This window comes from Wolbachia endosymbiont of Trichogramma pretiosum, from assembly GCF_001439985.1.
In the GTDB taxonomy this organism is placed as follows: Bacteria; Pseudomonadota; Alphaproteobacteria; order Rickettsiales; family Anaplasmataceae; genus Wolbachia.
Genome location: NZ_CM003641.1, coordinates 939,639 through 997,309, shown reverse-complemented (window position 1 = coordinate 997,309; position 57,671 = coordinate 939,639). Strand labels below are relative to the sequence as shown.

Here is a 57,671-nt window from a genome sequence, read left to right as displayed (position 1 = left end):
CCACCCAAAGGTATTGGCATGTTCATTTTTTGCAATCCAGGCAAAAATATTGAAACCAGCTCATATACTCGAGAGAAAAGAATTTTGTAAGAAAATTGCAACCAAAGTTATAGTAATTTAATTTTGCCTGTACACAAGCCAACTTTTCGTCGCCTTTATTAAATTCAATTAGTGCTTTTTTTTAACTGCAACGGATCTGGCTTGTCATCTGCATCATATATTACCACATACTTTCCTCTAGCAAAGCTCATAGCATAATTGCATAACTTAGCTTTTGTTCTAGGCAGAGAATGAGGCACTTTTATTACTTCAAAATACTGTGGTAAAGTGCATTTTTCTATAGCTGCCAACATCTCTTGGTCATCGCTCTCTATCACAAGCTTTACATCTAATTTTGATTTTGGATAATCCAAACTTTCAATACTCTTAATCAATTGCTTTATAACCGCATTCTCTTTAAAAGCAGGCAATAAAATAGTATATATAGGTTCATTCAACTTATCATAATCTGCTTTTTGGTTAGAAATTTTACGCAAGCCAAAAATTTTAGTTACAAATTTGAATAAAGAACTAGAACATCCGATTATAAATATCAACATCAAAGCAAAATATGCATATTTTTTTGTCAGTGTTAAAGTCGAAATCATAACAAAGAAAGAGGAAAAAAAAAGATTGAACTGAGCCCAATGCTGTTAGCTGAAAATTAGGGTTCTTATAATATAGGTAGTTACTTGCGAATTCTGAAATACCAAGGTGTGAGTTAAGAAGATTTAAAATACGTTTGCTATCTACTTTTATCAATACATATTCAATACCGCAATGAGATTCGACCCAAAGATTGATATCTTGGCTTATGTCTTCAACTATAAAAAAGTAGTACCATTTAATTTTTGCCAAGGAATTATATTCAACCTACAGTAGAAAAGTTTCCCTTGTTCTTTGCATAAACTAGAATCAAGTTTAATTTTTTCTACATTATCAATTTGAAGTACAGGCATTGAACTTAATGCAACTTTTTGCTCAAGTCACGTGAAAACGAAGATATAACCTCACTACTACGCTTATCATCTTTACGTTCATGTATCATTTTTTTTACAGCATGAGCAGCTATACTCGCTGTGTTAGCTTGTAAATCCCCAAGAGCTTTTTCAACTCGGTCAGCAACTTTCTTCAAATTAGAATAGGCATTTTCATCTAACGCTTGATCGAGTTGCTGTCTATTATGCTTAATAATACTATTAGCCTTATCAAGTGCTTCATTCATCATTTTGTTAACTTCTAAATCTAATTTTTTGTATTTTTCAGAAGATTTTTTGTAATACTCCAACATATCTTTTCTGAATTTTTCAGTTTCTTCACTTAAAAACTTGCTTTTATTATGTTTATTGTTAAGCGCGTTTTTTATTACCTTCCTTAGCAATTTATACGAGAGGGTAAAACCCGCTAAAAAAGCAAGGCTGACAACTAGTAATGTAGACATAAAAACCCTAAAATTCTTTGGATACCAAATCAGCAACAAACTCCTCTTCAATCTCAGAATTAGTTAACTTAGTATAGTAAATCAAAGCAATACTAGTAGCCATTTGTTTTAATTCACTAGTATACTTAGATTTAAATTGTACTACCTTTTCTTCAATAAGTTTAATCATCTTCTTGTCTTCCTCTTCCAATGTATCCTTAACATTCGCTCTCATTTCTTCTACTTGAGCAAGTGCATCATCTATGATTTTTTTTGCCCGTAATCTACCTTGACTTAAAGCTGCATTATACTTAGCAATTTGCTCTTCTGTAAGTCTTAAAAGGTGAACAGAACTACTGAAAGAATCTAATATCCCCTTACTCCTAGTGTTTATTATTTCATCTAACCTTGGTAAGAACAAACAACTTACTACAAAAAAAAGTGAAGAGAAAAAAATTAAAAACCAAAAAACTTGAGAAAAGAAAGTGGAAACATCAAGCTGCGGCATGTGTCAAACACTACAATATTAATATCATCGCAATTACAAAGGCAAGAAATCCCATAATCTCAACCATAGCAGCACCAACATAAACGTAAGTTTTCATTCGACCTTCCGATTCAGGGTTTCTCGCAATCCCACTTAGCATGGTAGAGAAAATATTAGCTACACCCAAACCAGCACCCAACATAGCAAACGCCATCAAACCAACTGCTACAAATTTTAAAGCCACCAAATCCATATACTACCTTTAACTGTTCCTTAACACTATTATAAAATGTTCTACAGGCAAGTCAAGCACTCACTTTACTGTATCTGACAAATATACGCACGTTAATATAGTAAATATATAAGCTTGTAAAACTGCAACAAAAACTTCAAATCCTATTAGTGCAATTATAAACAAAAAAGGTGCAGGAGTAAGAAATATGTTCATATTTACGATGAATCCTGCTATCACTTTGATGATTGTATGACCTGCAATCATATTTGCTGCAAGCCTTATTGATAAACTAATCGGTCTTACTAAATAAGCAAATAATTTAATAATGATGATTATAGGTGCAAGCCACAAAGGAGTTCCTTTTGGTAACAATATGCGTAAAAATTCTACTCCTTTTTCTTTAAAACCAACAATCGTTATATAAGTAAAAACCACCATTGATAAAGCGAAGGTAACTATCACATGACTTGTGACCGTGAAACTATAAGGAAGAACACCAACTAAATTACACGATAAAATGAAAATAAATACTGTAAATACCAAAGGAATGTGCTCCAAACCTTTACTTCCAGTGTTACTTTCTATTATTGAAACAACAAAATCATATACATATTCAACTGCAGCTTGCAAATATCCTGGTATTACTGCACCTTTTCTTATTCCAAGGAGCAAAAACATTACCATTAACATCACCGAGATCATCATAAAAAGAGATGAGTTGGTAAAGTTTATGTCATACCCAAATAATTTTGGTAGTTCTACTATTGTATATACTTTAAACTGTTCTAGCGGATTTAACGCCATCTTGATTTATATACTTAAACTATGATGGTAATTAAAATATAGACTTTATAGGGTAAAGTCAAGAATTAAGATAGAAGATCCATGCCATTATGGCATAAATATATCAACAAAGTATGTGATTAGAATGCTAATTATAGCCAGAGTTACATTAAAAAATTCACTAATCTTATTAAGTTACCTAATATCTTGACTTAACATCTTATTTTAATTATAACTTAACTTTTAGTTGAGGTATTATTATGGGTGGAATAGATTTTATTAATCAGCCTTTAAATTTAGAACAGGAGTTTGGTAACGGATATATCAAATTGACAGATGGTTCCTTTAACGAATACACCGGCCATTATCAAATAGGAAGCAAAATACTAGATGAAAGTCATAATATGATAGGAAGCTTAACTATTGATGGTTACATTTGTAGTTTATATGAAGATAATCACAATATGAATCTCATATTTTCTATGGAAGTAGATTTAAAAGGTGATATAGAGAAGATAAGCTTTCTTCGCAAAAATATATAAAATTACAATAGCTTCTACATCACTGCTCATGACGTATAGGTATTCCGCTACAATAAACTTTAAAAGCATCACATTTTACATTACAATAAATTTTTGTTTCTTGTTATATGGATGAAATTCACATTATCTTGGTTATTAGAGTACTTAGAAACCAATGCCAGTTTAGAAAAAATTACTGATAAGCTAACTCACATAGGATTGGAAGTAGAGGATGTGGTCAACAATAACAAATTGGCCGATTTTGTTATTGCAAAAGTATTAGAAGTCACACCTCATCCAAATGCTGATAAATTAAAATTATGTAAAGTAAATGATGGAAGTAAAGTTCTGCAGATAGTCTGCGGAGCAAAAAATGTTAAAGAAGGTATGAAGACCGTGCTTGCATCTCTTGGTAGCACATTGCCAGAAAGCAACTTTACAATTAAGCCTACAAAAATAAGAGGAGTGCTAAGTGAAGGGATGCTCTGCTCTGCTTTCGAACTTGCGTTGACTCAAAATGAAAGTGAAGGAATAATTGAGCTTTCTGATGATTATAAAGTAGGGGATAAATTTTTTAATTGCGATCCTGTAATTAATATAAATGTCACTCCAAATCGTGGAGATTGCCTAGGTGTTTATGGAATAGCACGTGATCTAGCAGCAACTGGAATTGGAACGTTAAAGACTTTAATCATTCCACAACTTACCTGCTCTATAAATTCACCAGTAAACGTCAAAGTTACCGACGGGGAGAGCTTTATTAGTGGAATATACATCACCAATGTAAAAAATCGAGAGAGCCCAAAATGGTTAAAAGATAAATTGGAATCCATAGGAATGCGCTCCATTTCTGCAATAGTTGATATTACTAATTACATCATGATATCCTTTAATCGCCCAATGCATGCATATAATGCAAAAAAAATAGAAGGAGAGCTCACAGTACGTAAAGCAAACGATGGAGAAAAATTTATTGGTTTAAATGATAAAGAATACTCACTAAATAAAGACATAAGTGTTATTTCTGATGATAAAAATGTTCATGCAATTGCTGGAATTATAGGTAGTAAGTACAGTGAATGCACTCTTGAGACTACTGATATTTTTTTAGAGTCTACTTGGTTTGATCCTATCTCTATCACTAAATCTTCAAGGCAACTAGGCATCTACACAGACTCAAGTTACAGGTTTGTACGTTCAGTTGACCCTAGTTTTACCCTTGATGGACTCAATCTTGCAGCCCAGATGATTTTAGATTTATGTGGCGGAGAAGTTTTAAGCATAGTGTCTGCTGGCAATTTTAATAAGGCTGATACCAAGATAAATTTTGATTATCAAGATGCAAACAAACTTGGAAGTGTATCTGCATCACCTAATGAGGTATTCGATATTTTAACAAAGCTAGGGTTTAGTATCGATAAAAAAACCGAAGGTAATTGGAATATACAAGTACCAAGCTGGAGACCAGACGTAACCATACCTGCTCACTTAGTTGAAGAGGTAGTAAGAATATACGGCTATGATAAAATAAAGGAAGAGCAACTAGCAGAAGACGTGACAGTAGAAGAAGAGACACAAGATGATTTACGCATTTTAATGACAAGCAGAGGGTTTCATGAAGTGATAACTTGGTCTTTTATGAGTGAATCAATAGCTGAAAAGTTTGGTTACTTGAACAAATTATTTATTATCGACAACCCATTTAATAATGACTTTAACATAATGAGACCAAGCATCATACCAAATTTGTTAAAAGTTACTGCAAATAATACTGCCCATGGTACACCTGGTTGTGCAATTTTTGAAATTGGGCCAATTTATAATGATGAAGCTCAGTCTAAGTATGTTTTAAGCGGAATCAGGTCAGGAAATAATCTACCACGAAACCATTATAACACTGACAGGACAATAGATGTTTTTGACGCAAAGGCTGATCTCATAACAGCTTTGGAACTTTTTAATATCAATTGTGATGATTTAGCAATAGAGAGAGCAGAAAAAGAATATTATCACCCAGGAAAATCAGGCTCCTTATCTTTTAGAAGTAAAATAGTTGGTTATTTTGGAGAATTGCATCCTAGTATATTGGATTTTTTTAACATCAAACAAAAAGTTGTAGGCTTTGAGTTGATGTTAGAAAATATCGAAAATTTACCTATAAGTAGAAAAAAATTTATCAATTATAAATATCAAAGTGTAAAACGCGATTTTGCATTTATTATAAATAAAGATATAGAAGCAAGTAGTATAATCAATATGGTAAAAAAAAGCTCAGAGCTCATCACAGAAATTTTGATATTTGATGTATATCATGGAAACAATATAGAATCGAATAAGATGTCTATAGCATTTTCAGTTACTTTCTGCTCTCCCACTCACACTTTAACTGAAGAGGAAATACAAAAGGAATCAAATATGATAGCCAACTTAGTGTGTGAAAATACTAAAGGAACTTTGAGAGCTCATTATTAAGCCGTAATCGCCGTTTCCTGATTTTGCTGTGTCACTTTTACTTCATCCAATTTATTCCCTATCTTGAATTCAATATCCTTAAAAAACCTATTCCACATTCCATGCAAATGCTCTTCTACTTTAGGACATACATCATTTTTCAATGTCGTTCTATCATCAGAAAATAAATTACCAAAAAAAACTCCTACTTCCTCATGACTTAACTGAAAATATTGAAGAAATTTTTCTACTTCCTTATGAGTATCATGTGCCACACTCAACGCTTTTCCTTCTGTGCTCTTATCCCCACGCATTGCAACGGCAAGACCTGTTTGAATATATCCCAAGCCTGTCCTAATAGCTTTTATAGGCTGAAGAAATGAACTCTTATCACTTTTTGGTACATTATTTACTATATTTTCCACCAATCTATTTATTAAAGGAGAAAATAAATCTTGACAAAAGCGTTTGATATTATCTTTTACTTTAATTACAGGACTTTTTATGAACTTTTCTGACAAATAGTACTCAAGTTCTGTCCTCTCTAGTAACTTCTTAAGTGCTTCTTCGTTAAAAGTTTCATGCTCGAACGCTTTCAGCAAGTCATCTTCTATTATTGCAAATTTTATTTTTTCACGAGACTCTAGTTCTTCCCTGTAATTATTTTTTGTTTCTTCATTTATCAACAACTCTTTTTCTTCCAATTTTAACCGTTCTAATTCTTTTAGAATTTCTTTGTTATTTTTCAAGTGCTTCTGTATTAATTTCGTATTTGGATGCCCTTCCCCTTTTCTATTACACTCATCTTCTAAGTACTTATCTAAGTCCTTATTCCCTTCTATTATTTTTCTTAATAGTATAGGTTGTTCAGATCTTTTTAAGTATTTTTCAATTCTCACTCGATGTGAATTAATCTTTTCTACTAGATCTGGTGCCCCCCTTTCTAATAACTTACATGAGTCCTCTGTACCCTTTGCTTGGCCTTTGAATAAATTTTGTATTTTGCATTTCGTTATTTCTAAATATATCTTTGCTATAAAGTCATTCACCTTACCTGAAGCTTCTTCTAAAACTTCCCCATTCAAAGGACCTTTTATCTCCTCTTCTAAACTTCGAAAGTGGTCTATTAAGCTTAGTGTTCCTAACATGTCTAACTTACCCTTAGCTTTTTTCATTACTGATTCTATTAGCCTTTGCTCAACTTCTTGATCGTCATACTCGAACCTAAAAAGACCCTCTAATTTCCTTTTTAAATCATCATTTATTGAGTTATCCCCCCCTTTACCATCAGACATTTTTTCTAATTCTTTACGTATAATGCGATACCTCTGATGCCCTGCCTTTCTCAAATTCTCAATCTCTTTTTTAGCACTATTTAGAGCTTTTCCTGTTTCTTCACAATACTTCTCTTTATAAACATCAATGATTGTCCTCTTATCTATTTTCCCTTCTTCTTTAATCCGCTCCCATTCTGCTTTAAATAAAGGAAATTCACTATCTTCCAAGGTATCTGGTACTTTTGCTCCTGCTTCTCTCAGATCTTTTACTATCATCTCTTTCTCATTTGGTAACTCCTTACCTTGACTTTCTAATTTCTGTTTCACTAAAGTATTTTTTAGCTCATCCTCCAGTGAAAAATCTTCTCCCCGTCTATTTTGCTGAAATTTAATTGCTTGTATAAAAGCAACTTGACAAGCATTTTCTACTAAGTGAGTTATCAACTTAGAATCTATGCTACTCACCACTTTCAGCTTGAATTTATTAAAAAATTCCTTCAGTTTATCATGTGTAATATCTTTCTTTTCTAGCTTAATCAGCTTTTCCATAGTTCTTGAGCATTCTTGAATCGAAGTTGCAAGCACACTCTTGATTTTATCATGCAAGGGTCTAAGACCATTTTTTAAATTTATGTTAATTGGCAATTTTAGTACGATACTATGCTCCGAATCCGTCTCCACACTAAACCAGTGATTATTTTCATTCTCATATAAGTCTCTAAGTAATTGTTTAAATTGTGGTGGAAATTTTATTTTCATATCATATTTAATTCTTGAACCAGAAACTACTGTTTCATAAAAAGACAACTCTATATTTTGGTGCTTATTAGAATAATGCCCCATACTCATTTTAAGAGTAGCCACTAAAGAATGAGATAAATCTCTATTTAAAAGATAAAAAGTAGCTAAAGCAATTGTTGCAGGAACAACCGAAGCTACCAGTACAGTCACATTAACAAAAATTGCCATTGCAGCAAGAGCTCCATATGCCAATCTTTTTAGCACACCTGTTTCACTCTTTTTTGTCTTATCTTCCACTACACCTTCTTGTGCCTTGCTATTTGCTTTAGATCTACTGTATATGACTAACCCCAGTGCAGTAAAAGCAATATAAGGAAGTATTAAAACTGACAGAGCTAAATTTAATATTTTCTTCTCTGGACAAGCTATATTTATCTCTTTCAATATTTTGCTTGACATATTATACCAGGAGGTAAAAAAGTCAGAATTATTATCTTTATAATGAAATATACTGAGTGGAACATTAAAAGCAGCTATTTGTTTAATTAACCCATCCTGACTACTTACAGTATCAAAAAACCCTTCTTCCCCTTCTAAATTAGCAAAACCTAAATCATTCCCTTCTTCTACATTAGAAACATCTTCCATAGCATCAAAAAACTCTTCTTCCTCTTCCAAAGGAACATTGGAAATAAATTCTACTTTACCTAAACCATCACTGTTGTTATTTAAATCAATAACTTTTCTATGACCATCTGCAACAACTTGATTCATATCACCACCCTGCTGAAAGCAATTTGAGTATAGCATAAACATTAGTAACTTTTCAACTTCATTAACTTAATACTAACTATCAAATCTTGATATTCCTTAGAATAGAAGTCGGCTCCGATCTCTTTATTAGTGTCCAAGGATAAGGCAAGGGTCTGATCTTTTATATATTTATTCCATGTAGTTATTGCTTCCTTAATTTTTTCATCTTCTGTTTTTATTGTTACTCTAATTCTATCTGATATATGAAAATCAGCTTGTTTTCTAGTTTCTTGAATAAGCCTCACAACATCTCTCGCAAGCCCTTCTAGAATTAGTTCATTATCGAGCTCAGTACTAAGAATAACAATCCCTTTATTGTTATCAAATACAGAAGAATATTCACTGTTTGCTTTTAACAATAGTTCATATTCACCTTTTTCTATAATATAGTTCTCTGTTTCATCTCCCAGAAATATCTGTCCGTTTTCAACTTGCTTCCACTTTCCTTCCTTAACGTATTGAACTAGTTTCTTGATTTTGTCTGGAATCTTCTTACCAAGTAGCGGGAAATTTAGTTTTAGCTCTAATGATGCAATATCTTCAAGTCTATTTACTAATTCTAATTTTTTTACATTTACCTCATCTTTTATCATCTCTTGGTATTCATTTGAGTCTGCAGTACAATGGATCCCAGTGTCACACACTGGGATGACAGAAAACGGCTCACCTTCAAGAAAACTATAGAAAGACTGATGGTAGATAGTCATACTGCCAAGTGGCTGCCTGATGCGCATGTTAAACGTATTTCTGATGGATAATGCAGAGTTACATATCTCTCTTACCAAATCCATCTTGGCAATGAGCTGACTATTATATCTATCTGATTGTGGAAAATCAGCCAAATGAACAGATATTTCTTCATACCCAAGCCCCTGCCATATAGTCTCTGTTATAAGTGGTAACAAAGGAGCTGCAGCTCGAAGCATGTAATAAAAAACTGTGTACAGAACATTATAAGCGTCGGTTTTATCTTGATCTAAGTCACTTTTCCAAAAACGCTCGCGACTGCGACGAATATACCAATTATTTAGCACTTCAAAAAAATCTGTCAAGATTTTGCAAGCTTCCTGAGAGTTATAGTTGTTCATAGAAGCTCGCATACCTTCCACAGCTTTAAAACATTTTGAAATCATGTAGCAATCAATAGTATTCTGATAATCCCTACAAATCTCAGCTTTAATTCCATCTGCATTGGCATACATAGTAAAAAAGTGATAACTGTTCCAAATAGGTTTTACTACGTTTTTTAGAACATCACGCACTAAATTTCCTTCTTTGTCGAGTAGTAAATTACCACCGCAGACAATAGATCCAGAAAGCATAAGAAAACGCAGCGCATCAGAACCATATTTGTCAAAAATCTCCATTGGATCTGCATAATTATTCAAACGTTTGGATAATTTCTGACCTTTCACATCAAGAACCACACCGTGGCATATGCAATTCTTAAATGGCTCACTATCAAATAAAGCAGTGGAAAGCACAAAAAGTGTATAAAACCATCCTCTTGTTTGTGCTATATATTCAGTGATAAAATCCGCAGGGAAATTACTCTCATACCACTCCTTATTTTCAAACGGATAGTGAACTTGCGCGAATGGCATCGATCCAGATTCAAACCAACAGTCAAACACATCAGGCACACGACGCATAACTGATTTTCCTGTTGGATCATCAGGATTTGGTCTTATCAAAGTATCGATAAATGGTCTGTGCAAGTCATCTATTTCAACATTAAAATCTCGCTCTAGTTCTGCTATCGAACCATACACATCTACTCTTGGATATTTTGTATCGTCTGATTTCCACACGGGAATTGGAGTACCCCAAAATCGATTGCGTGAAATAGACCAATCGTGTGCTCCTTCAAGCCATTTTCCAAATTGACCATCTCTAATATGATTCGGCATCCAATTAACTCTCTTATTCAGTTCTACCATTCTCCCCTTGAACTTTGTCACAGCAACGTACCAAGAAGGCATAGTGCGATAGATCAAAGGAGTATCAGTTCTCCAGCAGTGAGGATAATTGTGAATATATTGCTCAGTTTTAAACCAGCTCCCCTGCCTTTTTAATTTCTTGATTACTGTATCATTGGCATCAAAAACATGAACTCCTGCCAAATCTGAAACTTCAGTAGTAAATTTTCCAGCGTTATCAACTGGACAAATAGCTCGAATATCATGGCTTTGACAAAGGTAAAAATCTTCTTCACCAAATCCAGGAGCAGTGTGCACAACACCAGTACCATCTTCTACTGTAACATAATCGGCAATGAAAACACGGAACGCATTCTTTGTATCTTTAAAGTAATCAAACAGTGGTCTATAAGGAAGACCTGCAAGATCACTTGCTTTAAGTTTTATATTACAGTTTTCATATTTAATATTGCTTTGTTCACAGTGGCTGACAAATTTCTCTAAATAACTTTCAGCAAAGATGCAGACTTCATCATTCACTAACACCATACAATACTCAATATCCTCCCCTACTGCAAGTGCAAGATTGCTAGGCAACGTCCAAGGCGTTGTAGTCCAAGCAAGTAATCTACATTTTTGTTTAAATTGTTTTGGATTTTCTAAAAGTTCAAAAGCAACAGTTACAGCTTTGCTAATTTTTTCTCTATAAGCATTATCTAGTCTTGTTTCAAAATTAGAGAGTGGAGTTTCGCACGCCCAGCTATAGGGAACAACGCGTATTGATTCATACACCAGACCTTTATCATAAAGCTGCTTAAATGCCCACATGACCGACTCCATGAATGACTTATCCATAGTCTTATAGTCATTGTAAAAATCTACCCATCTTGCTTGTCTATTTACATATTTCTCCCATTCTGATGAAAATTTCATCACAGAAGTACGGCAATGATTATTGAATTTTTCAATGCCAAACTTCTCTATCTCAGTTCTACCAGATATTCCAAGTTCCTTTTCTGCACCCATCTCAGCTGGTAAGCCATGGCAATCCCAACCAAATCTACGTTCAACCCTTTTTTGCAGCATAGTTTGATATCTTGCAAATGCATCTTTTATAAAACCAGTAAGCAAGTGTCCGTAATGCGGAAGTCCATTTGCAAACGGAGGCCCATCATAAAATACAAAACAATGACCCTTGGAACGTTTCTCGACTGACTGCTCAAAAATTTTATTTTCCTGCCAAAATTTTATGATTTCCTGTTCTAGCAATGAAAAATCAGGACTGCTACTTGTATCAGGATAATACTTCATATTCATTTTAACTGGATAAAATCAAAGAATATAGAGCTTTCTGGAAAATTACAAATTCAAAAACTCTGTTTCTATAAACATAGATAGGTATTGACATCATTATACAATATATTAATTCATTAGACTTATTTATTGAGGTTGAAGATGAATAAAGACAATAGAAGTTGGCCTTATCAGAAATTTCATGATGCTAACAAAAATAATAGTAAAAGCAGCTTTATTTGGAGATCTCTTTCTTATGAATATAGGAATTATGGAAAGGTTGAAAAAGCACACTATCAGTGGGAAAAGAAAAAAAATCCCGCAAATCTATTATATCAAGTCTCATATGATTGCGTAACAGAGAGTTGTAGTCCTTTAAGGATTAAATCTAGATAGCTTATAAACTCATAAAAACACATAAAGTGTTCTACATGAGAGCATGGGGGCACTTTTCTCTAATTAGGCAGCGCATCCCAACAAACTATTTTGCCGAGCTTCCAATATCCTTACATTTACTATTTTATCTTTGTATTTATCGTCAGGATCATCAACGCATACTGATTGCATATATGGGCTTTTACCAATAATTTGATTTTGGTGTTTACCTTTTTTATCACTGAATAGAACAGGAATAGTTTTTCCTATCATACTCTGATTAAATTCAAGTTGTTGCTTGCTAATTAATTCCTGTAACCGAAGAAGACGCTCTGTTTTAACCTCTTCTGGTACTTGATCTTTTCTTTCCGCCCCTGGCGTTCCTGGCCTTGGGCTATATTTAAAACTATAAGCCTGAGCGTACTTTACTTTTTCTACTAACTTCATAGTTTCCTCAAAATCTTTTTCAGTTTCTCCAGGAAAACCAACAATAAAATCAGAAGAAAATTCGATTTCAGGTTTCAATTTGCGAAATCTGTCTATTATCTCCAAATACTCCTCTGCAGTGTGTTTCCTGTTCATTGCATGCAATATTTTATTCGAACCTGACTGCACAGGTAGGTGAACAAACGGCATGAGTTTTGGCTCTTCCGCATGCACCAAGTAGAGAGATTCGTGCATATCTCTTGGATGAGAAGTTGTGTAGCGGATTCTTTCTAGGTTTTCAATTTTAGCAATGTGACTAATTAATTTTCCTAAATCCCAGACCTCTTCTTCGCACTCTCCATGATAAGCATTAACATTTTGACCGAGCAAATTGATTTCCCTTGCCCCATTTGCAACTAACTTCAATATTTCACGGAATATTTCACTTACTGGTCGTGAATACTCAGCCCCGCGAGTGTAAGGCACAACACAAAACGTACAAAATTTATCACAACCTTCTTGTATAGCAAGAAACGCAGAAGAACCCTGGCTATTGCCATAACATTCATCCGGCAATTTATCAAACTTTGCAACTTCAAAAAAGTCAGTATTTATTATATGACCTTTACTCCTACTTGCTTTGACTATCAATTCCGGTAAAGCAGCGATACTCTGCGGACCAACAACAATGTCAACAAAAGGAGCTCTTTTGAATACCTCTTCCCCTTCTGCTTGCGCTACACATCCAGCCACTACTATGGTCCTTTCTTTTCTTGACGAATGAATTCTTCCAAGCTCTGAATAAAGCTTTTCTGCTGCCTTTTCTCTAATATGACAAGTATTCAATATCACCAAATCAGCTTGTTCTACATCACTAACAACGTTGAATCCTAGAGGCTTAACTATATTCTCCATTAAAATGGAGTCATAAACGTTCATCTGACAGCCGTAAGTTTTAATATATAGGCCTTTCATATTTAAAATTCTTCACAAAAATTCTAGCAAATTATACGAAAAACTGAATTCTAGTACAACAGCCAATAAAGATTGCTTGACAAACCTTCTCGCTTTCCTTACCGTAACGGTGGAGGTATTTTAAGAGCTCAAAGAGCTATCTCCTTCTGCGTGCTTTTCAGTCAATTTATCAATAAAAAGTGTGGGGTATCTTCTTCAGTGTATGCTGTAATATGTGCGCTGTATTTTTTTTTGCTAATCTTTCGGGGGGGTTATGTCGAGAATTTCAGATACTTAACCTTTATTCTTAAGCTAAAAACCGACTGGTACTTATGGTTTTTATAAAGAAAGTGCAAAAAATACTTTAGAGAATATAAAACAAAGGTAGAAAAGGTTTGAGTAACCAAAAACTGTTTCTAGGCATAAATTTGCGATTAATACTTAAAAAGTAATTACATTAATATAATGTTCACACTCATATACCAATGTAGATATATTGCTAACTAAAGAACATGTTATGCAAGAAGAAGTATTAGATTTTACAGATGCTCTTTGTCAAAATAAATGTGATTCCTTTCGAGTGACACTCTCCTATATCGTTCTTTAGATTATACAGAAATCTAACACAATTATAGAACAAACTGAAAAGTTCTGGTAAAGTAGTTTTATTTATAAAGGGCATGCTACTTGATATTGAAAAACGCAGCATAACAAATGCACTGTGGAAGTTACAAGAAGCAGATCAAAGGGAGATTTTTACTCTTATACAGAGATTTGAGTTGCCAGAAATATTAGCAAGAATATTAGTTGCTCGTGGTGTTAAAATAGAAAATGTACATAACTTCTTACACCCACTAATCAGATCGCTATTACCAGATCCCTTTCACCTCCTTGATATGGATAAAGCTGTTTCTCGCATAATAAAAGCAATAAAAAATAATGAGAATATTGCAATATTTGGTGATTACGATGTTGATGGTGCAACGTCATCAGCATTGATTAATAGATACCTAAGAGCGATTGGGACACACTCTACAATCTATATTCCAGATCGTGTTGATGAGGGCTATGGATTGAACACAGATGCTTTATTACAACTGAAAAATAATGGTATTAATTTATGTATTTCTGTTGATTGCGGTACGCTTGCATATCAACCAATAGAAGAGGCAAGGGTTTTTGGACTTGATATTATAGTTATCGATCATCACCTTGGTATAGAAAAATTACCAAGTGCTGTAGCAGTTGTTAACCCCAACCGCCTTGATGAGAGCTCCCCTTATAGTAACTTAGCAGCAGTTGGAGTGTCATTTCTGCTAATTGTTGCTCTTAACAGAAGCCTACGTGAGCAAGGATTTTTTACCAACAAAAAAGAACCAGATTTATTTGATCTACTGGATTTGGTTGCTCTTGGAACTGTTTGCGATGTTATGCAGATTACAGGCCTAAATAGGGCTTTTGTTTTACAAGGATTAAAAGTTATGTCAGCAAGAAAAAATGTTGGCTTACGTGTTTTATTTGACGCTTTAGGAATCCTTGAAAAACCAAGTGTTTCACGATTAGGGTTTAGTATTGGGCCATGTATAAATGCCGGAGGAAGAATTGGAGAAGCATCACTCGGTGCAAGGTTACTTTCCACTGATGATGAAGAAAAGGCGCATTCAATCGCGCTAAAACTAATAGATTTGAATAATGCAAGAAAAATGCTAGAAAATGAGGCTATTTTGGAAGCTACAACACAAGCGGAAAATTTTGCCCACTTAGGTGTAAATTTTATAATGGTAAGTGGTAATTGGCACCAGGGAATAATTGGTATCATTGCATCAAGACTAAAAGAGCAGTTTCACTTACCAACGATAGTGATATCTTTAAATAACGGAATAGGAAAAGCAAGCTGCAGGTCAATTTTTGGGATAGATATCGGTGCTGCAGTTCTTTCTGCAAAATTTACCAATCTAATCATTGAAGGTGGTGGTCACAGTATGGCAGCAGGATTTTCGATTGAAGAAGATAAAATAAGTGATCTACATGATTTTTTTACTCAAAGATTTGCAAATTCTACAAATGACAAAATCATAAAAGCCGATGGCATAGTAACAGCTAAAGCAATAAACTTATCCCTGTGGAATCAATTGCAACGCCTAGAGCCATTTGGTATTGGCAATCCTGAACCGAGATTCATCATTCAAGGAGCAAAGATAAGAAAGCCGGAAGTTATAGGAGTTGACCATATAAAATGTTTTATTGCTGACGATAATGTTGTGGTCAAAGCTATTGCGTTTCGCTGTGCAAATACTGAGCTTGGTGCTGCTATTATGCAGGGTGATGTTAAAGCCATTTTTGGTAAGATCTCTATGAATTACTGGAATGGCAATGAATTTATACAATTTATGATAGAAGATGTCTTAACCATTAGTTAATTTACTATTTTAAAGTAATTACCTATCAATCTCACCAAATACTATGTCGAGTGAGCCGATAATTGCTGCAATGTCAGCAAGCATGTGTCCTTTTGCCATGAAATCTAAGGCCTGTAAATGCGCAAAGCCAGGTGCTCTTATTCGACATCTATAAGGTCTATTGGTACCATCTGAAACTATATATACTCCAAACTCACCTTTTGGCGCTTCAACTGCTATGTAAGCCTCACCTTCTGGCACGTGATATCCTTCTGAATAAAGCTTAAAATGATGAATCATAGCTTCCATGGATCCTTTTATTTCAGCTCTTGGCGGTGGAGAAATTTTTCTATCTTCAACTTTTATTGGCCCTTCAGGTATCTTCTCTATGCATTGCTTCACCAAGCTGATAGATTGCCTAATCTCCTCCATTCTTACTAAATAACGGTCATAACAGTCACCATTTTGACCGATTGGTATATCAAAATCTAACTGATCATATATCTCATATGGCTGGCTTTTTCGCAAGTCCCAAGCAAGTCCAGCAGCACGTAGCATTGGTCCACTAAAGCCCCAATCAAGCGCCTGTTTTATTGATATTTCACTAATTCCTACAGTGCGTTGCCTCCATATCCTATTTTCTGTTAGAAGCTCATCAACATCATCTATGTACTTTGGAAATTGCTCTATAAATTTTGCAATATCTTCAATCAAACCTTCTGGGATATCTGCTGCAAGTCCACCTGGCCTTATATAAGCTGCGTGAAATCTTGCACCTGAGGCCCTTTCATAGAACTCGAGTATTTTTTCTCTCTCTTCAAAGAGCCATAAAAGAGGAGTCATCGCCCCAACATCAAGTGCTTGGGAAGAGATATTTAGTAAATGATTTAGTATTCTTGTCAGCTCACAAAATAGAACACGCAAATATTTTGCCCTAATCGGAACTTCGCACTGCAATAATTGCTCCACACATAGCGAATATGCATGCTCTTGTGACATTGGTGACACATAATCAAGGCGGTCAAAATAAGGCAGAGCTTGAAGATACGTTTTATGTTCTATTAACTTCTCAGTGCCGCGATGCAAAAGTCCAATGTGGGGATCTGCCCTCTCGATCACTTCACCATCCATTTCTAAAACAAGACGTAGCACCCCATGTGCAGCTGGGTGCTGAGGGCCAAAGTTTAGCATCATTGTCTTTAGATCTGGCATGTTTGGAAGTTTAAGATATCAAAATTGTATAGGGTAAAATTTGCTTAAAGTCAATAGGCTTCTTGTACAAGCTATAACTCATCGTTACAATAGAAAAACTCTCAAAAACTTCACCACTTCTTCATGATCTAATAGACAATGTTTATGTGTCACATACAATTATTGCACTTATGTTGATCAAGGCAGCGAAATTATGTATAGATAATTTTGATTGAGAAATAGTTTTTCTACTATATAAATTCTACTTTAGAGTAACCAAAATTAATGAAAAACAATAAATATAGTTTAGGCTTAAGGATCATTCATTGGTTAATGTCTCCTCTTATTGTTGGTATGCTTTGTTCTGGACTGTACATGAAAAGTTTGCAGATTAGCAGTGAAGTTAAATTCAGCATATACGCTATTCATAAGGCTTGTGGTATCACCGTTCTTGGATTAATTATGGTACGTATATTTTTTCGCGTCTTTACTTATGTTCCTCAATTGCCGGCAAGTTTTTCTCGGTTCGTAATTAATGCGAGCAAAACGACACACTTTGGTTTGTATTTTTTGATGGTGCTAATGCCATTAGCTGGTTATGTCATGTCTTCTGCTTCTAGTAAAGAGATCAAATATTTTGTTCATATCCCTTTGTTAATCAATGAAAACAAAGAGCTAGCTAGTACAGCTAATCAGCTGCATTCGATGCTTGCATGTCTTATGATAGTCTTTATAACCTTGCATATACTTGGTGCTTTAAAACATACATTTATAGATAAACAAAACATTTTCAAACGTATGATATAGGCTATATGTTGAGCGGGATTTGGAAGAAAGGAACGAATTTTCTCGGTAGTGAGTTTGCAGTAATGGGTGGTGCTATGAGCTGGGTTTCAGAGAGAAATTTAGTTTCAGCAATCTCAAATGCAGGTGGTTTTGGTGTAATTGCATGTGGTGCAATGTTTCCAGACTTGCTGAAAAAAGAAATCATAGAGACACAGAAATTAACTCATAGGCCATTTGGCGTCAATCTAATTACTATGCACCCAAATTTGAGTGAGTTAATAGATATATGCATTGAAACAAAAGTAAGCCACGTAGTTCTTGCTGGAGGATTACCAATAAAAACTAATATAGCAAAAATCAAGAATGCAGGCATTAAAGTTATGTGCTTTGCACCAGCATTAAGCCTTGCGAAAAGGTTAATAAACATGGGGGTAGATGCGTTAATAATAGAAGGTATGGAAGCAGGAGGACATATCGGTCCTGTTAGCACTTCTGTTCTCGCACAAGAGATATTACCTCATTTTAAAAATGAGAAAACACCGGTGTTTGTTGCAGGTGGAATAGGAAGAGGAGAAATGATAGTGAACTACCTAGAAATGGGAGCAAGTGGCTGTCAAATAGGTACATTATTTGTCTGCACGAATGAGTCAATCGCTCACAAAAATTTTAAAGAAGTGTTCATCAAATCAGCTGCGCGTAATGCTGTATCTTCTGTGCAGATTAGTGCTGATTTCCCTGTAATTCCAGTAAGAGCTATAGTTAACAAAGCAAGTGATGATTTTATGAATCATCAAAGAAACATTATCGATAAATATCAAAATGGAAAAATCTCAAAAGAAGAGGGGCAACTTGAAATAGAAAAGTTCTGGGCTGGAGCTTTAAGAAGAGCAGTAATTGATGGAGATGTTGAAACAGGATCTTTAATGGCTGGTCAAAGTGTTGGCATGGTTGATAGAGAAAAGCCTGTAAAAGAAGTAATAGATATACTAGTTCAACAGGCAAGCAATTATGTTGAAATGTAAAATCAGTAATCAGCAAAGAAAATAGTCAGCAAATTGCTATAATTATACTTAATAAGAAATAGCTACCCAGTTTTAATTCAAAATTAACGCTAAAGAGGTATTCATGCATTTTGTTATGTATGGAGAAATGTTATGCCAAGTGGCTTTGCAAAACATCAGAAGAGTAAAAAAGGTATTAATAAGAAATTGTATGATGCTATATACAAAAAGGTCACACAAAAAAAACATAATGATGAAAATCCAAAAAAGGGAGGGAGTAATATCACAGAATGCATAGAATTGCTTAACAAAGGAGCTGCTCCTGAGATGTTAATTGAGATATTAACGAAATTAGAAAAATTATCGAGAGAGAAAGAAAAATATCAAGAATATTATAATTATTACACCGAGAAATTTCTTCCAGCATTGAAAAAAGAAGCAATGGAATTAAAAGTCGAATTTCCAGTGTTTAAGAATGAAATAGAACAATCACAAGGATCACCAACAAAAAGAGGAAAAGTATTAGAGATGGTTTCAGAGATTAATAATAAAATTAGTGACAAAAATCATTCTAGTAGCATTATTCAAAATCACAAAAATAGACAAGTTAATGCTATGGAAAGTTTTAATAAACAAAGTCTTTCTGGTGAAATTGAAATTCCTAAAAATTTAGGTATTGATACTCTGGAAAAGGATTGTTTAGCTAAGGGTGTAAGTGGAAAAGGAACCCCTGAAATACATAATTCCTTGAGAAGTTTAGATCATTATGATACTTCAACAATTCTTACATCAAAACAATCGCAAAAAAGAAAGAAGATCACACAATCACAATTGAATAGTCAATCTGATCTTTCGATTGATAGTAAGGATTTAAAAAATGAAAATCCTAATATAACTATGAATGCTGTAGAAGTGCCAAGCGGTGCAAATACTCCTGAACTCAGTAGTAGTGATTTAGATAGTGGAATAAATTCATCTAGCTTGGCATCAAGTAGCAGAAGGAACAGCTTAACTTCAGTAACAAGCATTTCATCTGAGGAAAGTGTACACTTAAAATCAAACCCTACTGAGGAAGATAATAGTTTACAACTAGAAGATGAAGGAAAAGCAAAATTAGCACATCCGAACAAAATAAGGCCCAAAGGCGCAAGCGGAAGAATACCCCCTTCTAAACATTATAATAAGACTGAAGAAGGTCCTCATTGTGTGATCTCAGTGACAGGCAGTAAGGTAAAAGATACAATGCAATCCAATAATTATGAAAATAATAGTAAAAACAAAAATCTTCACGTTGCACTTGTAATAAGTTCTGCTCTCTTAGCAATAGAGTGCATTGTTGCAGGAGTAATGACATCAGGATTAGTAGGAGCAGGACTGTTTATGCTGGCTGGAGTGTTTGCTACAGCAGCTGCCGCTGAATTTTGTTCAAATATTCTGTCAAGTAAATTGACATCCATTAGTGTGAGTCCTCTTGTTGATAATAAAGAGCTAACACGGTGATAAAAGTTAAATATGAGTTACTTATGGTGAGCAAGTGAATTAGGTTCTTGCCTATTGATGTAAAAATTGTTACACTTGAGGAGTATCTTAAAAGTATTTAGCTGATGCACATTCAATTGGGTAGAGTTTTTGCTGTTGTAGCCCTGTTAAGTTTTGTCTTCATGTCATTTTCCAGTAAAGCAAGTGATGAATTGAAAAATATACCAGGAACATTGAAAGAACTTATTTCCTCATTTTCAGTTAAAGATACTATGGAAAATATGAGTCCCTCAACAATTATAGGTTTATGTATAGCTACAGTGATACTTGCGGCAGTGTTCAGAGGCCTAATTTTTTTCATGATAATATTTGGCGTACTGATCATGATGTTTGGAAGCACAGAAAAGGCAACAGATTACCTGAAAGAAAAATTCAACTTTGCAAAGGAAATGCAGTTACAATCCAATAACAAAAAAGACGATAAGGATTAAGTAGGATAGATGATTCTTTGTTATCTTTTTATTGAATACGCATGATATTATATGCAACCAAAAGTACCAGCCACTAGCTCTAATTCTGAAAAAAAGAACAATTTAGCGTTACTAGAAAGTATTAATTTAGATTTTGTCCCTTATGCTTGCCACTACGATGAAGAAACTATACTAACAAAACAGGGGGAATTATTAAAAATAATCAAATTAGAAGACTATTCTTCAGTTGATAACTATGGTGATCTTAGAACTGAAATTAGAAAAAGTATATCAAAAAATATCAAGAGTTTATATTTTACCGTTTGGATTCACACTGTCCGTAAGCGCAATAAACTTAGCTTAAAGTGGAATAAAACTGCAGACTTTTCTGATCAGCTACACTCAACGTGGTTTAATAAACTAGTTGATAGTAAACTACAGTATATAAATGAATTGTACATTGTAGTGTTACTTGGTAGTTTTGGCAAACATATTAATAATGTATTTTTTTTTGGCGGGATAAAGAATAGGCACAAGTTATTTTTACAAAAAAATCATCAAGAATTACAAAAAATAACTGACCTGATTCAAAAAGATTTAGAACCTTTTGGAGCTAAAAAATTGGGCCTTAGGTCTAGTGAAGGCAAAATATATTCTCAAATGATGGAATTTCTCCATTACATTATTACATTAACGCATAAAGATTATCCAATATGTGAAAGGGACCTATCGCAGCATGTTAAAAATTTAAAAGTAGCTTTTGGTTTCAATAAATTTCAGACATCGTTTGAAGGTCAACAGAAGTTTGGTTCTATTTTTTGCATAAAGGAATATCGAGAAATCCCCTTAGAAAATATAGATAGGTGTTTGCAACTTGACTCCGAGCTTATCATCACAGAAATAATAATATTTACTAGTAATAATAAAGCAGTAAAAGAATTTAAAAAACAAATTAATATTCTGCAAATCAGTGAGGACAATACCTTACTTCAAAACTCAGGAATAAATGAAATAATAGAGCTTGAAAAAATTTCTGCTATGGATTTTTGTCAACAGAAAATTATTGTTACAATCTTTGCAGATGATAAGAATAGGTTAGCTAAAAATATCAGCGATTTATCCTCTGTAATGTCGTTAATCGGGTTGATGATGTTTAGAACTGATCTGCACATGGAAAATCATTTTTGGGCACAGCTTCCTGGAAACTTTGCTTTTGTTACACAACCAAAAAATATATTAGAAAAATATGCTTGCAGCTTTGCTATGTTGCATGATTTTACATCAGGTACGTTAAAAGGAGGAAGATGGAAAGAAGCAGTAACAGTTTTTTTTTCAAAAAAAGACAGTCCTTACTTTTTTAACTTTCATGGAAAAAAAAACAATGGTCATACCACAATACTTGGAGCTCCAAATTCAGGTAGAACCTCACTGATCAACTTCTTACTCTCGGAATCAAGAAAATTTAACCCTAGGATTGTTATATTGGATAATACTGGAAAATCAATAATATTTACTAAAGCAGTAAGAGGTCAATATTACATAATTGATCCAAAATATAAAGATAAAAGTCTAAAATTCAACCCACTGAACATTGAAAATAGTGCTTCTAATCGCAATATGCTTGTTGAATTGATCAAAAGGATGGTTGCAGATGCAAGTTTGGTAGACATAGAAGAAAAGATAAAAAAAATTATAGATTCCATATTTGCTATACCAAGAGAATCGCGATCTATTTCTCAAATTTCTGAAGTGCTATTACTTCTTGGGGGTAAAATAAGTAAATGGTGTGATGATGGTGAATTGGCTTACTTATTACAAGGTGATGATGAGTCAGACATTAACTGGGGAACAAAAACTATATCCCTCAATATTGCAAATCTCACTAAGCAAAAAGAATGTATGTCCGTGATACTTTACTATTTCTTATACTCTTTCGAAGCAAAATGTGATGGCTCACCTGCAATACTTGTTTTGGATGAAGCATGGGAGATAAGTAATATTTTTCCTACAGAGGAAGAGTTTGACGACTGGATGCAAAGAATGACAAAGTTAAATGTTGTAGTAATTCTAAGTACTGAAAACTTAAACCTAGCATTTGCTAGCAAGTTTACTAAATATTTAGATAAGCATGTCGATACAAGAATCCTGATGCCGAACATAAATGCAAACAGGTTATACATGAAAGCATTTTCTCTGTCGAAAGAGGAACTGAATGTCATTTTGCAAACACCAACACAGGAAGGTTTGTTTTTGATAAAGCAGTACAAAGGTTTAGTAACTTTAAATCTAGATTTGAAGAATATGAAAGAAATACATGTACTTTCAGCTAATAAAGAGACTATAAAGTATATGTATGAAGCAATAAAGGAAAAAGGAGAAAAAGTGAGTAAGTGGTTACCGGCGTTCTATGAAAAATGTAAAGCTTAATTTTTTATTGATATTCTCCTTGATATTTTGTCTTTCTTATCAAGGATATGCTGATTGTCCAGCATTTGTAAAAAGTAATACTGAAATTGAAGCTATAGGAAGTAAAGCAGGAAAAGGTATTGCGCATTTTTTTACAGGCAAGTGGAGCGATTTAGATTTTGACGCAAAATTATTGCAACTTATTAAAGTTACAGCAGTAAATAATCAGGGAACAGAAGGTTACTTCGATCCAAAGATTAAGGTCTGTGATTACGAAGGGAACGACAACTGTCATATATTATCCGGTGGAACATTCTGCCGCAAGATATATGGAACGCAGAGTACAGGAGCTGGAGTTTCTGCAGCAGCTTTTATCGATTGGGAAGGAGATAAAACAAAAGCTGGAGGAGAATTTGACCAAGGTCTTGGATGGGAATGGGCAGATGGTGTTACTGATGAAGAAAAAGTAAAATTTGCTAATGCCCCTAAAATATGCGTTTGTAGTCAAAAGGGGGCTTGTATGTCAGGAATTTCTTCATGGGGCTCTAGAGTATTTTCTGGGGAAAATATTTTTCTTCTTGGAGAGATGGGAAAAGCTTGTGATACATGCTATCAAACAAAAGTAAAGTGTGCCCCTGTACAACTTGCACCTGGCCCACCTGCATTTTGTGAACAACTTGCGATATCACCACCGCAAGTTAAAATTGTTCCTATAACAAATGAAGAAAATGATTATTTCCATCCAAGAGTTGGAGTCATTATTGGTGAGCTGAAAGAAAGAAGGGAGATATATGTTCCATCTGCTGTTTCAAATCACAAGAATATTTCAAGTTGGACATATCCCATTCCATATAAAGATACTATCCATTATTTCAAAACCTATAGAAAGAAAGGTCAGCTCTGCGCTGAATATTATGGTACTGAAAAAGAAGAATCGAAAAGGAAATTACAATTTCCTGCCCGTTGTTTTCCATCACCAACTGCTCCAAAGCCTGAGGAAATAAAGGTAGTAAATGAAAATACGCTAGAGGTAAAAATGAAGATGGATGAGAGAGTTTGTACTGAAAGGGCACGTGGAACTCACAATAATCGAGTCTGTACTTTTAATGTTAATGCTGACACCAGTCGCTCTATAGAAGTTGGCCCTCTATTCTTAAAAGTAGTAAAGCCGGCAATAGTAGAAAAAACAACTGGTACCGGTAACATAAAAAGCGATATCGATAACATAATGGAAGGTATATTAAAAAGTAATTCGCAATTTGAAGTTCTAGAAAGATATGGGTATGTTCCCGATATCGAAGCAGAATGTAAAGAGTTTAAGGGAAATAACTGCAAACTGGATAATTTAGGATATCCTAAAATAGAAGTAAAATATAAAGAAAATCCTAAAAGTAAAATGCTATGCCTTTCTGGTTGGCAGCCAGAACCGGAGGAATTCGTTCTTGAAAAAGGAAGTGAGCTAATATCACTAAAGTCAATGAGAGCAAGCTATGCTAAACACAATACTGTTTACTCGAAAGAATCAAATCAATCTTATTATTTTCCTTGCAAAAGAGGGGAAATTATTGAATTAGTTGATGTTTTAGCAAAGCCACAAGATGCACTAGATGAAATAATATTCAATAAGAAAGGATATATTTCTATTCCTGAAGAAAATAAGCATCGAGGTAATTGCATGGCAAAAAAGGATAAAGACGTAGATACGAAACAAAATTGTAACAAATGCAAAATAGTATATGAGTTAACAGATGGAAAGTATGAAGAAAAAAACTGTAATCACGGTGATGATGGTTGCCTCTGCTTTGACAGAGTGTGTAGTCGCTCAACACAGTATGTGAACAAGGACAACAAGCCTTTTTACTTAAGAGTTTCACAGGATAAAAATGGAGTTGTAAAGAAGTTAGATCATCCAATTAAAGCAAATAGAACAGAAGTCTTTTTTGCTGATAAATTATGCAGATTCGATTTAGATGGTTTAAAAAAGAGATTGAGTGAAATAATAATAGCACAATTGAAACATAAGAAGCAGATTATTGAAGAAAGGGATCAAAAACTTTATGAGCTTGGAGATGGCTATACAGGTGATCTGTCAATGTATGATTACGTTGAAATAGAAGCATGGGGAAGTGGTGAAGCTGGTCATATAGCTGGTAAAGCTCAGTCTACAGAAAATAGACCAGGAATGCCAGGTGATTACATTAAAGCTAAACTGAGAGTCAACCCTAGTTATCCATATATTCAAGTAAAAGTAACAGAAGGAGGTGGTGGACAAGAAAATGATAAATCTAACAAGGATGGGGGACCTACTTTAGTAAAAATGTGCATGGACCTTTCACAAACACTTTGTAAAGATTTAATTACTGTTGCAGGTGGAGGTAGATACAGAATCTATGGGAGAAAGGATTACAAAGATACAATAATTCATGAACAAAGTTTAAAATTAAAAGAAGAAATTAAGAAAGTGGATAAGCTAAACTCTAGTAAAGATGATAAAATAGCATATATAGAAAACGGTGAGATTAGGTACAAAGATGTAACAAAATGTAGTAAAAACTACATGAATAAAACATATGGTGCTGGTGGTTGTATCAACGAAAGCAGAAAAAGTTATAGCAAGGGCGCTCCTGGTTATGTAAAAATTAAACCTATGTTTGATAAAATCGATAAAGAAAGAGTAAGAAAAATAGATGGTGCTATTGAAAAAATGATACAAAATACAGATGACATCACAGGTATTGATGATTCCTTAATAAATAAACTTGATAAAGAGATTATTGATACAATTAAAGAAGAAATTAGAAAAGAATTGTTAGGTCTATAGTCAAAGAACCCTGATAGTTGCAAATGGGGTAAAGTTGAATTTACATCACTGAGATTATCTGTTCAGATGCATGTGAAACCAGTGTTTCTTTTTTTGTATCTCAGTTCTCATAATGTCATCCCAGTGCGTAATGCACAGCTGTACAGAACATTGAAGATGTCATTCCAGTGCGTGACACTGGAATCCATGTAAATTTAACTGGATGCCAATTTCACAAACTAGTTTTCCCATCTATCTTATTTTGCTACTCTGCCGAACAGATACGTCAATTTCATCTACTGATTAGCTAGGTCTACTGTACTTTATATGTTGTACCAAAAGCTCCATAATTTTTTTTTGCTCATAAAATTGCTGAAATGAATATATTCCATTCTAGCCAACTAACACGAAGAACCCTCCTTGTAAATTTGGAGGATTATCATGCCAGCTAATGTTTCTTACGTATTCAGCAGCTTGTAAGGAAGTATCTCCCAAAAGGTTTTTAATATTAGGATCAGCACCTTTTTCTAGCATTAATCTTGCCATTTTTTCATTACCTTTCATAGCTGCTATATGTAGAGGTGTATTGCCAAGCTGATTGCCAATATTAACATTCACCCCTCTATACTAAGTAATAATTGAGCTACCTCGTCATAGCCATTATTAATAGCTACACATAAAGGATTCATACTGGTATCACAGCCATTGACTTTAGCACCATTATCAAGAAACAACTTAACTACTGATGCATGCCCATTCTGAGCAGTTAGATACAAAGGTGTGAAATTATTTTTCTACTATGTTAACATCAGCATTTTTTTTGTGATAATTAATAGTTCAACTATTTCAGTATGTCCATTCTGAGAGGCTAAGTACAGAGCTGTTATACCAAATTCATTGTCTTTAGCATCAATCTTAATTTCTTGAGTATTAAGTAACACCTTTACAACTTCTACAAGTCCATTTTGAGCAGCAATATGTAAAGGTGTCTTACCGTCAGTACAGTCTTTTATATTGGGATCATCTCCCGCTTTAATTAACTCCTCTATTATAGCTTTGCTTTTAGCTACAACAGCAAAGTGTAAAACTGTACTACCTTTAGTAGTTCTTTCATGAATATTAGCTTCTTTACTGATTAGTAACTTTACTACGTCCAAATGTCCTGAATAAAAAGCAAAATGCAAGGCTGTAAATCCTTTTTTATCCTTGATATTGATATCAGTTTTTACATTAAGTAATAACCTAACTTCATTTATGTTACCGTTATAAGCGGCTTGATGTAATAGAATATTTTCAACCGGGAGCGATTGAGTGCTGAATATATTTACCTCTATATAATAGTATGCCTAGTGGTGCTACATCAAAACAAGGAACATTCAAGATTTTGCATCTGGCAATCTATTTTCTCTATTCTAATATATACAAACTATTTAAACCCACCTTGTAATCAGGATAAACTAGAGAGACACCAAGATCTTTTTTAATTTTAGTATTGCTTACTTTTTTTGACCCTAAATAAAAACCCCGTGCGTAATTTGGTACGGAAGAAATCTCAACTGGCTCTGGAGGGCTAATATTGAGAAGCTCGGCTGCATACGTGACCACTTCAGATTGCGTAGAAGGTAAATCATCTGCACAATTGTATATCTCATAAGGCTTTATATTTTGCATGGAAGAAAATAAAATATTCGATATATCTTCAACATGAACACGAGAAAAAATTTTTTTCACATTTCTTGCTTTGCCAAGCTGCAGGTCAATTAGCGCATTTCTACCAGGACCATATATCCCAGCCAAACGAAAAATATGTACAGGCAATTTGCTACTTAGCCACTTCTTTTCAGACTCAAGGCGCTTTTCTCCTCTAATTTCTATAGGCTTTGTTTCAGATTCTTCATTCACCCAATTACCACAGTGGTCACCATAAACATTAGTTGCAGACAGATAACCAAGCCATTTAATATTCTCCAGACAATGACCGTATCTCTCCATAACATCATCGCCATCTGGAGGAATAGAAACTAAAACATGCGTTACGCTTTTAAGCAGATCTTGATCAACCTTTTCATAATCAAAAAGATGTATATCTTTATTTCTTGATGTACCATCAACTTTCCAGCCTAAATTTAGCAATTTTTTCGATAGAAATTTAGCTACATATCCGTAACCAAAGCAAAACAAGTGCATGGAAATTAATTCCCAAAATTCTTCTTGATAAACTCAACCCCTAACCTTATTCCTTCTTCATTAATAATATGGCCTAATCCATGAATTGGGTATCCTTGAGCGTTTACTCCATTTTCTTTTAGAGCTTTAACCGCTAAACCAAGGGAAGAAAAAGGTACCACATCATCAGCATCACCATGAATAATACATATGCTGGGTTTTGATTTGATCTCCGGTGCAATTTTTGAAGGTGAAAGAAACCTACCAGAATATGCAACAACCGATGCACAAGACTGAAGCCGGGTAAGAGCTACATGCATTGCAAGCATTGCCCCTTGAGAAAATCCAACTAAAGAAAGCTGAGTATCTTTTAAATTAAGCTCCTTTAATTTTGTACCAATAAAATGATTTACAATTGATGCAGCATTTTTCACCCCATTATATAGTGCTTCCTCACTACGATCCTCTAAACTAAACCACTGATAACCATCACCTATTTCTCTTTCAAATGGAGCATTGGGAACTACTAAATATGAATCAGGCAAAAACTTGCTCATAACTTTAGCAAGATGCATGAAATTATCGCCACTTGAGCCCCAACCATGAAAAAAAATAATCAAATTTTTCTTATTTTCATTTGGGCAAATTTCTTGGCTTTGTAGTTTAATCATCTCTTTTGTATTTGTGTTTTTTTTTGTAAAACTGACTGATCCATCAATATTAGACAAAATTCTATAAAATTCAAGAATTTCCATATCACCCAAAAAGGTAAGTACTATTTTAAAGATAAAAATCCTATTTAAAAACAAAGCAGTATCTCAAAAGAGCTATACCTTTTCAAATACTTTTTTATTGTTATTTAAATCCGAGCTTCTCGTCCTTAGCATACTTTCAGCGAGGTACTCCATTGAATAGTAAGGTATTTTTAAGTGCAGTAACTACAGTCATATCTGGATCTTCACGTTTTTCTCTTTCTACTTTTATAGCCAAATAACCAACTACTGCACCCAACAATAAACCAGTAATAGCTGATGTTGCACACGTTGAAATATCTGCTTGTATATTATATGCTACCACAAAACCCTTAATAAAACCTACTGCACCACAAACGCTAATACAGATACGCTCCTTCCGAAGTTCTATTTCATTAATTTTTCGTACATGATTTTTCAAGTACTTTCTTGCATCTTGAGTAGTACGTGTTAGAGCAGTTGCTCTATAGTAGTTTTTTGTGTTAGCATCTGATTTTGCTTCTACCAGGCACTTTACTATACCTAAATCACTTCTCTGAGCAGCTAGCATTAGAGGAGGGTTTCCTTTTCTATCTTGCGTATTAACATCTGTATTTCCTTCTTTTACTAGATACTTTACTACATCCCAATGAGCCTTATATATAGCTGATATTAGAGCAGTTTTTTCTTCAAAGCGTCTACCATTACTTCTTGCATTAACATCTACTTCTGCTCTTTCTACCAGGTATTTCACTGCCTCTAAATCACCATTTAGGCAGATGAAAATACTTTAGAAAGTAGCTCAGTACAACTTCTAACTATTCGTGCAATTGATAATGCTTGTAACGTAGAAGGTTGTCTCAATTCTTGAGTATCACCTTCTAATTTTGGTACAAGATTTTTTAGCCAAGGAACTAAATGTGTGAAATAATCAAGATCCTCTTTTGTGAAACAACTCAATAAATTTTTTACAGTATTAGATTTGTCACTTTCTTCAATTTCTCTATTTATACCACAATATTCTAACAAAGCATCAAGTATTGCTTTACTGTTAAAAGTATATACTATTTACTAGCCCCCTGAATAAACTTCGAAACCATCTCAATCCCTATTAAGGAATGAAGGCATTTTGTAGACTTTTTCTTTTAATACTTATGCCTTCTATTTAAAATTGGAATGAGAGGAACCTCACTACTGCCATAGCTCTTTGAATACTACTTGTAATAAAAACTACTTAGCTTCAACTTTCTCTATCAATTTCTTGACCAAGCCTCTCAATCTTCTGCTGGAATCATCAAGCTCTTGAATTTGTGAGACATCTTTTCTCATGAGCTCTTTGTGATTACTCTTTATGTAATCATACATTTCCTTCATCTGAGCAATCATCTTGTTGATATCCATACCATCCATATCAGGTATCATGCTAGTCATACTTCCTTCTAGCATACCGCCAGCCATAAGTTGCTGAGACATTTGTATGAATGGCTTTAAGGTCTGTTGAAGCAAATTAGGGTCGCTTGCCAATTTTTCTATTTGCTCTTTGCAAGTATCCATGTACTGCCTCATAAATTCATCATCTTGCACTTTATCTGTCATAATTACACCTATTTGAAACTAGTATTATATATTGTTTTTAATTAAAAACAATACAAGAACAACTATATTAATACTTGATTAAATGACAAATTAACTATTTTAAAGGTTCACATACTCTCTTTAACCATTCCTTATCTTTTATGCAATTTTCTATATTTTTATAAACAAATTGGTGATAGCTATTTATCCATTTAACTTCATCTTCAGTAAGCATTTGTATATCTATTAGCTTTTTGTCATAAGGAACAGAGGTCAATTGTTTAAAGCTTAAAAAGACGTTTTCTCGTCTTTCAATATACATCAGATTCTCAATTCTTATTCCATACTTTCCTGGAATATAATAACCAGGCTCGTTAGAAAGTATCATGCCTGGAATGAGCTCCACTTTATTTCCTCTTGATATTGCTTGCGGTCCTTCGTGTACCGAAAGGTAACTTCCTACTCCATGTCCTGTACCGTGCATGTAATCTATTCCAAATTTCCATAAATGTATACGCGCTAATATGTCCAATTCCCCACCATTGGTACCAGGGAGAAAGACTGCACTTGCTATCGAAATGTGAGCTTTTAGTACTATTGTGTAATGAGCCCGTTGCTCATTAGTTGGGTTGCCAACTGCTATAGTTCTTGTAATATCGGTTGTACCATCAAGGTACTGACCACCAGAATCGATCAAATATAGTCCATCTTTTTTAATAGCTTTATTTGTCTTATTGCTTGCACGGTAATGAATGATTGCTCCATTCTCGTTGAATGCTGAAATTGTTGGAAAACTCGATTGCTTAAACAAATTCTGCTCTTTTCTGTATTCTAAAACTTTTTCTTCAGCTTCAAGCTCAGTAATTTCACTATCAATAGTGTTTTCAAGCCAATATAGAAAATTTGTAACTGCTACTCCATCTTTGATGTGCGCACTTATAGCTCCAGTTATTTCAGTTTGATTTTTTACTGCTTTGTGAAGTAAACAAGGATCCTCCTTCTCAATTATCTGCTTATTTTCTATAAGACCTCTTTCATTACTTATTGTCATCTCAGTGCTTGACACTGGGATCAATGCTTTTTTATTTCTTGTCAAGCACTGGAATGACACCGAAGCTGATTTTTTATTTAAATAATGGTTATACAAGGAATCTATTGCATTCATAATGCTCATTGGAGTCGTGCTTGGATCTATCACCACCAAATTTAACTTATGTAGTGAATTTTCTAGCTCACTAATATCAAAAACATTTATATGGTTATCAAAATTTGCTTCTATAGTTGAATGTTTTTTATCTTGAATAAATAAATCAACATTGGCATTTTTATACAATATAGCACGACCCAATATACAAGGAGTATATTCCGCACTTTCATTTCTTAAATTTAATAACCACGAAATTGAATTTGGATCAGTCAGAAGAACTGCTTCAGCCTCTATGTTTTTAGCTACTCTTTCACATTTATCCTTACTACCCTCACCAGATACATGTGAGACTATTTTTTGTACTTTATGACTACTATCTTTTTTCATTAAGTATGGTACCAGTTTACAAATGCCTTCATATTTTCTTATGTCCTTCATAGTAAAATATTGCGGATGGTAACCCAGTGAGGTAGTCAATGTTAAGTTTTCTTTTACCCATTTGTATGGATCCTCTTCTTGTATATTATATACTCGAAAACTCCCCTGATCAAGCTGAATGCGAGCTTGTGTGATATAGCGTCCATCTGTAAAAAATGGGCACTTATCACTCTTTGTAACGATAAGTAGCCCATTTGTTCCCGTGAAGCCACATAACTCTGCTAACTCTTTTGAATATTCATTTAAATACTCGTCTTTAGTATGCAACATAAATGCATCAACATTTATTTCGTGCATAAAAGAGCGAAATTCTTCGATTTTTGACATGGAATACCTTATGCAGAATTAGAAGCTATTTTCGTTTTCTTATTCCTAAGGTACACCAATATGCTAACTATTGCTGCTGGAGTGATACCCTGTATTTGCTTTGCAATGCCAATTGTTGATGGTTTTATTGATTGCAACTTCTCTATCACTTCAGTTGACAAGCCTTTAATCTGTGAGTAGTTGAAATTAGTTGGAATTTGAGTATTAACTTCCTCTTGTAGAAACTTCATATCTGCTTCTTGTCTTACTAAATAAGGCTTGTATTTTGCTTCAATTGCAACTGCTTCATATATTTCATTCTTGGCTATGCTATCAGTTATAGTGTTATTCCAGAACATGAAGCTGGAATCTACATTTTTTTCAGTTTCAACTGCATCCATTCTATCATCATTCAAGTACTGGATCCCAGTGTCAAGCACTGGGATGACAGGAAGAGCTGCTTTGGTGTTATGCAAATAGCTGACACTGGAATCCATGTTTAACTCTGGCCATATTTCTCGTAATTTATTCCAGTCGATATTTGGATAACCGAGCAAATCTAATGCTGTTTTTCTTATTCCATCATAAGATATTTTAATGCCATAGGACCTGAGCTGCTCAGGAGTAATTGTTAGGCTCTCTAATTTCTCCTCAAGTTGCTTGATGGATTTAAGTTTACCCTGCAAAACAGAGTATCTCCCATGCGACACAAGAGAGATGTCATAACCTTTTTGTGTCAATCTTCTATCTGCATTATCTGACCTGATTGCCAGTCTATATTCTGCACGCGAGGTGAATAATCTGTAAGGCTCAGCAATTCCCTTAGTGACCAAGTCATCTATCATTACACCGACATATGAGTCTGCACGATGAAGAACAAAACTTTTTTGAGATAAAGAGAGTACTGCATTGATTCCGGCAATAATTCCCTGCCCGGCTGCTTCTTCATATCCAGTGGTACCATTAATTTGACCAGCAAAATATAGTCCTTTAACTTTCTTAGTTTCGAGAGTATGAAATAGCTCTCGTGGATCGATATAATCGTATTCAATTGCATATCCAGGTCTTAATATTTCTGCATTTTCAAGCCCTTTTATACTCTTTATCATTTCATACTGCACTTCGATGGGCAATGAATTTGAAATTCCATTTGGATATATAGTGTTATCATCAATCCCTTCTGGTTCTAGAAATATTTGGTGATTATTTTTTTCTGCAAATTTTTTAACTTTAGTTTCAATTGATGGACAGTATCTTGGTGCAATAACGTTATCTAAATATGAAGAAGCTGATCTGTGAAGATTCTCTCGAATTACTCTGTGTGTATGCTCATTAGTATGAGTAATAAAACATGAAACCTGAGGATGGTTAATTTTGTCTGTAAGATAAGAAAATGGTGTAGGTGGATTGTCACCCACTTGCTCTTGTAATACCGACCAGTTTATAGTACCACGATCAAGCCTAGGTGGAGTTCCGGTACGTAATCTGCCGAGTTTAAAATCATACTTCTTTAGCGTGTTTGCAAGCTCTATTGAAGGTTTATCTCCCATTCTTCCAGAAGGAGTTGTTTGCTCTCCTATATGAATCACACCACGTAAAAAAGTCCCTGTAGTCAAAACAACTCTGCTTGTCAGTGTACATTCACCTGAGTCTGTTATTACAGCTTTTATATAAGATTCTCCATTGCTATCACTTTCGATAAGAAAATCGTCAACTGACTCTTCTTTTACTGTCAAGTTGTTATAATTTAGGATAATTTCCTGTATTACTTTTTTGTATAATTTTCGGTCTGCCTGTGCACGTGGGCCCCATACCGCTGCGCCTCTGCTGCCATTTAAAACGACCGAGTGTATGCTTGCTCGGTCGATAGCTCTTCCCATTATTCCATCAAGGGCATCCACTTCCCTAACTACAACACCCTTTGCAACTCCTCCAATTGCTGGATTACAAGACATTTCTCCTATAGTTGAAATTTTGTGAGTTATAAGTAGCGTACTTGCACCAAGGCGTGCTGCAGCTGTAGCTGCTTCACACCCTGCATGACCGCCACCTACTACCACTACGTCGTACTTATGCATCTTCTTGAGTAATTCCTACTCTATAATATTCCAACTATCAGTGATTGATGTCAAATTTTACAGATTCCAGTGTTACACACTAACTTAGCTCAAATCATCTTCTCTTTTACAGAAGAAACTTTTTCAACTGTAGGAGAGGTAATACACTCATCCACTTCTTCTTCCTGAAATATTCCAATATATTTAGAATCTGTAATCGAAGTTGCACTTGCTGCAAATGTAATTGCTGCTTCATCTACACAATGCACTAAAGATGTGGCTACATAAACCCCCATAATTGTTGCTATTAGCCCTGTGATTGCACTTACTAAGATAATCACTGGTTACTATTGGATTAGGAAGAACAGCAATCACACTTGCATTAAGCACTACCCCAATCATAGTACTTATAGGTATAGCCATACCCAAAAAATGCTATTTTCCATGATCTTCCTCAATAGGATCTCTTTTGCAAAACCTATATAGCAAACATCCTACGTGCAAAATCGCAATCAATACTAGAGCCACAGAAACAGCAATTGCACCTATAGCTAAAGGTGATGAAGTGTCAAAACTTAACCAACAAGCTAATACTCCTAGTGCTGACACTATACTGTAAGCTAACAAACAAATATACATATAATCCCTCTCACTAATTAATAGGTATCATTTTTACTCTAAATTGCAAACTTTCCCTCCGCCATCTAAATACTAGAGCAACAAGGAATGCTAACGGCCGTGCAAAATATCTAGTGTTTACATTTATGTAAAGTGGAATTTTGAGTGGGGCGAGCGACCAGGATTGAACTGGCGACATTCAGTACCACAAACTGACGCTCTACCAACTGAGCTACGCCCGCCAAGATATAAAATATCTAACATACGAACACAAATAGTCAATTGATTATTTAAGCTACCTCCTTTTAGAGGGTTTTAAATATTTTCATTCATGCTTTTATCATTATACTCAATCGTATTGATACCGTGATATGTTCAAAAGTATTTTCACATTTAGTTTTTTTACAGCTATTTCAAGAATCTCAGGGCTAATAAGAGATGTATTGATTGCTACGGTTATTGGTGCAACCTCTCTTGCAGATATATTCTTTTCCTCGTTTCGCTTTGCTAATTTATTTCGATCGTTTTTTGCAGAGGGGGCATTTACCACCTCATTCATACCATTATACTCTGCAGAGTCATATGATAATAAAAAGGCATTTAATTTCGCAAGTAGTGTAATATCCATTACGTTTATTATTCTAGTAATTTTTTGCCTTATCACACAAACCTTCTTCCCCTATATGATCAAAGTCTTCACTCCTGGATTTGACCAAAATAAACTTACCTTTGCTGTAACTTTGTCGAAAATTATGATGCCCTACATAATCTTCGTGTCAATCGTATCACTTATTGGTGGAATGTTGCAAGTAAAACATCATTTTGCTTCAACAGCTATTTCACCAATCATTTTGAACCTCTGTTTAATCATCAGTTTGTTTTTACCTTACATCGAAACACCAGCTCATAACCTTTCTATAGCCGTCCTGATTGGAGGGATTTTGCAGCTACTTTTAATAATATTTAGTGCATACAAATTAAAGGCTTTCTTTTCTTTTAGTTTAAAATTAAGTAACGAAGTAAAATTGTTTTTTAAACGTGTGATACCTGCAATTATCAACAATTGTGTAATACAAATAAGTGTATGGATTGACACAATCATGGCGAGTTTTATACCAAATGCAGTTTCTTATATATATTATGCCGATAGACTAAATCAACTACCACAAGGAGTAATTGGTACTGCAATTGGTACAGTACTTCTTCCTCTGATTTCAAAACGAATAAATGATACTGAGAATATAGTCAAAATACAGAACAAGGCCCTTAATATAGGGTTAATATTAATTATGCCAATAGTTGCTGCTTTTATCATTATTCCTGACATAATTTTACTTACGCTTTTTTCTTACGGCCGATTTGATTATTATGCAGTGCAGCAAACTGTTCCTACATTAGTAGCATTTTCTCTTTCTTTACCCGCATTTATTATAAATAAAGTATTGCTACCCACACTCTTTGCTAGGGGAAAGCTAAAAATACCGACTATGTTCTCATTAACGTGCCTTGGAATTAATATAATACTAAATCTCATATTAATGAACAAATACCAACATATAGGAATTGCTATTGCTACTTCCATTTCCACTTGGATAAATTCTATTTTATTGATTAATTATTTAACAATAAATAGGATGTACAAGATTAGCCAAACATTGTTACTAAATATTGTAAAAATACTCACTGCAACATTGGTTATGTCAATGGTTCTTTATCTCTCTAATTACTTATCAGCAGGGTTGTTTTTCGATAGAGGGCTAGCTCGCATTATTTATTTAGTAACTTTAATAGCTTTGAGTGTTATTATTTATTCTAGCACTCTTTACCTAATTTTTAGAGGAAATTTGAATAATTTGAAATATGTATAAATTACACCCTTTGTATTGCTATATGTCATTTCAGCTACTATTCCAATATCCACTCCTTTCATCCCAGCACCTATTACTGTCATCCCAGTGTCAAGCACTGGGATCCAGAAATTTTATTAATTATATAATCTGGAAAACCTTATTTAAGTCACAACGGATCACAGCGTCACACACACAACTGTATGAGTGTTGTGGTTTGAGAGTAATTTCCACTGGGAACCCAGTGCTCATCAGACCAGATTCTCATGTAAAAATGCTGTATTTTAACATAAGAATAGCTACTTTTTTGCTAATTAACTTAATGTCTAATCAAATTTCCTGGATCCCAGTGCTTGACACTGGGATGACAAGAAGAGAAGGGATGCTGGAATGAGAGGTCTATTATGAAACTTTCTTTATACGCCATATTATCAATCTCGTTGCTATTAGTTCTCATGCACGTTGCTGCAACTTTTAAGGATTGGAGTGGCTACGGAGAATATATCGTAAAAGAGTTAGAGAAGACGTATGATGCTAAAGTGCATGTTGGAGGAAAAATTGAAGTTTCGCTCATTACTCCAAAACTTACTATTCACGATGTATATGTACAATATAATAAAAACAAGGAACAAAAATTATCAGATTTAATTAGTGCAAAAAAAATTGAAATAAGGCCATCGCTATTATCGATGTTTTCATTTTTATTGCAACCAAAGTCAATCTCATTTTTGGGCATAAAAAGCAACAAAGAAAATTTACTTAATATTATAAATACGAAAGCCAATGATAATATAGTTGATATATTAATAAAGGACAGCCAAATAAGTTTTGGCGCCGATACTATTAACATCAAGGAATTTGCTATAAAAAAAAATAAGAAGTTTTTTGGTGAAGTACAGGTTGGTGACAACAATTACGATTTTTCTGGAAAGGTTAATGTCACAAAAAATAATGTACACATTAGTGTTGATTCAAGTTTTGCAAATTTGCTATTTGAAGGTAATAGAAATCAAGAAGAGCTCAAGGGCAATTTAGTATTGACGATTAATAATAATTCTGATTCTATGAGCGACCTGGCAAAAATCATTAATCTTAGCTTCCTTTCTTATGTGATTCCCAGCGAAAATATTGAGATATCATCCAATATCAATCTCAATGAAAGCGAGTTTACGGCAACTGATTTAAAAATTGAGTCCAAAAGCATTCAAGGCACTGGTATAATACAAAATGATAGAAAAAGTGATCATACTAATATCAATATTAGTTTTAGTAAAGTCAACCTAAAAAACGGCTCACACAAAACAACAGATATGAAGGGTCTTTTAGAATCTTTTAGAAAGGTTGTGCCAAAGAACCTGAGCTTGGATTTTAATATGGAAGCTTCAAATATTCAATATCAAAACAGGATGTTGGACAAATTTCATGCTACGCTAAAATTTGCTAATGGCGAAATAAACGTTGATACTCTTCTTCAATTTCCTGGAAAAAATAATATATCTCGCTTATCAGGAAGAGTTTCAAACAATGGCAACTTGTCTGAATTTAATGGTGATATATTGATAAAGGGTGAGTCGTTTATTTCACATATTTTACCTTCTATCAAGATGCAAGAAAGAGAGAAAAGTCAATTTACAGCAAGTTCTAAACTATATTTAGCACCTAGAATATTATCTCTTTCAGATATCAGATTGCTAAATAACAAAGAGTCTTGGCAAGGATCAATTAAGATAAATCACACAAAAAAACACAATATGATCGATAGTAAGTTTAGCATACATAACATTAATATGGATAAATATGATTATTTATTATTCAGCAAAGTGCAATGGCTGAAAAATCTTAAATATGATGTAAATATAAGAACTAGTGTTAAAGATTCTATATTCAATGGTACAAAAATTGAAGATTTGGATTTTTCATTAGAAATACAAGAGAACAAGCTATTTGCAGATAAAATAAAGTTATTCGGAGAAGATTTTGACATTACCGGTAGTGTAAAAATATTAGTGGATCAAAAATACACTAAGCCTTTATTAGACGTAAACCTTACAGGTAATAAATTTAATGGAAATATCTTTAAATTACCAAAACTATTAGAGGTAAAAAGAAACTCAAGAAATGAAATAAATCAAATTCAATGGTCAACAAAGCAGCTTAATTTTTTAGATGAGAAAGGAGATTTTGATGCAAACGTGCAAATCAAAACTACAGAATTTAAAATTGGGCAAAACGTCTTAAAAGATTTTAACTTGGATACAGTGATAAGAAACAACACTATCACTATCAAACAGATAAGTTACATACTAGAACATGGACAAATGTTTTTTCAGGGTTATCTAAAAGCAGGATCAATTCACACAAAATTTTCTATTGCAAATTTGGACACCAAGGAAGTTATAGGAGTTAATAACATAAATGGCAAGATAAGCTTAAGTGGTGAAATTAAAACTCAAGGAGCAAGCTTTGATGATTGGGCTAGTAACTTATCAGGAAATGTAAACTTTCAAGCACAGAAAATAGAGTTTACAAATGTGGATTTTAATTCATTCATCACTAAGTTGTTAAGTAGTAAGAATAAACCTGAAATTTCCAAGCTTGCTTACGTTGATATATATAATGGCAGTACGCTTTTTGAAAATATTAATGGAAAAGTAAGTATTAACAGTGGTGTATGTTCAACTAGTTCACAGTTTAGTACCGATCAAGCATCAGGTTCTATCTCTTCTAATTTAATCTTATCTAATTTCTCCTTAACTTCTATATTCAGACTCTTTTTCATACTACCAAATCATAATATTCCTCTTTATATCGAGGCACACTTAGATGGCCCTATTTGGTGCCCTAAGATGAGTTTTGATGTAGACCAAATTTACAACACCTTAGTTAGCAAGAAAAATAGTTAACTCATTTAGATGTAGGATTTAAGGGACCATCTGTCTTTAAGTTAGACCTTAGTAAAAGATGTTCTACTCTCACCAAGGATAAAACTGATTGATTGTTTGTACCTTCTCAATGTTTGCGTCGCTGCAGCCTGTACTTGAACTCTCTGTCTCTCCAAGCAATAAACGTGTTATCTTCCTATAGTCTTTGAGAAAAGATAAATGTAAAACAGTAACACAAGAATTACTTGATATATTAATATCTTCTCCTTTTTTAAGCAATAATTTCACTTGCTCTAAGCGATTTCTTTTAGCAGCGTAATGTAAAGGAGTTTCACCATTACGATCTACTACATTAATATTTGCTTTGCGTCTCGATGACAATTCTATATGAGGAAGAATAAATCGAGAATTACCTACTGAATTTTCTTCTTCTTGATACATAAAACACCTCTAGTGTTAGAAGAATGATTTCATCCCAGTGCTTGACACTGGGATCCAAGAATTTAATTGTAGTGTAGATAGCCTACTTAACTGGTGAGCATAGCTGTTTTATACCACAACGAACATCTTTGACTAGATTGTATGAAAAGCTAGATCCCAGTGTCATCTACTCGGATGACAAACATGGACTAGTTCAACCACACCATCGTTAAAGAAACCAGAAAAGCTTTTATCAAAGCTGAAGCTATCGTTGAAATCCCTCAACTTTTGGATCATTAATTTTGCTATTGCAGCTACTCATTGCATAAACATTAAGACAAATGTTTGTCACTATTCCAACAAGCATACACATTCCTGTAATCATTGCAGCTACAGTAAAAGCTATGCCTAAGGTTCCACTTGTAAATATAGCTGCTATTAACGTTGTAACAAATAGACAGAATGAGGGTTTGATTACGTAACTATAAATCTTTTTAATTCTATCGAAATTTTCCATAGTCCAGCAAGATCTTTCAATGAACCAGTAAGATTTCTTGCCATTTTAACCTGGGTTTCTAAGTTTTGCTTAAAGTAATCACTAAAACTAGTACTTGGAGAATCGTTATCAAGAATTGAAAGAGAAAAAGAAAAACCTACCTTCTTCATCTTCTGGCCTTTAAATTCTCCTTTCATGTACTTAAAATTCCTAACATTCAATATGGATCCATCAATATACCCAAGGTTAAATTGCATGTTAGGATTCAATACATGATTTAAAGTGCTTGCCTTCCTATCTATTGATAGCTTTTCTAGATCTATTTTTATGCCATAGCTTCTCAATATGGTCAGAAAGGCACAAAAAAGTTTTGTAAATAACTTTTGGTGCCACTAAAGATCAAATAAAATGATCTACCATGATCAATTTTCGCCCAGAGTTTTTCTTTTACTTTCTTACCCTTTGCATTTTCATACTCCTGTTCTATTACACCAAAATTTTCTGGGTTCACAATATCATCTTCTCCAAGTAATATTTGAGCAGCCAGTATTTTCTCAAAAACTTTTGCATCTTGGTGGTTTTTTCCTTTTTCTTTAAGATCCATTAATGTTGTAAATTTGTCCAAAAACTTTGATCTCAAATGAAGTTGTCCTTGATTTTTCTCTTGCTCAATGCGCTCTTTAAATTGACCATTACTATCAGCAAATCTTTCCTTTGGCAAATCGTTATTTGTTACCAATTCAATCATTGTAGCTCTGTCATATAAAAACAGCTTATATAAATCACCAGCAACATATTCCCTGATAAAATCAGCAATATTAAGGTCATCATAACATATATCGCTTTCTACTTGCTGCCATAATAAATCAAGACTATTATTCATCACAAAATTTGGCAAATAAGGATTTTACAATTTTGTAACTTTTCTTGATCCTTTGTAAAAGGATTCTTTGAATTGTGCTAACTTAGATTGTTCTTCCTCTTTTATAAGCGTGTGATTTAGAACAGAATTGATCATGAAAGCTACCTTATCACCTTCATTGTCGCTATACTCGTACTCTACTTGAAATCCTGAACTTCAGCCTACTTCTTTCTCTCATGCTTTCTTGAACTCGCTCATAGGCTGGAGTGCTCTATCATGGAAATGTTTTTCAAGAAGTTAAGTTTTTTGTTTAAACTATGTACTTATGTTTGGTATAATTGCCCCCTAGCTAAAAATATAAATGTTAAATATTTATTAATGATGTTAGCATATCTAGCAACATATGTCAAATTCTTCATCATTAGGCGATAGCTTCCCTTTTTTGTTACAAAGCCTTATATAGCTTTATATGGAACGCTTTAAAAGCTCACTAACAACCTAAACTTGCTTAAAAAGCAAGTAAGTATTATAAAACTAAATAAAAGAAGTTGAATATGATAGAATGGCTAATATCTAACCGACCTGTTGATTATAACCATTCTGTGAAATTCATGGAAGCAAAAATCCAACAAATTCACAATAATTTATCTGATGGGTTAGTATGGCTACTCCAGCACCCTCCACTTTATACTGCAGGAATCGGTGCAACAGATGATGACATTATTGAAAAATTATTTCCTATATATAAAACAGGTAGGGGTGGTAAATATACATATCACGGACCAGGGCAGCGCATTATATATTTAATGCTAAATCTTAAAAAAAGAAACAAATGTGACATAAAACTATATATCAGAGACCTAAGTAATTGGATCATTAATGTTTTAAAATACTTTAATATATTTGGGGAATTTAAGGAAGATAGAATAGGCATTTGGGTAAACAACAACGGAGTAGAAGAAAAAATAGCAGCTTTTGGCATTCGCTTGAGAAAATGGATAACTTATCATGGCATAGCACTTAATGTCTCTCCAAACCTTTCCCACTATGAGGGTATTATTCCTTGTGGACTAAAAGATTACGGCGTTACATCAATGGAAAAACTAGGAGTAAAAGTTTCTCTTTGCGAATTAGATGATATATTAAAGCAAGAGTTTCATAAGATATTTTAATGTACTCCTTTATTCTTTATTTTCTATGCCTTTTACTCACTAATCCTGCACACACAATCAATCAAGTTGATATTATTGCTCCTTCTTCGAAAGGAAAAGAATCAGATCTTCCTACTATAAGAGAATACGTAAAAACTTTGGGTTTTAATCCCCATATTTCAGAGAAAATATACAGTAATGACAATCCATTTTATTCTAACTCTGATGAGTTTAGAGCGAATGATTTGGTTAATGCGCTCACTGATGATAGCAAAATAATTTGGTGTATCAGAGGAGGAAAAGGGGCTTCTCGGCTAATTACTTACCTAGAAAAGCTGCCCAATGATAAAAAAGAAAGAATTGTTCAAAACAAAAAAATTCTTATAGGCTATAGTGATATCACTGCTTTACATATTTATCTACAAGTTAAATATGATTGGCAAACTCTCCACGGCACCATGTTAGAAATGATAGTAAATAACTCCGTTGCTGAAAGTTCTGTTGAGAAATTGAAAGAGTTAATTCATAAGCAATGCAACTCTATCAGATTTGACAACTTAAAGATGATAAATAATGGAGTTAGACTAGAAAATGGCAGACTAGAATCTAAAATCATCGGTGGTAATATGACTTTGGTTGAAAATAGCATAGGAACTGCTTGGCAAATAAACGCAAAAAACAAAATTCTATTTTTAGAAGACATAAGAGTTTATCCATATTTAATTGAACGCAGTTTAGATCACCTTAAACAAGCTCATATTTTTGATGGAGTAGATGCAGTAATATTCGGTGACTTTGTTAACTGTTATAATGATAATCTTGTCGAAATTGTAAAAGAAAGGTTTGCAAAAAGTGTCAACTTTCCAGTATTTACAATGAAAGGAGTAGGCCATGGACGTGTAAATGACCCTTTACCTTTCAACACTCACGCTACCATTAGCGTTCAAGACGAGAAGGAGTTTATGGATGTGCAACAGTTATACAAGTAGCTTTATCTAGCACTCCTTTCATTCCAGCACCTTCGTTGTCATCCGAGTAGCCTCTTTGGTGTCATTCCAGTGTTGACACTGGAATCCAACTAAGTTGGTAAACACGAAAGCGCTTTTTTTTGACGGAATTGCACAAAAAAACTGGATACCAGTGGGCTTTGTTGCATAGGTCAAATAAAAAGAACTTGCAGTTACTGACAAAATTCAATACAAGACAAGGATTTAACCTACTAAAGAAAAATATCCCACAAAAAATGAGAGTCAGTAACTGACATGAATATAACAAGTTTCTCCAAGAGAGGGGAATATTTTTTTATTACGTCAATGATGCCATAGAAAATTGGTACGAAAAAGGTTCAAAAATTGCTGGTGGCAACTATATTTATAGCGATAAGGTCGTGGTTCTGGTTCACATAATAACTTATTTATTTAGAATGGGTCTGAGACAAACAGCGGGATTTATAGCAGGGTACCTTGAATAAGTAAGGAAAAACTTGCAAGTTATTAGCTATTCCCAGGCCTCAAGAAGGCTTGAAAAACTTAACATCAAAATTAATGATCAAAGATATGATAAAAATAATACAGAAGATATTGAGATTGCCATAGATAGTACTGATCTACAATAATATTCTTGGTCATAGCAAGGCAAATGGTACAGATAGAAAGTATCGCCGCTATGAGCAAACAAGAAAACTGCATGTAATGCTAGAGATAGGTAGCAAAAAAGTTATAGCAGCAAAATACAGTAGCGGAGTTTATTTTGACCACTATGGAGCATGTGATCTTGTTGCAAGGATTAATGTTAAATATAATATAAGCACACTATACGTAGACAGGGCATATAATCGAAAGAAGTTATAAAAACTGTGCGATGAGCTTGACATAAAGACAAGGATTTCTCCGCAAAATAATGCAATAGAGCATCCAAAGTTGGATTATATGGATGAGAGAAATTCTACAATCAAGCTCATAAAGTCATATGATGAAGATGGTATAAAGAGGTGGACAAAAGAGATAAATTGTGGGAAGAGATCTTATATAGAAAGTTTTTTTCTCTCGAATAAAGCAAACATTTGGGTTTAGTTTTAGAAATAAATCTGAGGTTAATCGTGAGAGAGAACTGCTTCTCAAGTGTTATTTGCTTAACAAATTTACTGATATAGGCATGGCTAAATTTGAGATAGCTTCATGAATTTATTCCACCTTGCCTATTATCCGAAGAGTGATGCAACAAAGCCATCCCAGTGTTAGCTACTTGCATGACATCTTCAACTCTGTACAGATGTGCGCAACGCGTTCCACTATGAAGAAATGCTAGTAACTCCCTGTTGTTCATTTGTTAAGTTGACAATTGGTTTTTCTGCTCAATCAACTTTAGTACTAGGCTTTAACAATTCATATGTACCACAACCAACTACCAGTGCTGCTACTGTAACTGCAACCACTGCTATAACTATAGATATAAACTGAGCTGAAATTGTTCCAGTTGTAAAAAGTGCCACTGCTATAGCAGTGCCTAATAATACAGTTACTCCACCGGCAATCATTGTTTATTACGTGCTTTCACAAAAGATCCTCCTCTTGCCTCTAATAGAGCTTTTACTACGTTTTGACTCTTAGCATAACCTTCAGAACACTTTTTAATATATTTGTTAGCATGATCCAAAATACTGCGTTAACATTTGCTCCTGCTTGGATTGAAGACTCTATTGTCTTTTCGTGACCATTATAAGCAGCGAAATGCAAAGGAGTCATATCATACCAACCTTTCTCATTAACATTTGCTCCTTTTTCTAGTAAAGTCTTTACTATATTTGCGTAACCATACTCAGCAGCTATCATCAATAACGTAAATTTCATCTATGAGGGGGAAGAAGTAAACACATAATTTACATTGGATTTATTTTCCTCCCACTCTTTATATAGACCTTGATCCTGTTCCTTTAGTTCTGTTTTTATTTTCTCAATTATATTATCTTTCTTATCGTTAGTTGTTTCCAGTACTTTTCTCAGTGACTTATGTTTTTTATCATAGTTCTACCTTTAATATTAAATAATATATTTAATTATTATATAATTATGATGAAAAGTCAACTCAAATAAGCTAATAACCGGGATTGTGAATAGTAAATTAGATTAAAATAGCCTCTTTGTGTTATTTCAGTATTAGACCTTTTCATATCCTTACAAGCAAATTAATGTTATCCTTTTATTGCTAATCTAAAGTTTTTTATGTTCATACACTTGCGTGTTCATAGCGTTTATTCTCTGCTTGAGAGTTCGGTTAAAATTGAGGAGCTGATTGGTCTTTGTTTGCAGAACAAAATGCCGGCAGTTGCAGTTACTGAATCAGGTAACTTATTTGGCTCACTTGAATTTGCAGAATGTGCAGCTAATAGGGGAATACAGCTAATAATAGGATGTAATATTATCGTTCGACACTTAGAACAAAATTTGTCAATACTGCTACTTGCAAAAAATGAACAAGGGTACACTAATTTAGTCACTTTGGTGAGTGAGTCTTTTAAAAAGCGCAAAAATAGTAGCGATATTCCTTACGTTGATTTTGATGAGCTATTAAATTTAAGTTCAGGCCTAATTGCTTTAACTGGTGGATATGAAGGCATATTAGCTCAACTGTTATTGAAGCAAGATAAGGAAATAATAAAAAGACTGCTCTCAGCATTCGATGGTCATTTATATGTTGAATTGCAGCGTCATGGGCTGAATAAAGAGCTAGAGCTTGAAGAAGATTTAATAGATTTTGCTTATCAGCGCAACATACCACTAATTGCAACGAATGATGTGTTTTTTTCAAATAGATCTGATTATGAAGCTTATGATATATTAACGTGCATATCGGAGGGCAGTTATGCCCTGGAGAATAACAAAAAGAAGTTAACTACCGAGCATTACTTCAAATCTGTGGAAGAAATGGAGGAACTGTTCAGCGACATTCCCGAAGCAATTTATAACACTTTAGTGATAGCTAAGCGGTGCTCTTACATGCCAAGAAGAAGGCAGCCTATCTTGCCTAAATTTCCTTGTCGAGAAAATAAAACTGAGAATGAAGAACTGAGGGAGCAGGCAGTTTTAGGGTTGAAGATGCGTATTGCAAATGAAACGGACATAGACCTTAAACAATACTACGATCGGCTGAATTACGAACTAAGCGTAATAACTTCGATGAACTACGCTGGCTACTTTTTGATAGTTTCTGATTTTATTCGTTGGAGCAAAGAAAATGGCATTCCAGTTGGACCGGGAAGAGGTTCTGGTGCTGGGTCAATTGTTGCTTGGAGCTTACAAATTACAGATCTTGATCCAATAAAATTTGGTCTGATCTTTGAAAGATTTTTAAATCCCGATCGTGTATCGATGCCTGACTTTGATATCGATTTCTGCCAAGAGAAAAGGGACCTAGTTATTGATTATGTTCAGAAAAAGTACGGTTATGTTGCTCAAATAATCACTTTTGGAAAATTACAAGCAAGGGCAGTATTACGTGATGTTGGTAGAGTATTGCAAATGCCTTACTCTCAAGTGGATAAAATATCTAAAATGGTTCCATTTAATCCAGTAAATCCTGTAACTTTATCGCAAGCGATAGAGCTTGATCAAAACCTACAGAAAGAACGAGATAGTGATGAGGTAATTGCAAAGCTTCTTGATATATCACTAAAGCTCGAAGGAATATATCGTCACGTTTCAACTCATGCTGCTGGAATTGTAATATGCGATCAAAAATTAGAAAATTTTGTTCCCGTCTATTATGATCCAAATTCGGCTCTGCCAATCACTCAATACAGCATGAAATATGTAGAGAAAGCTGGGTTAATAAAATTTGATTTTCTTGGACTTGGTACGCTAACACTAATAGATCATATATGTCGTTTAATTAATCGTGATGAAAAAAAAATTGATATTTCCTCGGTTTCTTTGATCAATCAAAGAACCTATGAAATGCTCTCAAGAGGTGATTCAATCGGAGTGTTTCAGCTTGAAAGTTCGGGAATGAGAGAAGCTTTAATCAAACTAAAGCCAGACTGCATTGAAGATATCATCGCTTTAATTTCTCTTTATCGCCCAGGACCTATGGATAACATTCCAACTTATGTTGCAAGAAAGCATGGACTTGAAAAACCAGATTACATTCATCCATTGCTTGAGGAGGTGTTAAAAGAAACATTCGGAGTAATAATCTACCAAGAACAGGTAATGGAAATAGCGCGTATTCTCTCTGGATATAGCTTGGCAGAGGCGGATTTACTCAGACGTGCCATGGGTAAGAAAATTAAGGAAGAGATGGATAAACAACGTGAACTTTTTGTTCAAGGAGCAACAAAAAACGGTGTTGATTATGACAGGGCAAGTTATATTTTTGATCTTGTTGCAAAATTTGCTGGTTATGGATTTAATAAATCCCACGCTGCAGCATATGCGATTATATCTTACCAAACAGCTTACCTTAAGGCTAACTACCCGCTAGAATTTTTTACGGCCTTGATGAATCTCAACATTGATGATAGAGACAAACTGAATTTGTTTTATCATGCTGCAAAATTCAGTGGAGTTGCTGTTCTTTCACCTGATATCAGCAAATCTAAGGCTGAATTTTCAATAGAGGGTGAGCACATACGCTACGGAATTGCTGCTTTGCGTAATGTTGGTTTTGCTATAGCAGAAGGAATAGTAAATGCACGCTCAAGTTCTTATAAGGACATATGGGAATTCATTCAAAATTTGGGGCATATAATAAATAAAAGGGCATTAGAAGGTTTAATTAAATCTGGAACATTCGATAGTGTGCACAAAAATAGAAAGCAGTTATACGAGTCAATAGACACATTGATTTACTTTGCAAATAAAAATAGGCAGTCAAATCAAGCTGCTTTATTTGGTAATCTTGATGTTCTGAAGCCAAAACTTGAGAACGTGGAAGATTTTAATGAAGAGGAAAAATTAGAGCATGAGTTATTTTCATTGGGATTTTACTTAACTAATCATCCACTTGAAAAGTTTAGAACTCTCTTGAAAAAATTAAATATTGGGTTTATCGGAGAGAGTAAAACGATAAAAACTGCTGGTGTAATATTAAATGTGCGTATGAGAACCTCAGAACGTGGAAGATTTGTTATCCTAACACTTTCTGATCCCCACAATGTTTCTGAAATAGCATTCTATAATAATGAAATAATAGAAGAAAAAAGGAATCTATTTTCACCTGGAGCATTTGTGATAATTGATCTTGAAATTTCAGAAAACACAACGAGACTATCAGGAAAGGACATATCTGAATTTACAGAAAAGGTTACTTCTCTAATGAAAGGATTAGTTTTAACTGCTGTATGTGAAGAATCGCAAAAAGTTGGTGAGGAGTTGAATGCATTGTTGAAAAATGGAGGCAAAACCAAAATAATGCTAAAGTTTCTTCTCAAAAAACATAAAGTCAGCATCTTGTTGCCAGGTGCATATTCAATCACCCCCCAAGCTATTTATGAAATATCTCACTTAAGTTGGATTGAAGGCATAGAAATTAATACAAATAACTTGCTTATATAAAAAAGTTTTATATAATAAACTGTTTAATTGATATTAAAGGAAGATATAGTGAATCTCTATGAATTTACTTTTATAGCACAACCGAACTTACTGCAGCAAGAAGTAGAAGAAATGGTCCAAGAATTGGCTATTTTGTTGAAAAATATTAAAGAAGATGTCATTTCTCAGGAGGTTAAAGTTCTCATAGAAAGAGAACATAGCACAGTTACAAAACAAGAGCTAGAGGCAAGTACTGAAAGTATTAAAAAAAGTCTGATTGTTTACTCTGATTTTTTGGAAACTCTGACAAAAATTTTATGGGTTGAATTGGAAGAAGATTTTTCAAATTTAAAAGAAATAAAGTCAAGAATCGATAAAGAATTGAAAAATGAACTAAGTGATACGGGAATAGAACAAAATTTTATGGACCTTTTAGGAGCTAACACTAAAAGTGCATTTATCCATAATGTATTAAATACTTTTAAGGAAAATATTTCACAACATCTAATAAAGCCCCTTCAAGAGGTTTTAAAAAATTGTAAAATAGTAGACTCGAATCAATTGAGTAAAATGCTGGAAGTGCTTTTGAAAAATATTGAAGCTTCAGGATTGATAAAATATGAATATTGGGGTCTATTAGATTTTGCATACCCAATAAATAAGGTGAAAAGCGGTCATTACTGTATGATGTGTATAAGTTTTACTTCAAGTATTATGGATGAATTTGAGCGTAGAGTGAAACTCAATGAAAATATTATTCGCCACTTGTCTGTGCGGGTTAATGAGTTTTTTAAAGGTAAATCTTACATGATGGATAAACAAATTGAGGAGAAAAGTGCATAATGATGAAAAGACTAAATAGTTTTAATAATTCTTACGTGTCTGTAAATAACAGAACCGGCTTTAGGCGTTCTAAGGTCTGTCCTCTTGCTGCATCTAAAGATGAGGACATAGACTATAAGAATATAGATTTATTGTCCAAATTCACCTCTGACTATGGTAGAATATTACCTAGAAGGTTAACAGGTGTATGCGCAAGAAAACAAAGAAAGTTGCGCTTAGCAATTATAAGAGCACGCTTTTTAGCTCTTGCTCCTTACTGTACTAAAAAAGTTAGGTAATTTATGTTAATAATTTTAAAGGAAAATATAACAACTTTAGGTAAGCTTGGTGAAGTTATCAAAGTTAAGCCAGGTTACGCACGTAATTTTCTTTTTCCACAAAAAAAGGCGATGAAAGCCACTAAGGAAAATTTAATAAAGTTAGAGAAACAGCGTTTCTTATTGGAAGAAGAAAATACCAAAAAATTAAATGTAGCAAAACTGCTTGCATCTTCACTGCATGATAAATTTGTTATATTAATAAAGCAGGCTTCAGAGGATAGAAAGATTTTTGGCTCTGTAACCACACGTGAAATTGCGAAGATTTTATTGCAAGAAGGATACGATATAAGTCATCATAATTTATCTTTTGGTGGAATAAGTATCAAAAATTTGGGCGAGTATCAAGTGAATATAGAGTTGCATAGTAAAGTGATAGTGCCAATTACTATATACGTTGTCAGATCTGAGAAAGATGCACATGAATTAAGGCAAGCAAAGTTGCAAAATCAAAAATCTGAGCAACAAGGAGCAGAGCAAGATGCAAGTAAAGAAGCTACTGATGGTGATAATAGCTGATCAAAGATGATCCCTTGTTGTAGTCGTAAAGAAATGTCTTCCATTGCTAAGCTAATATTGTCCAAGTGCTCTCCTCATATCATCCCAGTGCGTGACACTGGGGCCCAGTTTATTTCATCATGGACGTTATTTTATGCTTCTAGAGTCGTTTGTCCATTGAGTAATTTGCAAATACTTTTATATCTCGATTCCAGTGTCATTCACTGGAATGAAACCATTATTGGAATAAATTAAAGATGATTCCCCGCTATAGCCGCAAAGAAATCTCTTCTATTTGGGAAGAAAAAAATAAGTTCAACATATGGCTCAAAATAGAAAAATTAGCATGTGAAGCTCAAGCAAAATTAAAAGTTATTCCAAATGATGTTGCTGAAAAGCTCTCTGGTGCTATTGAATTTGATATTGAGCGTATTAACGAAATTGAATCCATTGTAAAACATGATGTTGTAGCTTTTTTGACATATATTGCTGAAAAAGCGGGAGTTGATGTTCGTTATCTCCATTACGGAATGACAAGTTCTGATGTTTTAGATACATGCCTTGCAGTGCAGTTGAAAGAGTCATGTGATATTTTACTCAAGAATTTAAAAAGTTTACTCATAATATTAAAAAAAAAAGCTGAGGACTATAAAGATATTGTTTGTGTTGGACGCAGTCATGGAATACATGCAGAACCAATAACTCTTGGATTAAAATTTGCTAGATTTTATGCTGAATTTAAACGCAATTATCAGAGATTAATTAGCGCACAAAAAGAGATCTCAATTTGTAAAATATCAGGTGCAGTAGGTAATTTTGCAAATATTAATCCATTTGTTGAAGAGTATGTAGCGAAAGAAATGGGACTCATACCTGAAACCATATCGTCTCAAGTCATCCCTCGTGATAGACATGCCGTGTTCTTTTCAATTTTGGGAGTAATTGCAAGCTCAATAGAAAATATTGCAATTGAGATTCGTCATTTGCAAAGAACTGAAGTCGGTGAAATCTCTGAATATTTTTCCATTGGGCAGAAGGGAAGTTCTGCTATGCCGCATAAGTGTAATCCTATTTTAAGTGAGAATTTGACTGGGCTCTCACGCTTAGTACGCAGCTATGTTTTTCCTGCACTAGAAAATGTTGCATTATGGCACGAACGAGATATATCGCACTCGTCTGTAGAAAGGTGCATTGCCCCTGATGCTTGTATAACATTGGACTTTGCTTTAGTGCGATTAAAAGATTTGATAGGTAAATTGGCGATCAATAAGAAAAACATTGAAAAGAACTTAAACTCTTCAAATGGTTTAATTTTCTCACAACTTGTACTGCTTGAGTTGGTAAGTAGTGGTTTAACCAGGGAAGAGGCATATAAAATTGTTCAGAATAATTCAATGAAAGTAAAGCAAGATAACAGTGATTTTCTGTTCGAATTGAAACAAGATAAATCCTTGCATGGAATTATTGACCCTGAAAAACTTGATTCTTTGTTTGATTTGAAGTATTATATGAAACATATAGATTACATATATAGTAAGGTTTTTAATTAGGCTGAGTAGCTCAGTGGTAGAGCAGGAGGATCATAATCTCTTGGTCGGGGGTTCAAATCCCTCCTCAGCCACTCAAGATGTCTTTTGGCGATAGCAGCGCATTTTACAAAATAACATGATTCATTATCAATTAACTGAAGTTTTTTTTCAGTTGTTCATATAGAATATGGAATAATGTATGTGAAGTGATAAAGATACAACATTTGTTGTGTCTATTCAGGGGAATGGCTAATGGTATCCGTTCAAGAAAGTGGTAAGCTAGATGAGAAAAGACAACTAAATGAATTTTATCCGAATAGCTGACACTGGCATCTATATAACGACAATCTAATGCACTCATTTAAAGTGAAGCTGTTCTGGATCCCAGTGTCTAGGCACTGGGATGACAAGAAAAGAGTTGACTTGAATGACACCGAATAGGTACTGGGACAGAGGCTACTTGAATAATATTTCACCATGTCATTCCAGCACCTGATGCTGGAATCCAGAAATTTTTTTGAGCACAAAAGTCATGCTAAGTTTTTGTTGTTAAGAAAGGCTGGATAGCTACTTGCATGACGCCATTTATTACTTTGTTTTTGTCTATCTTATTTTGCTACCCTACTGAACGAATACACAAAATCTAACTTTTTTCTATACAACCAGCCAGGTCAAGAAAGGTGAATCTATCTCTTGTTGCAAATGTAAGATTGACTACCTTGCAGTATTGTTCTTTGTTCCAATTAAGATGCTCCGGTAAGTACGGAATTGATAGATCTTCAAATACTTTCTGTAGGTGTTTTGCAGATAGCAAATTTTGCTTAATTAAACTAGAAATATTACTCCATTCTTTGCAAATAATCTCTTGAATTTTTTGCCGCATCATTTGCTTCTGCTTTAGAATTTTTATAAATTCGGTATTACCAAAGCACTGAGTTATATGTTTTACATCTAAAGTGATCGGTTTGGTAATCGGGTTTTGTATTGACAATATCTCCTCTTGCAAGTTAGCCATGGTAATCGTTGTCACAGCAATTTTTTCCCCATGTAACGAGGAGGAATAATCCTGTGTTACCATCTCAATTGCATGAGCTATCATATGTTCTCCTTGACTTGCAGAGTAACTGCCTTTTGACATCACCATTCCGAGTCCTGAAATCAATAAGGCTTCCATAAGTAATGGAACTACTCTTTTATCTTTTTTAGCAAGTGCCAAGTGTTCTCTGAGCAAAATTTCCTCTAGATTGCGAACAAGTTTAAAGGGTAGTTCATTATATTCTGTGCCAAGCAATAGATGAGATAATAGCCAATCGGCTTGTACTGTTGAACGGCAGATGAAATCTGCAAATCCACTTAATGTGAGGCGTGGTGGTGCGTTGGCAATTATATCGGTATCAATGTATATTGCCTTTGGAAGATGTGCTCCGAACGATTTTTTATATCCATCAACTAATATTGAAGCGTTTGCAGAGCTATATCCATTCATGGAAGCAGCTGTTGGAAGGGATATGTAGTCTTTGCCTTCTAAATAGCTTGCGTACTTACAGATATCATTAACAGCGCCACTGCCAAATGCAACCATTAAGTCACTATCTTTTGTTTTATTTCTAACTAGGTTTACAGCTTGGAGAGAAGCAGCTCTGTTCAGTCTATTTGGTGTCATCCAAGTAGCGTGACACTGTGATCTATCATAGTCACTCGCTGGAATGACAGGTGTAGCTGGAATAATTAAATGAGAAACTTTATTAAGTATGTTTTTGTTTAAAAGTTTTGCTGTATTTTCATCTGCAATCAGAAAAATGTCATTTCCGTATTGTCTACATATTTCATAGATATTATCAGCAAGTGCTTTTACTTCCCTAATAAGAACTTGTTCTGTGTGCTGTAATATTTGTTTTAAATATCGCATAGAATGTTTACAATACGGTAATGTTAGTGCTTCAAGATTGATATGAAAATTGACCCTGTAGAACTAACTAAGAAATTAATTTCTTTTAGAAGTATAACACCAAAAGACGATGGGGCAATAGAGCATATAGCAGCCATTCTCAAGAAAAGTGGTTTTGAGTGTGAGATTTTAGAGTTTGGTGATAAAGTTAAAAATCTTTATGCGAAATATATAAATGGATTACAAAACTTGTGTTTTGCTGGACATGTTGATGTTGTACCACCAGGTGAGTTAAAAAATTGGATATCTGATCCATTTAAGCCAGAAGTTAGAGATGGAATGCTATATGGAAGAGGAGCAGCTGATATGAAAGGCGGAGTAGCTGCATTTATTGCTGCTATCGTAGATTCAGTTGCAGGTAAGTTTCGATTCAGCGGTTCAATCAGTGCATTGATTACCAGCGCTGAAGAAAGCACGGAAGAACATGGCACAAAGGCCGTTTTGGAATGGATGAAAAGCAAGCAAAAAAAGATAGATTTTTGTGTAATTGGCGAACCAACTAGTAGTGAGAAATTGGGTGATACCATAAAGATAGGTAGAAGAGGTTCTGCAACATTTAAATTGATTTGCCATGGTAAACAAGGTCATGTTGCCTACCCAGATCTAGCAGATAATCCAATATATAAAATGGTATCGATACTAAGTAAGATAAAAGATACCACTTTTGATACTGGTAATAAATACTTTCAGCCTTCACATTGCGAAATTACTACTATCGACGTTGGAAATAATACTAATAATCTAATACCTAGTTCAATAGTAGCAGGTTTTAATGTTCGATATAACAATACACAAACACCAGACGTTTTATATAAGATGATTGATGCAATATGCACCAATGTGACTAACGATTATAAACTGTCTATGCAGAGCAGCAGAAACGTTTTTCTCTCTATTCCTGATAGAAATACTGATATTATGCTTGATGCGATAAATAAAATTACCGGCATTGATGCTGTGTTGAGTACAAATGGTGGCACATCTGATGCTGCGTTTATTAAGGATATTTGTCCAGTAATTGAATTTGGTATGATCAACAAAACCGCACATCAGGTAAATGAATGCGTATCAATAGACGATATACATAAATTAACAGCTATATATAACGAGTTTATAAAAAATTATTTTACCCCACTAATAAAATAGTAAACCAGATCAATGTAATTAGTAATACTCCTGATGGTCCATTATTAGCTTGAGGTGCAGTTGCATAGAGAAGAAAACTTACTAGACACGTTTTACCAGCCCCTTGTTATAATATTAAGGGTATTTTTGACTCAAAACTTGTCTTTGATCTGTGTGAGCTCAATAACAAAAATTCAGTAGAAAGCTTATTGGCGCAAACTATCTGTTCAGCAGAGTGACAAAATAAGATAAACAAAAAGGGTACAAGAACAAATAGTTTCATGCAACACTGGCTTTTGTACACAAAACGTTGTAAAGTGCTTTTGTCAACCTTGATCCCAGCTCGTATAACAAGAGAAGAAGCACTGGCTTCACATAGATCTGAATAGATATAATTTCTTAAACATTTATAGCTCACATAAAACCCGGTCTTACTGTCGTAAAGGCTACTCATTGCAGCAGACAACTTTCGCACCACTTAAAATTCTAACTTTCAACTTAAAGAGGTACATAATATCAAATAACTTCAATTTCAAAGAATTTTTTCACCATCACGAAGCAAATAGCACTTTAGATGATATAAAAAGGTACTGCATACTGTGGCAATCAGTGATATCACAGGCAATGCTTGATGAAGCAAGTAACTGTAAAAAAACAGAAAGCTTGGTAGAGAAACGTAAAGCAATTTCCTGGCCATCAGACTCCAGTCAAGATTTTGTTGAAACATGTATACTGGCTGATTGCAATACTTTGTACGTAAAAAACAAAATACAGCCAATTCTCAAAAAGATAAAGCTCTTTTAATGAGGTTTACCCCTCTCACCAAGAAAAATATCATTTAATCTTTTTTCTATAGCTTCATCTATATCTTGGATTAATAGCTGCTTTATCATATTCACTTTCCGTTCTGCCTCTTGAAGATTATTGTCACCGTAACTTTTCTTATTACTATAACCATAACTACTGCCATTTGGTTTATTACTCATTTTTCTTCTTATGCTGAGTATCTTAACTATCTTGTCCTTGAAAAAAGACTTCCAGCCTGTGCCAGAAAATAATTTGTAGAGAAAATGCGGAGTAAGAAACGCTACTAATATTCTAATAGAAACTCCATAACCCAAATCATCTCTATTTTCATAATACCATTTTAAATATTGATATAAATGGTAAAATGCATTTTTGAAAGAGCTAAATTCTACAGAATACCAAAAGCCACTGGTGAGAAACATGAGCATAATGCTCGATGTATAAAGATACAAAGTGATGAGAAATAGCTTGACAGCTATACCTTTCAAACTGCCCAGTATGTAATTAAACAACCTTAATCTATAAAAAAGTGATATCATTTCGCGCACACTTCAATAAAGCTGGGGTGGAAGGATTCGAACCTTCGCGTGGCGGTATCAAAAACCGCTGCCTTACCACTTGGCTACACCCCAATATTATTTATATCAATAACATTATTAACCCAATTAGTAAAAGATTTATTCGCTTTTCCTATGGGTATTATCACAACGGCTTGTTGATCATAAGAATACATTGCCTCGATTTTTTCTATAATCTTATCAGCCTGATCATTCCTACTTTTCATAATTGCCACTACTTCACAAGTATTATTAACTTTACCTTCCCATAAATACAGAGAATCTACTTCAGGAAATATATTTACACACAATTAACTTCTCATTTAACAATCCTTCAGAAATAGCCTAAGCCTCTTTCAAGTTTGAAAAAGTTATATAGACTAAAACTAAATTGCTCATTAATCGCTACATAAATGTATTTTTACTATACTCTACTTAGATTTATTCATCAAGAGAAAATAGGAGAGACCTCTTCAGTACTTAACACACAGAAATTGGAGATGTAATCTAGCACCTCTCCCCTTGTCATCCCAGTATTTCTCCTCCTTTCATCCC

Annotated in this window: 52 protein-coding genes, 3 tRNA genes and 2 pseudogenes; 25 read left to right on the top strand and 32 right to left on the bottom strand. The window is 34.0% G+C overall.

Annotated features, from left to right (window positions below):
• Positions 1-164: 164 nt before the first annotated feature.
• The 5 genes from wTpre_RS07030 to wTpre_RS04895 form a co-directional block, all read right to left on the bottom strand.
• The gene (locus wTpre_RS07030) at positions 165-599 is read right to left on the bottom strand and encodes a glycosyltransferase (protein WP_245609411.1); all 435 of its coding nucleotides are present in this window, start codon (positions 597-599) and stop codon (positions 165-167) included.
• Between the two features lie 404 nt (positions 600-1,003).
• On the bottom strand, positions 1,004-1,480 hold the full coding sequence (locus tag wTpre_RS04910) for an ATP synthase F0F1 subunit B (protein WP_068652398.1): 477 nt from the start codon (positions 1,478-1,480) through the stop codon (positions 1,004-1,006).
• 7 nt (positions 1,481-1,487) lie between these two features.
• On the bottom strand, positions 1,488-1,967 hold the full coding sequence (locus tag wTpre_RS04905) for a F0F1 ATP synthase subunit B family protein (RefSeq protein ID WP_068652397.1): 480 nt from the start codon (positions 1,965-1,967) through the stop codon (positions 1,488-1,490).
• 10 nt (positions 1,968-1,977) lie between these two features.
• The gene (locus wTpre_RS04900; RefSeq protein WP_068652396.1) at positions 1,978-2,199 is read right to left on the bottom strand and encodes a F0F1 ATP synthase subunit C; all 222 of its coding nucleotides are present in this window, start codon (positions 2,197-2,199) and stop codon (positions 1,978-1,980) included.
• Positions 2,200-2,259: 60 nt separating this feature from the next.
• Complete coding sequence (locus tag wTpre_RS04895) at positions 2,260-2,985, bottom strand: F0F1 ATP synthase subunit A (protein ID WP_068652394.1); 726 nt, start codon at positions 2,983-2,985, stop codon at positions 2,260-2,262.
• Positions 2,986-3,224: 239 nt separating this feature from the next.
• Here wTpre_RS04895 and wTpre_RS04890 point away from each other — a divergent pair, with 239 nt between their 5' ends.
• Positions 3,225-3,506, top strand: coding sequence for a hypothetical protein (locus tag wTpre_RS04890; protein WP_068652392.1), 282 nt, complete (start codon positions 3,225-3,227; stop codon positions 3,504-3,506).
• Between the two features lie 111 nt (positions 3,507-3,617).
• Positions 3,618-5,957, top strand: a complete 2,340-nt coding sequence (gene pheT, locus wTpre_RS04885) for a phenylalanine--tRNA ligase subunit beta (protein ID WP_068652390.1) — start codon at positions 3,618-3,620, stop codon at positions 5,955-5,957.
• On the opposite strand, the gene wTpre_RS04880 is transcribed toward pheT, so the two are convergent.
• Together wTpre_RS04880 and ileS are read right to left on the bottom strand one after the other, a co-directional pair.
• A complete protein-coding gene (locus wTpre_RS04880; protein ID WP_083495784.1) occupies positions 5,954-8,728 on the bottom strand; it encodes a hypothetical protein in 2,775 nt (924 codons plus the stop codon). The genes pheT and wTpre_RS04880 overlap by 4 nt on opposite strands.
• Before the next feature lie 41 nt (positions 8,729-8,769).
• A complete protein-coding gene (gene ileS, locus wTpre_RS04875; protein ID WP_068652384.1) occupies positions 8,770-12,003 on the bottom strand; it encodes an isoleucine--tRNA ligase in 3,234 nt (1,077 codons plus the stop codon).
• Between the two features lie 138 nt (positions 12,004-12,141).
• Between ileS and wTpre_RS04870 the strand changes: the two genes are divergently transcribed.
• Positions 12,142-12,375, top strand: a complete 234-nt coding sequence (locus wTpre_RS04870) for a hypothetical protein (RefSeq protein WP_245609410.1) — start codon at positions 12,142-12,144, stop codon at positions 12,373-12,375.
• Positions 12,376-12,438: 63 nt separating this feature from the next.
• Here the strand turns inward: wTpre_RS04870 and miaB are convergent, their stop codons facing one another.
• A complete protein-coding gene (gene miaB, locus wTpre_RS04865) occupies positions 12,439-13,755 on the bottom strand; it encodes a tRNA (N6-isopentenyl adenosine(37)-C2)-methylthiotransferase MiaB (protein WP_068652382.1) in 1,317 nt (438 codons plus the stop codon).
• A gap of 659 nt (positions 13,756-14,414) precedes the next feature.
• Between miaB and recJ the strand changes: the two genes are divergently transcribed.
• Positions 14,415-16,154 carry a single-stranded-DNA-specific exonuclease RecJ gene (gene recJ, locus wTpre_RS04860; RefSeq protein WP_068652380.1) on the top strand — a complete coding sequence of 580 codons (1,740 nt, stop codon included), beginning with the start codon at positions 14,415-14,417 and terminating at the stop codon, positions 16,152-16,154.
• An 18-nt stretch (positions 16,155-16,172) separates the two neighbouring features.
• On the opposite strand, the gene wTpre_RS04855 is transcribed toward recJ, so the two are convergent.
• Positions 16,173-17,345 carry an NADH-quinone oxidoreductase subunit D gene (locus tag wTpre_RS04855; protein WP_068652379.1) on the bottom strand — a complete coding sequence of 391 codons (1,173 nt, stop codon included), beginning with the start codon at positions 17,343-17,345 and terminating at the stop codon, positions 16,173-16,175.
• A gap of 264 nt (positions 17,346-17,609) precedes the next feature.
• Between wTpre_RS04855 and wTpre_RS04850 the strand changes: the two genes are divergently transcribed.
• From wTpre_RS04850 to wTpre_RS04825, 6 genes are all read left to right on the top strand, one after another.
• Positions 17,610-18,131, top strand: a complete 522-nt coding sequence (locus wTpre_RS04850) for a cytochrome b (protein ID WP_068652377.1) — start codon at positions 17,610-17,612, stop codon at positions 18,129-18,131.
• 5 nt (positions 18,132-18,136) lie between these two features.
• Complete coding sequence (locus wTpre_RS04845; RefSeq protein WP_068652375.1) at positions 18,137-19,132, top strand: NAD(P)H-dependent flavin oxidoreductase; 996 nt, start codon at positions 18,137-18,139, stop codon at positions 19,130-19,132.
• 132 nt (positions 19,133-19,264) lie between these two features.
• On the top strand, positions 19,265-20,611 hold the full coding sequence (locus tag wTpre_RS04840) for a hypothetical protein (RefSeq protein WP_068652373.1): 1,347 nt from the start codon (positions 19,265-19,267) through the stop codon (positions 20,609-20,611).
• Positions 20,612-20,715: 104 nt separating this feature from the next.
• Positions 20,716-21,081 carry a hypothetical protein gene (locus tag wTpre_RS04835; RefSeq protein WP_068652370.1) on the top strand — a complete coding sequence of 122 codons (366 nt, stop codon included), beginning with the start codon at positions 20,716-20,718 and terminating at the stop codon, positions 21,079-21,081.
• Positions 21,082-21,132: 51 nt separating this feature from the next.
• Positions 21,133-23,487: a VirB4 family type IV secretion/conjugal transfer ATPase gene (locus wTpre_RS04830; RefSeq protein WP_068652368.1), complete on the top strand. Its 2,355-nt coding sequence runs from the start codon at positions 21,133-21,135 to the stop codon at positions 23,485-23,487.
• Positions 23,468-26,287, top strand: coding sequence for a hypothetical protein (locus wTpre_RS04825; RefSeq protein ID WP_068652367.1), 2,820 nt, complete (start codon positions 23,468-23,470; stop codon positions 26,285-26,287). Before wTpre_RS04830 ends, wTpre_RS04825 begins: the two co-directional genes overlap by 20 nt.
• Before the next feature lie 372 nt (positions 26,288-26,659).
• Here wTpre_RS04825 and wTpre_RS07025 read toward each other — a convergent pair whose 3' ends face one another.
• The 13 genes from wTpre_RS07025 to wTpre_RS04775 form a co-directional block, all read right to left on the bottom strand.
• Complete coding sequence (locus wTpre_RS07025; RefSeq protein ID WP_245609409.1) at positions 26,660-26,884, bottom strand: ankyrin repeat domain-containing protein; 225 nt, start codon at positions 26,882-26,884, stop codon at positions 26,660-26,662.
• Positions 26,881-27,042 carry an ankyrin repeat domain-containing protein gene (locus wTpre_RS07020; RefSeq protein ID WP_245609408.1) on the bottom strand — a complete coding sequence of 54 codons (162 nt, stop codon included), beginning with the start codon at positions 27,040-27,042 and terminating at the stop codon, positions 26,881-26,883. The genes wTpre_RS07025 and wTpre_RS07020 overlap by 4 nt, the downstream gene beginning before the upstream one ends.
• A gap of 21 nt (positions 27,043-27,063) precedes the next feature.
• Complete coding sequence (locus wTpre_RS07015) at positions 27,064-27,522, bottom strand: ankyrin repeat domain-containing protein (RefSeq protein WP_245609567.1); 459 nt, start codon at positions 27,520-27,522, stop codon at positions 27,064-27,066.
• A gap of 151 nt (positions 27,523-27,673) precedes the next feature.
• Positions 27,674-28,453, bottom strand: a complete 780-nt coding sequence (locus tag wTpre_RS04815) for an SDR family oxidoreductase (protein WP_068652365.1) — start codon at positions 28,451-28,453, stop codon at positions 27,674-27,676.
• 5 nt (positions 28,454-28,458) lie between these two features.
• Positions 28,459-29,103, bottom strand: a complete 645-nt coding sequence (locus wTpre_RS04810; RefSeq protein WP_068652668.1) for an alpha/beta hydrolase — start codon at positions 29,101-29,103, stop codon at positions 28,459-28,461.
• A gap of 220 nt (positions 29,104-29,323) precedes the next feature.
• Positions 29,324-29,917, bottom strand: coding sequence for an ankyrin repeat domain-containing protein (locus wTpre_RS04805; RefSeq protein ID WP_068652363.1), 594 nt, complete (start codon positions 29,915-29,917; stop codon positions 29,324-29,326).
• A gap of 17 nt (positions 29,918-29,934) precedes the next feature.
• The gene (locus wTpre_RS04800) at positions 29,935-30,192 is read right to left on the bottom strand and encodes a hypothetical protein (RefSeq protein WP_068652361.1); all 258 of its coding nucleotides are present in this window, start codon (positions 30,190-30,192) and stop codon (positions 29,935-29,937) included.
• Between the two features lie 201 nt (positions 30,193-30,393).
• Positions 30,394-30,759 (bottom strand): hypothetical protein, encoded by a 366-nt coding sequence (locus wTpre_RS04795; protein WP_068652359.1) that lies wholly within the window; start codon positions 30,757-30,759, stop codon positions 30,394-30,396.
• 94 nt (positions 30,760-30,853) lie between these two features.
• The gene (locus wTpre_RS04790) at positions 30,854-32,650 is read right to left on the bottom strand and encodes an aminopeptidase P family protein (protein WP_068652357.1); all 1,797 of its coding nucleotides are present in this window, start codon (positions 32,648-32,650) and stop codon (positions 30,854-30,856) included.
• Positions 32,651-32,658: 8 nt separating this feature from the next.
• Positions 32,659-34,707 (bottom strand): tRNA uridine-5-carboxymethylaminomethyl(34) synthesis enzyme MnmG, encoded by a 2,049-nt coding sequence (gene mnmG / locus wTpre_RS04785; RefSeq protein WP_068652355.1) that lies wholly within the window; start codon positions 34,705-34,707, stop codon positions 32,659-32,661.
• A gap of 89 nt (positions 34,708-34,796) precedes the next feature.
• Positions 34,797-35,027, bottom strand: coding sequence for a hypothetical protein (locus tag wTpre_RS07010; RefSeq protein ID WP_245609406.1), 231 nt, complete (start codon positions 35,025-35,027; stop codon positions 34,797-34,799).
• 94 nt (positions 35,028-35,121) lie between these two features.
• Positions 35,122-35,325 carry a hypothetical protein gene (locus wTpre_RS07005; protein WP_245609405.1) on the bottom strand — a complete coding sequence of 68 codons (204 nt, stop codon included), beginning with the start codon at positions 35,323-35,325 and terminating at the stop codon, positions 35,122-35,124.
• Between the two features lie 145 nt (positions 35,326-35,470).
• Positions 35,471-35,546 (bottom strand) — tRNA-His (locus wTpre_RS04775).
• Positions 35,547-35,675: 129 nt separating this feature from the next.
• On the opposite strand from wTpre_RS04775, the gene murJ reads away from it, so the two are divergent.
• The 3 genes from murJ (at position 35,676) to wTpre_RS04760 (ending at position 40,054) form a co-directional block, all read left to right on the top strand.
• A complete protein-coding gene (gene murJ / locus wTpre_RS04770) occupies positions 35,676-37,172 on the top strand; it encodes a murein biosynthesis integral membrane protein MurJ (protein ID WP_068652353.1) in 1,497 nt (498 codons plus the stop codon).
• A 223-nt stretch (positions 37,173-37,395) separates the two neighbouring features.
• On the top strand, positions 37,396-37,545 hold the full coding sequence (locus tag wTpre_RS07000) for a hypothetical protein (protein WP_245609404.1): 150 nt from the start codon (positions 37,396-37,398) through the stop codon (positions 37,543-37,545).
• A 10-nt stretch (positions 37,546-37,555) separates the two neighbouring features.
• A complete protein-coding gene (locus wTpre_RS04760; protein WP_068652351.1) occupies positions 37,556-40,054 on the top strand; it encodes an AsmA family protein in 2,499 nt (832 codons plus the stop codon).
• Positions 40,055-40,123: 69 nt separating this feature from the next.
• Here the strand turns inward: wTpre_RS04760 and wTpre_RS04755 are convergent, their stop codons facing one another.
• The gene (locus tag wTpre_RS04755; protein WP_068652349.1) at positions 40,124-40,474 is read right to left on the bottom strand and encodes an ankyrin repeat domain-containing protein; all 351 of its coding nucleotides are present in this window, start codon (positions 40,472-40,474) and stop codon (positions 40,124-40,126) included.
• 320 nt (positions 40,475-40,794) lie between these two features.
• Between wTpre_RS04755 and wTpre_RS05725 the strand changes: the two genes are divergently transcribed.
• A complete protein-coding gene (locus wTpre_RS05725; RefSeq protein WP_157055021.1) occupies positions 40,795-40,935 on the top strand; it encodes a hypothetical protein in 141 nt (46 codons plus the stop codon).
• Here wTpre_RS05725 and wTpre_RS04745 read toward each other — a convergent pair.
• Positions 40,928-41,293, bottom strand: a complete 366-nt coding sequence (locus wTpre_RS04745; protein WP_068652345.1) for a hypothetical protein — start codon at positions 41,291-41,293, stop codon at positions 40,928-40,930. The two genes, wTpre_RS05725 and wTpre_RS04745, sit on opposite strands and share 8 nt — an antisense overlap.
• Before the next feature lie 5 nt (positions 41,294-41,298).
• Positions 41,299-41,835, bottom strand: coding sequence for a hypothetical protein (locus wTpre_RS04740; RefSeq protein ID WP_179945511.1), 537 nt, complete (start codon positions 41,833-41,835; stop codon positions 41,299-41,301).
• 530 nt (positions 41,836-42,365) lie between these two features.
• Here wTpre_RS04740 and lipB point away from each other — a divergent pair.
• The 3 genes and pseudogenes from lipB (at position 42,366) to wTpre_RS07540 (ending at position 45,143) form a co-directional block, all read left to right on the top strand.
• On the top strand, positions 42,366-42,983 hold the full coding sequence (gene lipB / locus wTpre_RS04735; RefSeq protein WP_068652342.1) for a lipoyl(octanoyl) transferase LipB: 618 nt from the start codon (positions 42,366-42,368) through the stop codon (positions 42,981-42,983).
• A complete protein-coding gene (locus wTpre_RS04730; RefSeq protein ID WP_068652340.1) occupies positions 42,983-43,951 on the top strand; it encodes an LD-carboxypeptidase in 969 nt (322 codons plus the stop codon). The genes lipB and wTpre_RS04730 overlap by 1 nt, the downstream gene beginning before the upstream one ends.
• A 305-nt stretch (positions 43,952-44,256) precedes the next feature.
• A pseudogene (locus tag wTpre_RS07540) lies at positions 44,257-45,143 on the top strand (IS5 family transposase).
• On the opposite strand, the gene wTpre_RS05715 reads toward wTpre_RS07540, so the two are convergent.
• Genes wTpre_RS05715 through wTpre_RS07315 form a run of 3 tightly spaced genes read right to left on the bottom strand, consistent with a single transcriptional unit; the run spans position 45,138 to position 45,811 of the window.
• The gene (locus wTpre_RS05715) at positions 45,138-45,287 is read right to left on the bottom strand and encodes a hypothetical protein (protein ID WP_157055019.1); all 150 of its coding nucleotides are present in this window, start codon (positions 45,285-45,287) and stop codon (positions 45,138-45,140) included. The pseudogene wTpre_RS07540 and the gene wTpre_RS05715 overlap by 6 nt on opposite strands.
• A gap of 28 nt (positions 45,288-45,315) precedes the next feature.
• Entirely contained in the window at positions 45,316-45,498 is a 183-nt protein-coding gene (locus wTpre_RS07320; RefSeq protein ID WP_369665132.1) for a hypothetical protein, read from the bottom strand.
• 55 nt (positions 45,499-45,553) lie between these two features.
• Positions 45,554-45,811: an ankyrin repeat domain-containing protein gene (locus wTpre_RS07315; protein WP_369665131.1), complete on the bottom strand. Its 258-nt coding sequence runs from the start codon at positions 45,809-45,811 to the stop codon at positions 45,554-45,556.
• Between the two features lie 372 nt (positions 45,812-46,183).
• On the opposite strand from wTpre_RS07315, the gene dnaE reads away from it, so the two are divergent.
• From dnaE to wTpre_RS04680, 6 genes are all read left to right on the top strand, one after another.
• Entirely contained in the window at positions 46,184-49,513 is a 3,330-nt protein-coding gene (dnaE, locus tag wTpre_RS04710) for a DNA polymerase III subunit alpha (RefSeq protein WP_068652338.1), read from the top strand.
• Positions 49,514-49,561: 48 nt separating this feature from the next.
• Positions 49,562-50,335 carry a 30S ribosomal protein S6 gene (rpsF, locus tag wTpre_RS04705; RefSeq protein ID WP_068652665.1) on the top strand — a complete coding sequence of 258 codons (774 nt, stop codon included), beginning with the start codon at positions 49,562-49,564 and terminating at the stop codon, positions 50,333-50,335.
• Entirely contained in the window at positions 50,335-50,613 is a 279-nt protein-coding gene (gene rpsR, locus wTpre_RS04700; protein ID WP_068652336.1) for a 30S ribosomal protein S18, read from the top strand. The genes rpsF and rpsR overlap by 1 nt, the downstream gene beginning before the upstream one ends.
• A gap of 3 nt (positions 50,614-50,616) precedes the next feature.
• Entirely contained in the window at positions 50,617-51,171 is a 555-nt protein-coding gene (rplI, locus tag wTpre_RS04695; protein ID WP_068652334.1) for a 50S ribosomal protein L9, read from the top strand.
• Positions 51,172-51,407: 236 nt separating this feature from the next.
• A complete protein-coding gene (gene purB / locus wTpre_RS04685) occupies positions 51,408-52,700 on the top strand; it encodes an adenylosuccinate lyase (RefSeq protein WP_068652332.1) in 1,293 nt (430 codons plus the stop codon).
• A tRNA-Met gene (locus wTpre_RS04680) sits at positions 52,700-52,771 on the top strand. Before purB ends, wTpre_RS04680 begins: the two co-directional genes overlap by 1 nt.
• Positions 52,772-53,322: 551 nt before the next feature.
• Here wTpre_RS04680 and wTpre_RS04675 read toward each other — a convergent pair.
• Entirely contained in the window at positions 53,323-54,588 is a 1,266-nt protein-coding gene (locus wTpre_RS04675) for an iron-containing alcohol dehydrogenase (RefSeq protein ID WP_068652330.1), read from the bottom strand.
• Positions 54,589-54,630: 42 nt separating this feature from the next.
• Between wTpre_RS04675 and dapE the strand changes: the two genes are divergently transcribed.
• Both dapE and wTpre_RS04665 read left to right on the top strand, forming a co-directional pair.
• A complete protein-coding gene (gene dapE / locus wTpre_RS04670) occupies positions 54,631-55,773 on the top strand; it encodes a succinyl-diaminopimelate desuccinylase (RefSeq protein ID WP_157055018.1) in 1,143 nt (380 codons plus the stop codon).
• A 432-nt stretch (positions 55,774-56,205) separates the two neighbouring features.
• Positions 56,206-56,556, top strand: coding sequence for a hypothetical protein (locus tag wTpre_RS04665; protein ID WP_245609403.1), 351 nt, complete (start codon positions 56,206-56,208; stop codon positions 56,554-56,556).
• On the opposite strand, the gene wTpre_RS04660 is transcribed toward wTpre_RS04665, so the two are convergent.
• The 3 genes and pseudogenes from wTpre_RS04660 to cutA form a co-directional block, all read right to left on the bottom strand.
• The gene (locus tag wTpre_RS04660) at positions 56,553-56,981 is read right to left on the bottom strand and encodes a hypothetical protein (RefSeq protein WP_245609402.1); all 429 of its coding nucleotides are present in this window, start codon (positions 56,979-56,981) and stop codon (positions 56,553-56,555) included. The genes wTpre_RS04665 and wTpre_RS04660 overlap by 4 nt on opposite strands.
• A gap of 138 nt (positions 56,982-57,119) precedes the next feature.
• Positions 57,120-57,191: transfer RNA gene (locus wTpre_RS04655), tRNA-Gln, on the bottom strand.
• Positions 57,182-57,458, bottom strand: a pseudogene (gene cutA / locus wTpre_RS04650) (divalent-cation tolerance protein CutA). The gene wTpre_RS04655 and the pseudogene cutA overlap by 10 nt, the downstream one beginning before the upstream one ends.
• Positions 57,459-57,671 lie beyond the last annotated feature (213 nt).

Coding starts and splice junctions, on each gene's coding strand:
- rpsR (WP_068652336.1), top strand. CDS start 50,335: ATGATGAAAAGACTAAATAGTTTTAATAATTCTTACGTGTCTGTAAAT.
- wTpre_RS07030 (WP_245609411.1), bottom strand. CDS start 599: ATGTTGATATTTATAATCGGATGTTCTAGTTCTTTATTCAAATTTGTA.
- wTpre_RS04895 (WP_068652394.1), bottom strand. CDS start 2,985: ATGGCGTTAAATCCGCTAGAACAGTTTAAAGTATATACAATAGTAGAA.
- wTpre_RS07315 (WP_369665131.1), bottom strand. CDS start 45,811: ATGAAATTTACGTTATTGATGATAGCTGCTGAGTATGGTTACGCAAAT.
- wTpre_RS04795 (WP_068652359.1), bottom strand. CDS start 30,759: ATGACAGATAAAGTGCAAGATGATGAATTTATGAGGCAGTACATGGAT.
- wTpre_RS04660 (WP_245609402.1), bottom strand. CDS start 56,981: ATGTTTCTCACCAGTGGCTTTTGGTATTCTGTAGAATTTAGCTCTTTC.
- wTpre_RS04830 (WP_068652368.1), top strand. CDS start 21,133: ATGCAACCAAAAGTACCAGCCACTAGCTCTAATTCTGAAAAAAAGAAC.
- purB (WP_068652332.1), top strand. CDS start 51,408: ATGATTCCCCGCTATAGCCGCAAAGAAATCTCTTCTATTTGGGAAGAA.
- wTpre_RS04870 (WP_245609410.1), top strand. CDS start 12,142: ATGAATAAAGACAATAGAAGTTGGCCTTATCAGAAATTTCATGATGCT.
- wTpre_RS05715 (WP_157055019.1), bottom strand. CDS start 45,287: ATGAACAACAGGGAGTTACTAGCATTTCTTCATAGTGGAACGCGTTGC.
- wTpre_RS04790 (WP_068652357.1), bottom strand. CDS start 32,650: ATGTCAAAAATCGAAGAATTTCGCTCTTTTATGCACGAAATAAATGTT.
- wTpre_RS05725 (WP_157055021.1), top strand. CDS start 40,795: ATGTTTGTCACTATTCCAACAAGCATACACATTCCTGTAATCATTGCA.
- recJ (WP_068652380.1), top strand. CDS start 14,415: ATGCTACTTGATATTGAAAAACGCAGCATAACAAATGCACTGTGGAAG.
- wTpre_RS04730 (WP_068652340.1), top strand. CDS start 42,983: ATGTACTCCTTTATTCTTTATTTTCTATGCCTTTTACTCACTAATCCT.
- wTpre_RS04760 (WP_068652351.1), top strand. CDS start 37,556: ATGAAACTTTCTTTATACGCCATATTATCAATCTCGTTGCTATTAGTT.
- wTpre_RS07320 (WP_369665132.1), bottom strand. CDS start 45,498: ATGATTGCCGGTGGAGTAACTGTATTATTAGGCACTGCTATAGCAGTG.
- wTpre_RS04890 (WP_068652392.1), top strand. CDS start 3,225: ATGGGTGGAATAGATTTTATTAATCAGCCTTTAAATTTAGAACAGGAG.
- pheT (WP_068652390.1), top strand. CDS start 3,618: ATGAAATTCACATTATCTTGGTTATTAGAGTACTTAGAAACCAATGCC.
- dapE (WP_157055018.1), top strand. CDS start 54,631: ATGAAAATTGACCCTGTAGAACTAACTAAGAAATTAATTTCTTTTAGA.
- wTpre_RS04900 (WP_068652396.1), bottom strand. CDS start 2,199: ATGGATTTGGTGGCTTTAAAATTTGTAGCAGTTGGTTTGATGGCGTTT.
- wTpre_RS04840 (WP_068652373.1), top strand. CDS start 19,265: ATGCCAAGTGGCTTTGCAAAACATCAGAAGAGTAAAAAAGGTATTAAT.
- wTpre_RS04835 (WP_068652370.1), top strand. CDS start 20,716: ATGCACATTCAATTGGGTAGAGTTTTTGCTGTTGTAGCCCTGTTAAGT.
- murJ (WP_068652353.1), top strand. CDS start 35,676: ATGTTCAAAAGTATTTTCACATTTAGTTTTTTTACAGCTATTTCAAGA.
- wTpre_RS04850 (WP_068652377.1), top strand. CDS start 17,610: ATGAAAAACAATAAATATAGTTTAGGCTTAAGGATCATTCATTGGTTA.
- wTpre_RS04855 (WP_068652379.1), bottom strand. CDS start 17,345: ATGCCAGATCTAAAGACAATGATGCTAAACTTTGGCCCTCAGCACCCA.
- rplI (WP_068652334.1), top strand. CDS start 50,617: ATGTTAATAATTTTAAAGGAAAATATAACAACTTTAGGTAAGCTTGGT.
- wTpre_RS04815 (WP_068652365.1), bottom strand. CDS start 28,453: ATGCACTTGTTTTGCTTTGGTTACGGATATGTAGCTAAATTTCTATCG.
- dnaE (WP_068652338.1), top strand. CDS start 46,184: ATGTTCATACACTTGCGTGTTCATAGCGTTTATTCTCTGCTTGAGAGT.
- wTpre_RS04880 (WP_083495784.1), bottom strand. CDS start 8,728: ATGAATCAAGTTGTTGCAGATGGTCATAGAAAAGTTATTGATTTAAAT.
- wTpre_RS04810 (WP_068652668.1), bottom strand. CDS start 29,103: ATGATTAAACTACAAAGCCAAGAAATTTGCCCAAATGAAAATAAGAAA.
- wTpre_RS07005 (WP_245609405.1), bottom strand. CDS start 35,325: ATGTATATTTGTTTGTTAGCTTACAGTATAGTGTCAGCACTAGGAGTA.
- wTpre_RS04755 (WP_068652349.1), bottom strand. CDS start 40,474: ATGTATCAAGAAGAAGAAAATTCAGTAGGTAATTCTCGATTTATTCTT.
- miaB (WP_068652382.1), bottom strand. CDS start 13,755: ATGAAAGGCCTATATATTAAAACTTACGGCTGTCAGATGAACGTTTAT.
- wTpre_RS04825 (WP_068652367.1), top strand. CDS start 23,468: ATGAAAAATGTAAAGCTTAATTTTTTATTGATATTCTCCTTGATATTT.
- wTpre_RS04910 (WP_068652398.1), bottom strand. CDS start 1,480: ATGTCTACATTACTAGTTGTCAGCCTTGCTTTTTTAGCGGGTTTTACC.
- lipB (WP_068652342.1), top strand. CDS start 42,366: ATGATAGAATGGCTAATATCTAACCGACCTGTTGATTATAACCATTCT.
- mnmG (WP_068652355.1), bottom strand. CDS start 34,707: ATGCATAAGTACGACGTAGTGGTAGTAGGTGGCGGTCATGCAGGGTGT.
- wTpre_RS04845 (WP_068652375.1), top strand. CDS start 18,137: ATGTTGAGCGGGATTTGGAAGAAAGGAACGAATTTTCTCGGTAGTGAG.
- wTpre_RS04675 (WP_068652330.1), bottom strand. CDS start 54,588: ATGCGATATTTAAAACAAATATTACAGCACACAGAACAAGTTCTTATT.
- wTpre_RS04905 (WP_068652397.1), bottom strand. CDS start 1,967: ATGCCGCAGCTTGATGTTTCCACTTTCTTTTCTCAAGTTTTTTGGTTT.
- ileS (WP_068652384.1), bottom strand. CDS start 12,003: ATGAATATGAAGTATTATCCTGATACAAGTAGCAGTCCTGATTTTTCA.